We start from the raw sequence: 46,324 nt of genomic DNA, 5'->3' as shown, positions 1-46,324 counted from the left end.
GGGCCTACACCTCACCCCTGCCCCTCTCCTTACAGGAGAGGGGTTCCCCGCGCCTAGTGATCCAAACGCATCGCCCTCCGCCGCCAGACCCACCCCAACGGAACCTCTCCCGCCCCTGCGACGTTCTGTCAGCGGATTGGGGTGCTGGCGAATGCGTCGCCGCACCGGCTCCGGGGGGCCGGCTCACGGCCGAAGACCGAAGGTTCATTTCATGTCGATTCTGATTTCCCTGCTGATCACGGTTCTCGTCATCGGCCTCGTTCTCTATCTCGTGCGCATGCTGCCGCTGGACAGCCAGATCAAGAACGGCGTCCAGATCATCGTCATCGTGATCGGCATCATCTCGCTGCTGCGCTACCTCGCGGTGTTCTGACCGCGGCGGGTGGCGCCAGCCGCCCGCATTGGCCAGCGTGGCTCAGTGGGTCCGGACGGGTCGTGGCGGAAGCTGCGGCCCGTTCGTCCGTTTCGGAGGCGCGCGGGGCGGGAGCGGCGGCGGCTGCCGCCCCTTCGGCACGGGCGGGGCGGGCCGCGCCGTGGGCACGGGGCCGTAATAGGTCGCGATCACCTCAAGGATCCAGGTCGTGTTGACGTCATAGGCATGGGTCCGCTGGCCGTCGCGCCGGACGTAGTTGCTCAGCAGCTTCTCCGCGAAAAACAGCCGGCCTTCCAGCGTGTTGGCGACGATATGGCCGTCGACGGCCTGCTTCCACAAAGCCGCGACGCGCTTCTTGTGCTCGATCTTCTCGCTGACATACCGGCCTTTCGCCGCCGAGTTGGCCCTGTACGCCGTCGTATCCGACAGCAGCAGCGCCTGCGCGAAGTTGCCCCGCCTCTGCAGGAAATCGCGTCCGCTAACGCAGTGCCTGCGGTCATAGTCGTAGATCGCGATGTTCTGGACGTTGACGCCATGCATCATCAACGCCTGCAGAAAGCTCATGAAATTCGCCTGGTCAGGCTGGTAGTGGCCGCTGTCGTTGCAGACGGCCTTGATGATGCCCTGCTCGATCAGAATCGTCCCGGCGCACAGCACGGGGTCTCCGGCCAGATAGGATGAGTGGTAGAAGTTGCCGCCACTGCCGGGGCCGGCGCTGCCTTCGCCGCAATGGTGCCGCGCCATGTAGAGGTCGCGGCCCATGCTCATCGCGAAGCCGCCCCACTGCTTCAGCCCGAACACGTTCTTGTTCGAAGCGCTTTCGGACTCGGCAAGAACGAGCTTCATGCCCTTGGGCTGTTGTCGCTCCTGCGTCACCAGCCCGCCATCGGCGGTCGGCCGTGTCAGCTCATGGCCCTTGCCGGGCCACATCCACATATAGGCTTTGCCCTTGCGGAAGCTGAGCCTGTATTTCTCGACCTCGGCGCGGGTCAGATAGGTCGCGAACTGGCCGACGAGATCGAGATGCTCGCCGTGATAGCTCAGCTTACGGCCGAAATGACGCTCCAGATACTCCGGCAGGGTGTTGATCGTGCAGGAGAGCGCCGCGGCGAGGGAGTGGGCGGTGTATTTGTAGAGTTCGTAGACCGCGGGCTGCCGGCCCTTCGCCATGCCGGGCGTCCTGCCATGGACCTTCAGCCAGTAGTCCAGCGTGAAGAAGAGATCCGCTTTCAGCTGGATCCGGCCAAAGGCGGAGCCGTTCGCGCCGTATTGGACCAGCAGGTCGTCGATACGGCAGAGGATGGCGTCGTCCTGCCGTCGGGCGAGGGCGACGCTGCTGTCCTTCTTCCACTGCTCGAGCGTAGGCGTCGTCGTGTATGCCCTCGCGCCGGCCATGCCGCTCTCCCTGCCTGAACAACCCTCTGCCGACCGACGCCTCTCCCGCACGACGCCGGCATCGCTGTCGGCATTGAGCGCCCTCCCGCTGCTGCTGTCATCGTGCCAGTGCAGGTTGACCGGCCGCCCCGCTCGCATGATACTGCTCAATTGGGCGAGAGGTCCCAGGCAGCGAGCCTGGGACCTTTTGCTTTTGCAGGCATCGGATCCGGCGATGAGTTCCTCCAACCGCACCACCCACACCCGGCTGACCTCCTATCCCGAGCCCGGCAGCGCCGCGATGCGCTTCCCCGTGCGCTGGGGTGCAGCCACAGCGGCCGAACGCGGCCCGATCATCGCCTCGACCACCACGCCCGCCGACCGCAACGTCATCGGCGCCCATGGCGGCTCCTACTCGGTCTATCGCGCGCTCGCGATTTCCGCTCGGGCGATGAACCCCTCGCAGCGCCCGGACCTGCACAACACCCATCCGACCGCCGAGATCCCCGAGCAGCCGCAATGGTTCCAGCCCGGCAGAATCGTCTCGATGGACCCGTTCGGCCACCGCGTCGCGCAGGATTTCGGCGGGCTGATCGGCGAGGGCATCGACATCCGCCCGACCATCGCCATCACCAAGGCCCGCCTCAACCTGCCGGAGATCCTGGCGGCGATGGGCGCGCATCGGCTGGCGCCGGACGAGCACATCCTGCACCGCTCCGGCGACATCAGCGTCACCAAGATCGCGATCGATCCCGTCTGGCATCTGCCCGGCATCGCCGAGCGCTTCGGAACGACCGAGGCCGAGCTGCGCCGCACCCTCTTCGAGCAGACCGGTGGCATGTATCCCGAGCTGGTGACGCGGCCGGATCTGCGCGTCTTCCTGCCGCCGATCGGCTCGATCACTGCCTATGTCGTCGGGGAGGTCTCGGCCATCACCGATCCCAAGCGCCGCGTCGCCTGCCGCGTCCATGACGAGTGTAACGGCTCGGACGTTTTCGGCTCGGACATCTGCACCTGCCGGCCCTATCTCGTCCACGGCATCGAGGAGGCGGTCAAGGAGGCGCAGGGCGGCGGCGTCGGGCTGATCGTCTACAACCGCAAGGAGGGCCGCGCGCTCGGCGAGGTCACCAAGTTCCTCGTCTACAACGCCCGCAAGCGCCAGGAAGGCGGCGACAGCGCCGCGACCTATTTCGAGCGCACCGAATGCGTCGCCGGCGTGCAGGATGCCCGCTTCCAGCAGCTCATGCCGGACGTGCTGCACTGGCTCGGTGTCACCCGCATCGACCGGCTGATGTCGATGTCGAACATGAAATACGACGCCATGGTCGAGAGCGGCATCGAGATCGGCGAGCGCGTCGCCATTCCCCCCGAGCTGATCCCGCCCGACGCCTCGGTCGAGATCGAGGCCAAGAAGGCCGCCGGCTACTACTCCCCCGACGGCGCGCCCGGCGACAACGCGCTCAAGGCGACCGTCGGCCGCGACCTCGACAAGTTCTGAAAGCACCGATGCCTGATCGTGACCCGGAGGCCTTCCGCCTCCTGCTGAAGCCCTCCGCCATCCGCTCCCGCGCGCAGGAGATGCTGCGCCTCGGGCTCGCCGGCGACCTCTTGCATTTCACCGTCCAGCCGGAGCGGCTGGAGGCCTGCGCCGATTACGTGCTGGAGACGATCCGGGCCAACTACCCGACACTCGACATCCCGTTCCACGCCCGCTGGCGGCACTTTACCGTCGCTGGCCTCGATCGCTGGGCCCTGCTCGACAAGGCGGCGCATTTCGCCGATGCGCGCGAGCGCGGCCGCGCGGCCTATGACCTCGCCGTGGTCAGCGTCCTGCTCGATGCCGGCGCCGGGCCCGACTGGTCCTATCGCGATGCGGTCAGTGGCAAGCGGATCGCCCGTTCGGAAGGGCTGGCTCTGGCCTCGCTCGACATGTTCGCCGCCGGCCTGTTCTCCAGTGATCCGGCCCGGCCGCTGCGGGCAGACGCGTCGGCGCTGAAGCGGCTGGAGCCGGAGGCGCTCGCCGCCGGTTTCCAGGCCGGCCCCGCCAATCTGCTGCTCGCCGTCGAGGGCCGCGCCGCCCTGCTCAACCGGCTGGGCGAGGAACTGGAACGCCAGGGCCTGAGCCGTCCGGGCGATCTGTTCGACCGGTTCCTGGCGGCGGCGGAAACCGGCTCCCTGCGCGCCAGCCACATGCTCGGCGAGGTACTGGCGGCATTCGGTGGCATCTGGCCCTCGCGGCTGACGCTGGCGGGCGTTGCGCTGGGCGACACCTGGCGCCACCCGCTGATAGCGCAGGGCTCCACCACGGCCGGGCTCGTGCCCTTCCACAAGCTCTCCCAATGGCTGACCTATTCGCTGATCGAGCCGCTGCAATGGGCCGGGATCTCCGTCCTCGACGTGGACGACCTCACCGGCCTGCCCGAGTACCGCAATGGCGGGCTCCTGCTCGATCTCGGCGTGCTCGCGTTGAAGGACGACGCCGAGGCCGCGCGCGCTCATGAGCCCGGCTCTACGCTGGTCGTCGAATGGCGGGCGCTTACGGTGGCGCTGCTCGACGAGATCGGCGCGCTGATCCGCCAGCGGCTCGGCCGCTCGCGCGAGGAGCTGCCCCTCGCCAAGGTGCTCGAGGGCGGGACCTGGGCCGCGGGCCGGCGCATCGCCGCCGAGAAGCGCCCGGGCGGCGGCCCTCCCTTGACGATCGTCAGCGACGGAACGGTATTCTAGGCGCGTGACGGTGTTCCACTGAACCAAGCCGTCATCCCGGACAAGCGGCGAAAGCCGCGCAGCTCCGGGATCCATCGGAGGGCTCCGCAGCTCTACGATGGATCCCGGAGTTCCGCTTCGCTTCATCCGGGATGACGGCGCATTCCATCGAGGCGCAAGCCTCCACGGCACGAAGCATGAGGGGCCTGAGAGAATGACCAAGCAGCAGGACGGGGTCACCGTCGTCGATCACCCTCTCGTCCAGCACAAGCTCACGCTGATGCGCCAGAAGGACCGCTCGACCAAGAGCTTCCGCCAGCTCCTCAACGAGATCGGCATGCTGCTCTGCTACGAGGTGACGCGCGACCTGCCGGTCGAGATGGTCGACATCGAGACGCCGCTGCAGACCTCGCGCCAGCCGGTGATCTCGGGCAAGAAGATGGTCTTTGCGCCGATCCTGCGCGCCGGCGTCGGCTTCCTCGACGGCATGCTGGAGCTCGTTCCCGCCGCCCGCGTCGCCCATATCGGCCTTTATCGCGATCCCGATACGCTGCAGGCGGTCGAATACTACTTCAAGGCGCCGTCCGACATCGCCGACCGCATGATCGTCGTGATGGACCCGATGCTCGCCACCGCCAACTCCGCTGTCGCCGCCATCGACCGGCTGAAGGAGCGCGGCGCAAAGGATCTGCGCTTCGTCTGCCTGCTCGCGGCGCCGGAAGGCATCGAACGGCTGCGCGGCGCGCACCCGGAAGTACGCATCTGGACCGCGGCGATCGACGAGAAGCTCAACGACCACGGCTATATCGTGCCGGGCCTGGGCGACGCCGGCGACCGCATGTTCGGCACGCGCTGAGCCGACCGCCCATGCAAAAGCCCGCCCCTTGCGGGGCGGGCTCGGTCGCGCGAGCGAGAGGCCCGGCGCGGGATCAGTTGATGATCTGAACGATGCGGCGCGTGCGCGGCTCGACCACCACCGCACGGTCGTTGACGACCGTGTAGCGATAGCCCTTGGCGCCGTACTCGGCCGGCACCTCGCGATAGACCACGCCCTGCTCCGGCAGCACCGTGCCGACCACGACCGGCTGCGTGTAGCTGTAGGAGGTCACGCCCTGGTTCATGACATAGCTGCGGAAGCGCGCGGAATCGTCGATCATCGTGCCACCGGCCGGATCGCGCGTCAGCGGGGCCTGGACGGTGCCGGCCGCGCCGGCACCCACCCCGACGCCGAGAGCCGGATCGCGCGTCACGCCGCCGGCCGGATCGCGGATCGCCGGGCCGGTGCTCTGGGCGAAGACGGTGGCCGGCAGCACGGAGAGCGCGGCGACGAGGGCAAGCTTCTTGATCATGATGGGGAACTCCCTGTTGTGGATGGTTGCCGAACCAACCGTCCGGAGCCTTTCGAGTTCCCGTCCCACCGCGTCGGCGAATGCCGTATGCGGTTTATCCTCATCACGAAAACGAAAGCCCGCCCCCCTTGCGGGGGGCGGGCCGTTTCGGGCGTCAGAATGCGCCGTCTCGATCAGTTGATGATCTGGACGATGCGACGCGTACGCGGCTCGACCAGAACGGTGCGGCCGTTGACGACGGTGTAGTTGTAGCCCTTCACGCCGTATTCGGCGGGCACCTCGCGATAGACCACGCCGTCCGCCGGCAGCACGGTGCCGACGGCGACCTGCTCGCGATAGGTGTAGGACGGCACGTCCTGCTCGACGACATAGGTCCGGAATTTCGGGGTCGCGGCATCGCCGATGATGGCGCCGACCACCGCGCCGCCGACCCCGCCGACCGCCGCGCCGACGGGGCCGCCGACGATGGCGCCGCCGATGGCACCCGAGGTCGCCCCGCTGACCGCGCCGCCGGCCGCGCCCGGCGAGGGCTGGTTCTGGGCGAAGGCCGTGGCCGGGATCGCGACGATCGCGGCGACGAGAGCAAGCTTCTTGATCATGGTTATCTCCTCACGAAGGGGAAGTTCGGCGAGACAACCGACGAGGTTGTGAAGGGTTCCGCGACGATCGGTCACGGAATATTGCCGATGGTGACAGGCGGCATCGGATCCGGGCGGCGCGGCGCCCCGCAACGCAAACGGCGGGCCCAAGGGCCCGCCGTCGAAGATTTAGCCAGGGACATTCCGGGAAGCCGGTCCTACTTCGGGGCCGCCTTCAGCGCGGGCTCGAGCTTGGCGGCGTCGCGCTTGATGATGGCGGCGAAGCCATCGGGCGTGCGCTCTGCGGCGGTCGGGATGACCGTGCCGAGATCGAGCAGGCGCTTCTTGGTGTTCTCGTCGTTCAGCGCCTTGTTCAGCGCGTCGACGAGGCGGTCGACCGCCTCCTTGGGCGTGCCCTTGGGCGCGGCGATGCCGTTCCAGGCCTCGATCTGGTACTCCGGCAGGCCGGCTTCGGTCGTCGTCGGCACGTCGGGCAGGGCCGGCGAACGCTGCGCCGAGGCAACCGCGAAGGCCTTGATCGTGTTCGCCTTCACCTGCTCGGCGACACTGACGATCTGGTCGCACATGAAGTCGATCTGGCCCGAGACGAGATCGTTCAGCGCCGGGCCGGTGCCGCGATAGGCCACCGCGTTGAGCTTCGGCACGCCGAGCTGTCCCTTCAGCAGGGTGCAGGTCGTCCAGGAGACCGAGCCCAGACCGGCATGGGCCTCGTTGAACTTGTCCGGATTGGCCTTGACCGCCGCGACGAAGGACTTGAGGTCGTTCGCCTCGAGGTTCTTGCGGGCGACGATCAGGATCGGCGTGCCGCCGGCCAGCCCGATGGGCTGCATGCCGTTGATCGGATCGTATTTCAGGTTGGGATAGGTCGCGGGCGCGGCCGAGAAGGTGCCGAGATGGCCCATCGCGATGGTGTAGCCGTCCGGCGCCGCGGTCAGGGCTCTGGTGATGCCGGTGGTGCCGCCGGCGCCGGCGACGTTCTCGATCACGACCTGCTGGCCGAGCGTCTTCGACATGTGCTCGCCGACCAGGCGCGCGATGATGTCCGTCGGGCCGCCGGCCGCGAAGGGCACGATCATCGTGACGGGTTTGGTCGGATAGGCCTGGGCCTGCGCGCCGGCCGTCAGGGCGAGCGAGAGGGCGGCGGCGAGGCCGAGTACGGTTTTCTTCATGGGCGGGTCCTTCCTCGTTATGGTTGCAGGCAAGGTGGGGCCGCGCCAGGGGCGCGGCAAGCCCGTCATTCGGTGAACACTTCGTCGCGCTTCTTCGCCATCGACGGCAGCAGGGCGATGACCAGCACGGCGACCGCGACGATCAGCAGTCCGGCCGAGATCGGCCGTTCGACGAAGGTCATGAACGAGCCGCGCGAGATGATCAGCGCCTGGCGCAGCTTCTCCTCCATCAGCTTGCCGAGCACGAAGCCAAGCAGCATCGGGGCGGGCTCGAAGCCGAGCTTGATCAGGAGATAGCCGAACAGGCCGAACAGCGCCGTGAAGGCGACGTCCATGGGCTGGTTGTTCACCGAGTAGATGCCGATGCAGCAGAAGATCAGGATCGACGGGAACATCAGCCGGTAGGGCACCTGCAGCAGCTTCACCCAGAGACCGACCAGCGGCAGGTTGATGACCAGCAGCATCAGGTTGCCGAGCCACATCGAAGCGATCATGCCCCAGAACAGCTCGGGGTTCTTGGTCATGACCTGCGGGCCGGGGATGATGCCGTGGATGGTCATCGCGCCGACCATCAGCGCCATAACCGCGTTCGGCGGGATGCCGAGCGTCAGCAGCGGGATGAAGGCCGTCTGCGCGCCGGCATTGTTGGCCGATTCCGGTCCGGCGACGCCCTCGATCGCGCCGCGACCGAAGCGCGACGGATCCTTGGCGATCTTCTTTTCGACCGTGTAGCTGGCGAAGGGCCCGAGCACCGCGCCGTTGCCAGGCAGGATGCCGAGCGTGCCGCCAATGGCCGTGCCGCGCACCACCGGCATGAACGACTGCTTGATGTCGTTCCAGTCCGGCAGAAGGCGGCCGATCTTGGTGCGCACCACGTCGCGCGCCTCGGGATTTTCGAGGTTGCGCAGCACCTCGGCGAAGCCGAAGACGCCCATGGCCAGCACGGCGAAGTCGATGCCGTCAGCGAGCGGCGCGAAGCCGAACGTCATGCGCTCCTGGCCGGTCTCGAGGTCGGTGCCGACGGTCGAGAGCAGCAGGCCCAGCATGATCATGCAGAAGGCCTTGAGGATCGAGCCACGTGCCAGAACCACGGCGAAGCACAGGCCCATCACCATCAGGGAGAAGTATTCGGCCGGGCCGAAGAGCAGCGCGAGCTTTGTCAGCGGCGCGCCGAGCGCGGCGATGATCACGGTGGCGACGCAGCCGGCGAAGAAAGAGCCGATCGCCGCCGTGCCGAGCGCCACGCCGGCGCGGCCCTGCTTGGCCATCTGGTGGCCGTCCAGCGTCGTGACGACCGCGGTCGCCTCGCCGGGAATGTTGACCAGAATCGCCGTGGTCGAGCCGCCATACTGGGCGCCGTAATAGATGCCGGCGAGCATGATCAGCGCGCCCGTCGGATCGAGTCCGAAGGTGATCGGCAGCAGGATCGAGATGGTCGCGATCGGCCCGACGCCGGGCAGGACGCCGATCAGCGTGCCGACGAGACAGCCGACGAAGCAGAGCGCGATATTCTGCAGGGAGAGCGCGACGCTGAAGCCCAGCGACAGATTGGAGAACATATCCATCGGGTCAGATTCCCAGCAGCCAGGGCGCCAGCGGGATCGGCAGGCTCAGCGCGTATTTGAAGAGGAGGATGCAGGCGGCCGACATCGCCACGCTGAAGATCAGCAGTTCCTTCAACTTCATGTCGGATGCGGCGAGGCCGGAGACCAGGATCACCAGCGGCCCGGAGACCAGCAGTCCGAGCTGGGGCACGCGGATCGGGCCGATTTCGAAGCCGCGGATCGTCAGGCCGAAAACGCAGGCCGCGCCGAGCACGAAGATGACGCCGCGCCAGGACCAGCCGGAGAGCTTCTCGCCATTGTAGCGCAGAGCGGTCAGGCCCAGCATCAGGCCTAGCGCGGCGCAGATCACGGCGAAGGCCTTGGGCAGCATGCCGGGCCCGATCTGGCGCAGGGTCCCGATCGGCAGGTCGCTGGAGAGAATGAAGGCAGCCGCCCCGAGCAGGATCATGAACAGCCCGGCAGCGAGGTCCTGCGAAGATCGGACGCGGATACCCTGCGCCCTTTCGATTTTGTTCAAGCTCATCAGGCTCCTCCGACTGCCGACCCGACGAGGCGGGCGGTCCGTTTCAGCTTCGTGACGGGAATGGCGAAGGGCAGGACCTGCCGCTCGTCGATCAGGGTGACGCTCTCGCGCAGGATGGCGAGGAAATCGTCGCGGGCATCGAGCCGCTGCTGCGGCCGCCAGGCGATGCCGACCAGCGCACCGGGCGGCGGCGGATCGAGCAGTGCCCCGCGCAGGCGGCGCATGGTGACGCCCGGAAAGCTCAGCCGCGAGACCCAGTCGGGCGCCAGCGCGATGCCGAGACCGGCCGCGACAGCCGACATCATCGCCGGCTTCTCGGTCGCCTCCAGCGTGACGTTGGGCACGGCGCCGACGCTCTCGAAATACGCCATCACGAGGTCGTAGGCAAAAGGCCGGATCCGCTTGGAGGGCACCACGAAGGGCTCGCCGATCAGATCCTGCATCGTCACATGCTCGCGTGCGGCCAGGGGATGGGCCTCGTTCAGCACGACGATCGGCCGCTCGACGCGCAGCACCTCGAAAGCGCAGTCGGTCGGCTTGCGCGGCGGCCGGGTCAAGGCGAGGTCGAGCTTGCCGGCCTCCAACATCTGCACCAGCGCCGCCGTCATCGCCTCGACGAACTTGATCTGCACGCCCGGATAGCGCTCGCGAAAGGCGACCAGCGCCTCCGGCACGAAGCTCGACGAGGCGGCGTCGATCGCGCCGATCCGCAGAACCTTGCCCGATGCAAGCGACGCCTCGCGCACGGCCCGCGAGGCATGGTCCATCCGGGCGAGGATCCCCTTGGCCTCCTCCAGCATGATCAGGCCCGCGCGCGTCAGAGCGACCTGCCGCGTCGTCCGCGTCAGCAGGCTGCAGCCAAGCTCTTCCTCGAGCGCGCTGATCTGGCGGGAGAGGGCGGGGGGAGCCAGGCCCAGCCGCTCCGCGGCCCGGCCGAAATGAAGCTCCTCCGCCACTGCGATGAAACATCGCAGATGCCTGACGTCCATGGTGTCCCTCTGGTCCCCTCTGGCGTATCGTTGTCCGATATCTTCCAGCTCTTGTCGCGAAAGCCGATAGCGGCTCGTGCCGCGAAAGCGACCCTAGAGCAATTCATAATTTATTGGCAATAAAGCGTGCGGTTTCCCCCTGTGCCCAGGCTCACGAAGCCGTGGACAGCCGCGAACGGCGCAGAATTCGCCCATCGATCAGGGCAAGCCCCGCGAAGATCGCCGCCATTCCGGCAAAATGGCGCGGCAGCAGGCTCTCTCCCAACAGCCCGACTCCCAGCAGGATGGCGCTGACCGGGATCAGGAAGGTCACCAGCACGACATGGCTCGGCCCGGCCGAGCGCATGATCCTGAAGAAGATCACATAGGCCAGCGCCGTCGAGACGAGCGCGAGGCCGAGCAGCGCGGCCGCCGTCTGCGCCGTCGGCAGCGGCAGGGTCCAGGGCGGGTTCGTCACCAGCACGATCGGCAGCGTCATCAGCGTCGAGGCGCTGAGCTGCCCGGCGGCCGTGACGAGAGGGGGCAACTCGCGGAAACGCCGGCCGTAAAGCCCGGAAAAGGCGTAGGACACGGTCGCGCTGATGCAGGCGAGCTGGGCGAGCAGGTTGAGACCCAGCCCCGACAGCGCGTCGGGACCGATCAGGACGGCGACGCCCACGAACCCCGCCGCGATGCCGGCGATCTTGCGTCCGGTGGCGCGCTCGCCGCCGAAGGCGTGCATCACCAGCACGGTGAAGATCGGCGTCATCGCGTTCAGGATCGAGGCGAGACCGCTGGGGATCTGCTGTTGGCTCCACAGGAAGAGGCTGAACGGGATCAGATTGTTCAGCACCCCCATGCCGAAGAAGGCGAGCCAGAACCGTCGTCCGACCGCCATCGAGAGGCCGGCGAGCCGCACCGCCAGCAGGAGGGCCAGCGCCGCCAGCCCGACCCGCACGAGCAGCACCGGCAAGGGCGGCCATTGCGCCAGCGCCAGCGCGTTGAAGAAGAAGGAGCCGCCCCACAGGACCGAGAGCCCGGCCAGCATCAGCCAGTCGAGCCCGGAGATGCGGGCGGGCGGGGCGGTCATCGGCAGGGTCATCGCGGCATCTGTCCTTCCGGGAACCGTCAGGCCGCGTCAGTAAAAGCCGGGTGGCGCGGCGGCCACCCGGTTCCTGTGCTGCACTTGGCAGCCTCCGTCGCCTCAGGCAGGCTCGGCGTCCCGCGCCGTCCACATCGCCTGGAAGGCGGGGCGGGAATGGCAGGCGTCGAGCCAGGCCTTCACATGCGGCGCGCCCGCGAAGAGCTGCGCCGCCGGCTTGGCGTAGCGGACGATCTCGGCGACGTTGATGTCGGCCACCGTGAAGCGCCCGCCCATGACGAAGCCGCCGCCTTCGGCGAGCGCCTTGTCCAGCGCCGCGAACGGGCCGGGCAGGGCGGCGAGCGCCGCCTCGACGAGCTTCGGATCGCGCTTCTCCGGCGGATAGGCCGCCATGTGGTACTGGATGTTGAGCGCATGGCTCTCCACCGCCGTGCTCGCCCAGAGCGACCACATCACCGCCAGCCCTTCCTCCTGCGCATCCTTCGGAGCCAGGGGCCCGCCATGCTTGCGGGCGAGATAGAGGTTGATGGCCAGCGATTCCTGGAGCTTGAAGCCGTCGTCGTCGATCGCCGGGATCTGCCCCTTCGGATTGACCGCAAGGAACTCGGGGCTCTGCGTGTGCATCGGGGCGCCCGGCGCATTCGGGTCGGGCAGGCGGTAGACCTGGATGACCGGGACATGGGTGAAGGCGAGGCCGAGCTCGTTGGCGAGCCAGATGTTGCGCGAGGCGCGCGAGCGGTAGCAGCCATAGATCGTCAGTGTCATGGGGGAGCGCCTTGGGAGAAGGATTACCTCCTGTCATTAGCGGAGAGTCGGCTCGGGTGCATCCGCGTCCATGGGCTCCCGGCCATGCACAAAGTCGTCTCTCCGGTCGCCATGTCCCGGCGTGCTCTGCTTCAGGGTTTCGTAAGTGCTCGTTCGTAACGTCGCAGACCCGCGCGCGTCGTCATGAAGGTCAGCCGCTTGACCATGAACACCGAACCGAGATCGTTCTGGAGGGATGAGCATCGTCTCGCGGCGCTGAAGGCTCTGGACATCCTCGACACGAAGTCCGAGACCGCGTTTGACGAAATCACGCGGGTTGCGAGCGAAACCTGCGGCACGCCCGTGGCGGCCGTCAGCTTCCTCGAGGGCGAGCGGCAGTGGTTCAAGTCTCAGATCGGGTTGAGCCTGGACGAGACTTCGCTCGATACGTCGATCTGCGCGAACACGATCCACGAGGCGAAGCTCGTCGTCATCGCGGATCTCGCTGAAGACGAGCGTTTCGAGAGCAACCCCTTCGTCATCGGCCCGCCGAGCCTGCGCTTCTATGCCGTCGCGCGCCTGGAAACACCGGATGGCCTGTTGCTGGGTGCCGTCTGCGTCGGCGATGTCCGTCCCCGTCCGCAGGGGTTGACGGAGGTTCAGGCCAGCACGCTGCTGGCCCTGGCCCGGGCCGTGATGCGCGAGCTGAAGCTCCGCAGCACGAACAAGGCCTTGGCCGAGAACACGGCGCTGCTGAACGGCGCGCTCGAGAATGTCGACCAGGGCATCGTCATGGTCGATCAGAGCGGCGACGTCGTCGTCTGCAACCAGCGGGCGATCGATCTGCTCGACCTGCCGGCCGAGATGATGCGCGCGGTCCCGAAATTCGAGGACGTCAAGCGCTGGCAGATCGCGCAGGGCGAATTCGCGGACGCCGACCCCAAGCTCGTGAACGCCATCCGGCACGAGGGCAACAACATCGAGGCCTCCGTCTATGAGCGGCGGCGGCCGAATGGCACGGTCCTGGAAGTCAGGACGAATCGGCTCCCCAATGGCGGCGTCGTCCGCACCTTTGCCGACGTTACCGCGCGGCGCCTGGCGGAGGATGAGCGCCGCGTCGCCGAGGAGAAGCTTCGCGAGAGCGAGCAGCGCTATCGCCTGGCGGCGCTCGCGACATCGGATGCCATCTACGATTGGGAGTTCGCGACCGACCGCCTGCAATGGGGCGAAAGCCGTCTCGGCCAGTTCGCCTACGAGGCCGCGGAGGCCCCGTCCAGCGGGACGACCTGGCTCGACAGCGTCCACCCCGACGACCGTGCCGCCGTCGAAGACGAGGTGCGGCACTTCATTGTGGGAAGTGCCGGCGAGCGTTGGCAGGGCGAGTATCGCTGGCGGCGGGGCGATGGCGGCTACGCCTATGTCCGCGACCGCGGCTATCTCGTGCGGGATCCGTCCGGGCGCCCGGTCAGGATGATCGGAGCGCTGCAGGATCTGACCGAGGCGCGCCGGGCCGACGAAGCGCTGCGAACCGGCGAAGAGCGCCTGCGGCTGGCGCTGCATGCCAGCAACATGGTCGCCTGGGACCTCGACCTCCGGACGGAGCATGTCAGCCGCTCCGACACCGCGGCCGCGCTGCTCGGGCTCGGTTCGGGGCCGGCGTCCGAATTCACGGCGCGGGTCCATCCGGAGGATCGGCACAAGGTCGATCTGCTCAGGCTCTCCTCACTGACCGACGGAACGCATGCGGCCGAGATCCGCTACGGCGCGCCCGACGGCCGGGAGATCTGGCTGTCGATCAGGGCCGAGCGGCAGGACAAGGACCGGATGATCGGCATCACCTTCGACATTTCGGACCGCAAGGCGACTGAGGAGGCGATCTGGCAGACGGCCAATCATGATCCTCTGACAGGTCTGGCAAATCGGGCGCTCTTCCAGACGCGGCTGGGCGATGCACTGGCGGCTGCGGACGCATCCGGCAAGGGCGTGGGCCTGCTCCTGCTCGATCTCGACGACTTCAAGGACATCAACGACACGCTGGGACACGCCGCAGGCGACAGGCTGCTTGTCGAGACGGCCGCCCGGCTCATGCAGGCGGTCGGCGACCGGGGAACGGTCGCGCGTGTGGGCGGGGACGAATTCGCCGTCGTTCTCGTCGAGCAACCGGGCCTTGCCGCCATCGCAGCCTGCGCCGAGGACATCCTGACGGCGCTGCAGCCCTGCTTCGACTATGAGGGCCGGGCCCTGTCGACGCGGGCGAGCATCGGGGTGGCCGCCTTCCCGGACCATCACCGCGACCCGGTCGAGCTGATGAAGGATGCGGACATCGCGCTCTACCGCGCCAAGGAGAGTGGTCGCAGCCGCGCCGTCGTCTATTCGAGCGCCGCACGCGACGTGATGGAACGCCGCGTCTCGATCCTCCGCGAGGTGCGACAGGGTCTCGAAGCGGCCGAGTTCGTCCCGCATTACCAGCCGAAAGTGTCGCTCGCGAATGGCGAGATCGTCGGCTTCGAAGCGCTCGCCCGCTGGCGTCATCCCGCACTCGGCCTGCTGACCCCGGCCTATTTCGGCTCGGTCTTCGACGACCGGGACATGTCGTCGGCCCTGGCGACGAGCATGATCGCGCAGGTCGCGTCGGATATCGGTTCCTGGATGGAGCAGGGCCTCGCCTGCGGGCGCGTGGCCGTGAATCTCTCCTCGGCCGACTTCTCCGACCGCAAGCTCGCGGACCGGATCGTCGCGCTGCTCGCGGCGGCGAGGGTGCCCACCGCGCATTTCGAGATCGAGGTCACCGAGACCGTCTTCCTCGGCCGACAGACCGAGGACGTGGCGGCGGTGCTGAACGAGTTCCACGAAGCGGGGATCTCGATCGCGCTGGATGATTTCGGCACCGGCTTCGCCTCGCTCACCCACCTCAAGCAGTTCCCGGTCGATCACATCAAGATCGACCAGAGCTTCGTCCGGAACCTGGAGACCGACAAGGACGACGCCGCGATCGTCGCCGCGGTGGTGAGCCTCGGCCGCAATATGGGCATGAAGATTACCGCCGAAGGCGTCGAGAATGCCGGTCAGGCCGAGCGCCTGAGGGAGGCGGGCTGCGATTTCGGCCAGGGCTACTTCTACGCGAAGCCAGCCTTCGCCGAGCGCGTGCCCTGGATGATCCGGCAGGCCTTGGCCTCGGCCTCGGCGTCGTCGCCGGTGCGGCGGATCCCGTCCCCGCGCCTCGCGCGCCGACGCGTCTGATCGCGACCGGCGGGTAACGGGCGCTCGCCGAGCCTCAGGTGCCCGCCTCAGCCCGCCAGCACGCGCTGCGGCGGGAAGGTGATTTCGACCAGCGTGCCTTCTTTCTTGACGCTCGTGATCGACATCGCGGCGCGGTTGGCCTCGACCAGCGCCTTGGTCAGCGGCAGGCCCAGGCCCGTGCCGCCGGCGCGCCTTGTCGTCGGCACCTGGCGGAAGGGCTCGAGCGCGAGCTCGATCTCCTTGTCGTCCATGCCGATGCCGGTGTCGCGCACCCGCAGGATCGCCTCGCCCTGGTCGCCCAGCGCCGTGGAGATGATCACCTGACCGCCGGCATCGGTGAACTTCACCGCGTTGGAGAGCAGGTTGATCACGATCTGCCGGATCGAGCGCTGGTCGGCGACGACCGGCGGCAGCTTCGGCGAGAGCCCCGAGCGCAGCACGACGCGGCCGCGCTGCGCCTCCGGCTGCAGCAGGCTGACGGCGGACAGCGCGATCTCGTTGAGATTGACGCTGACGAAGTCGAGATCGAGCTTGCCGGCCTCGATCTTGGCGAGGTCGAGCAGGTCGTTGACGAGGCTGATGACATAGCCGCCCGACTGGTGGATGTCGCGCAGATACTCCTTGTAGCGCTCGTTCCCGATCGGTCCGAAGCGCTCCTCGGCCATCACCTCGGCGAAGCCGATGATCGCGTTGAGCGGCGTGCGGATCTCGTGGCTGATCTTGGCGAGCACGTCGGACTTCTGGGCGCTGGCCTTCTCGGCCGCCTTGCGCGCCTCGACCAGCTCGCCTTCCGTCTTCTTCCAGGCCGTGATGTCGCGCAGCACCGCGCAGAAGCGCCGTTCGCTGCCTTCCGCGATCTGGCCCATCGTCATGAACAGCGGAATCTTGCCGCCCTGGCGGACACGGCCGACGACCTCGCGGCCATCGTTCATGACCGAGGCGACGCCGCCGCCCTTCAGCCCCTCGAGATAGTCGAGCGCCGGCGCATGGCTCTCGCCGGCGAAGAGCAGGGTGAAAAGCTCGCCCGTGACCTCGCGCTGGTCGTAGCCGAACAGCGCCTCGGCGGTCTTGTTGAGAGAGAGGATGCGGCCGCGCTCGTCCACGGTGACGACGCCGTCGGTGGCGGTGTCCAGCATCGCGACGAGCTCGGCGATGCGCGCGTCGCGGACGCCGGCATCCAGCCGCAGTGCCTCGACGCGGGCGGCGCTCTCGGCCTCCTCGGCAGCGAATTCGGCCGCCAGCTCCGCCTCCTCGGCTTCTTCGGGCGTCAGCACCGGCACCTCGCCGCCGCCATTGGGGTGGCGGAAGGCCATCAGCGTCGCGGGCTCGCCCTGCCAGGAGACGCTGGAGAGCACGGCATCGACCTTGACGAGATGGCCCAGCCGGTCGAGCAGCGTCATCGCGCCGCCATCGGTGCGGGCGGCGTCCTTGATCAGCCGGCTGACGCCCCCGCCCGAGGCGAGATCGTCGAGATCCGCATAATCCAGCAGGTCGAGCATCGTCCGGTTGGCGTAGAGCGGCGTGTCGTCGCGGTTGACCAGGACCGCGATCGGCAGCTTGTCGAGCAGGTCGGCATGGGAATTCGTCCGGCGCGGCTTCGCGGCTCTCCCGTTCTCGGAGCGCTCCTCGGGCACGTCCGCGGCGGGCTCGGTCCGGGCCTCGGCTTCGGCAGCGTCTTTGTCCTTCAGCCGCAGCGGCGCGGCCGGCGGCAGGCGCGGCGCCGCGGGCTCGTCATCTCCGGCCATCCGGGCGCCGAGCGCCTTGGCGATCTCGCGGAAGGCGTTGCGCTCAGCCGAGCTGAGATGGGTCTTGGAGGGCTCGATGATGGGTCGCACCGGCGTGAGATGACCGTTGCGCAGGGGCACGATGTTGCCCGGCGCGACCGCCGGAGCAGGGGCGGGCGCGGGCTCGCTCTCGGCGCCAGCCTCCGCCTTCGCGCTCGGCTCAGCAGAGGGAGGCGTCGCGTTCGCATCCTCCTCCGGGTTGGAGAAGGCGGCGAGATCAGCCGGGTCGGCCTCGTCCTCGGTGGCCGGCTCGCTCTCCTCGGCGATGGTCTCGTCAAGCGTCTCGGGTGCGGCGGAGACGCCCTCCGCCTCGGCCATCGCCTCGGCGGGAGCAACAACAGCCGCGTCGAGCGCCTCGACCGGATCGGGATCGACGGGAGGAGAGGCGACGGCATGGTCCGGCGGCGTATCGACCGGTTCGTGCCGAACGTCGGCTGCAGGCCCTGCGGCGGCCTCCGTCAAAGCCTCTTCCGGCGAAGCGGCCTTGGAGACATCTGCGCTCGCCGGCTCGGGCGCCGACGACGCGGGGAAGGCTTCGTTGGCCCCCGGTCGCGCCAGGCCGAAGCCACGGAAGCCTGTGACCTGTCGCGCGGCGTCGAGCACCGGAACGCCCGACAGTTCGACGCGCACGCCGTTGTCCGGCCCTGTCCGCCAGAGGATCTCGTGGCCGCTCCAGGTGGTGCCGCCGGCGAGGCGCGCGAGCAGCCCGCCCGTGCGGTCGGCGATCGTGTCACCGATGAGGTCGGACCAGAGCCTGCCGGTAAAGCGCGAGACGGCATCCGGCCCCGCGAGGTCAGCGAGATGGGCCGAGAGACTGGTGATTCGCCCCTCGCCGTCGCTCTGCCAGAGAAAGCGCACGGCTCGGGAGAGGCGAGCCGACTCCGCAGCCGGGATCACAGCCTTGGCGGGGTCTTCATGAGGCGCCGGGGCGGCGGCCTGCATCGGTGCCGGTGCGGCAGGCGGCGGGAGAGAGACGCCCAGCCGCCGCAATTCGGAAGCCTGGATCGCAAGCGCCAAGACGGGCCCGGAGGCATCCCCGTCCAGAAGCTTGCAGCCGCAGGTCACCAGCGTCGCCGCGAAGCCCGAGGTCAGCCGCAGCCGCTCGAGCCGCACGCCCTGGCGCGAAGCGAGCCCGCCGGCGAGCAGGGCGAGCCGCTGCCGTGTGGCTGCGGGCAGATTGCCGCTCGTCGCGAGCAGCGCCTGAGCCGCCGCATTGGCATGGCCCGGGCGGTCAGCCTCCCGATCCCAGAGCAGCAGGGCGCCGTCGGCCGCGAAGGCGACGAGAGACCCGTCCGCCGCCGCCGTCGCTCCCAGCCCTGCCCAGTCCCGTCCGGCCTCGCTCATGCCTGCCTGCTCTCGGTTGGCGCCCCCAAGCTCGGCGCCATTATGCCTAACAAAGCCTTAATAGCGGCCAAATCCTCATGGCGCCATGAGCGCGGACGTGCCGTCCCGTCCCGACTCGAAACAGCGTTAACGGCCGCGACGCATCGCGCTAAGATTGTCATTGCGGCGCAATAATGATATTGCACCGCACAATAACGACCGACCTTCGGCCGGCGGTGCCGGAGCGGAGCAGCGGTCAGCATAGCGGCGCTCAACAGGAGGACCACCCATGGCGACCAAGACCCCTTACGAAGTCCCCACCGAGATGCGCGAATTCGCCGAGCGCAGCGTCGAGCAGGCCCGCAAGGCTTTCGACGGTTTCATCGGCGCCGCCGCCAAGGCCGTCGATTCGGCGCATGGCTCGGCCGAGACCGCTCGCCTGAACACGCATGAGGCCGCGCGCAAGGCGATCGCCTATGCCGAGAACAATGTCGCCGCCGCCTTCGATCTCGCCCAGAAACTGGTCCAGTCCAAGGACCTGACCGAGGTCATGGCTCACCAGTCCGAGTTCATGAAGGCCCAGATGGCATCGCTCCAGGCGCAGCTGAAGGAAATCGGTACGGCCGCGCAGGACGTCGCGACCAAGACGGCCGAGACCGTCGCGAAGGCCGCCAAGCCCAAGTAACCCTACTGCCGACGACGCGGCCGCCGCCCGGCGGCCGCGATTGCGCCGACTGGTCATCCGGACTGAACCGGCGCGACCCCCTTGGACGGATGGCCGGATCGACCGGCCGACGATCCGTCGCCGCGCTGAAGGAGAACCGCGATGGTCAAGCCCGCCCCGACCCGCACCAAGTCGAAGGCCCCGGTCAGCCTCTCTCCCGTCAAGGCCCTCTCGGGCCCGCTTCCGGCCGAACCTGCCGCCTCGAAGGCTCCCGCCGCTCAGCCGAGCATGGCCAAGGCCGCTGAGGCGCCCAAACCTGCTGCAGCATCCAAGCCCGTCGAAATCTCAAAGCCGGCGGCCCCGGCCAAGCCCGCCGAAGCGCCCAAGGCACCGGCGGCCACGGCTCCCTCCAAACCTGTTCCGAGCAACGCCGTCCCTGCCAAGCCCGTGGCCGCCGCACCCGTGGCCAAGACCCCTGCGCCCCCGGTCTCCGCTCCGGTCGGCAAGGTCGCGGCCAAGGCCCCGGCCGCCAAAGCTCCGGTCAAGGCGGCGGCCCGCGCCAGCGCGCCGGCCAAGGTCGTATCGGCTCCCGCTCCGAAAGTGGCGCCGGCCACGCCCGTTGCGTCGGTCGTCGCCGCGCCCGCCGCGATCGAGCCGCAAGCTGTCGCCAAGGCGGTCGAGACGGTCGCTGGCACAGCCGTCGAGGCGGCCGCCACGGCCACCGCCGCCGTGACGAAGCTGGCAGAGAAGACGATCGAGGCCGCCGCTGCGAAGGTCGAGGCGAAGCCGGCGCCCGCGAGCAAGCCCGCGCCTTCGCTCGCTGCGATGCCGCTGCCGCGTCCGCCTGAATTTGCCGCGATCGCGACCGGCACGGTGATGACCCAGACGCTGGCGATGGCGAAGGCGTTCGGTGCGCTGCAGGCGAGCATGCTCGACCATGCCTGTTCCGAGTTGAAGGCGCGGCTGGGCGAGGTGGAGACATTGGCGCGCACCGACAGCACGGCCGATGCGGTCGCGCTCCAGGCCAAGGCGGTGCGCCGTTCCTACGAATCTTATGCCGAGCACCTCAAGGAACTCGCGCGCATCGCCGGCAAGGCGATGGGGAAGTCCTGAGGAGAGCAGGGAAGGGCGCGCGCAGGAGCCCGGAAAAAGCCGGTGAATCGCGGGTTGCATTCCCGCGGCTCCGGCACTAGGTTCCGCGCCGCCGCCGATCTCGCGAAAGCGACCGATCGCCACGCGCCGGGTGCGGGCAGCCATAGCTCAGTTGGTTAGAGCGCTAGATTGTGGATCTAGAGGTCCCCCGTTCAAGCCGGGGTGGCTGTACCACCCGACCCGCCCCCTTTTCCGCGACGTTCCACCGCTCCCGAGGGCTCGTTGCAGCCCTTGAAGCCGCCCCGCGGATCGCCATATCGTTCAGCAAGCGGAAGGGCTTCGCCTTCTGCCCGCGGGGCGCCGGATCTCTGGGCTCCGGTCGATCGGGAGCGCCCTCGCGGGCTCCGGCACTGTCAGGCAAGGTCCTGGGAATGACGCGTACGCCCAGTCTGTCCCATCCGTTTCTTCTCGGCTTCGACGACATCGAACGCGCTTTGGACCGGGTCGCGAAAGGCGCCAGCGAAGGCTACCCGCCCTACAACATCGAGCGGCTCGCCCGTTCCGGCGACGAGCCGGACCGGTTGCGCATCACGCTTGCGGTGGCCGGCTTCGCGCGCGATCAGCTCGAGATCACGCTCGAAGAAAACCAGCTCACAATCCGGGGCCGCCAGATCGACGACAAGACCCGGCAGTTCCTGCATCGGGGCATCGCGGCGCGGCAGTTCCAGCGCAGCTTCCTGCTCGCCGACGGCATGCAGGTGCTGGGCGCCGATCTGTCCAACGGTCTGCTGGCCATCGATCTGGTCCGACCGGAACCGGAAAGGCTCATCCGGCGTATCGATATCGTCAGTCGCGACGAGCCCGCCTGAGGTCGGAGCGGATGCAAGCGCGGTTTTTGCATCCGTTCATGATTGCCATCGTATCTTTGTAACCGCACTCGCACTGCTCTGAAGGAGGGCGCGATGAACGACGACAGCACGATGATCCGGACGACCCCTCTGACCCCGGCCGAATTCGCCGCCCTGGGCACGGGCGAGGTCGCCTATCTCAAGTCGATGACGTCCGACGAATTGCTGCGCATCTTCCCGCAGGCGCCGGAGATCCAGTCCGGCCTGCAGCTCTTCGCGCTGCTCTCGGCGGATGGCGCGCCGATCCTGGTGACCGATTCGCGCGAGGCCGCCACGGCGAATGCCTGGGAGCACGACCTGCGGATGGTCAGCGTCCACTGATCCGCTCAGGGCGCGGTCGCGATCCCCGCGACGGCCGCCTGCAGGCGCAGGATGTCACTCGCGGTCGAAAGCCGGTGGTCGCCGTCCTTGATCAGCGTCAGGACGACGGCGTCGCCCGCCAGATGCTCGACCAGCTTCAGCGCGTGGCGCCAGGGCACGTCGGGGTCTTGCATGCCCTGCAGGATGTGGACGGGGCAGCCGGTCCTGATCTCCGAGCCGAACATCAGGTGGCGACGCCCGTCTTCGATCAGCGCCCGCGTGATCGGCGTCGGCTCCGGCGAATACTCCGAGGGGCGCAGCCAGACGCCGTCGCGCAGGATGGTCTGCCGGATCGGCTCCGGCATCTGCGCCCACATCAGCTCTTCCGAGAAGTCGACAGCCGGCGCGATCAGCACGAGGCCGGCCGGCGCCAGTGCCGTTCCCAGCAGACGCCGCGCCGCCAGCAGCGCCAGCCAGCCGCCCATCGACGAGCCGACGAGAATGGGGCGGGCACCGCAGCGGGCCTCGATCACCGCCAGTGCGTCGGCGAGCCAGTGGGACAGCGTCCAGCGCGCGAAGTCGCCGCCGCTCTCGCCATGGCCGGCATAGTCGAAGCGCAGGAAGGGCCGGCCGGTCTCGCGCGCCCACTGCGCCAGAGCCTCGGCCTTGGTGGCGCGCATGTCGGAGCGAAAGCCACCCAGCCAGACGACCGGCGCCCCCTCTCCGGGCTGAGAGAGGAGGGCGAGACGGCGGCGATCCTCGCGCTCTCCGACCTCCAGCCATTGCGGTGCCTCGCGCTCCAACGCAAATCTCCTGTGACGAATCGGCGGTTCGGCGCGAATATAGGCTGCCCGGCACGCCCCTGGGCAGGCATAGTCGCAGCGGTGAGAACAGGCGCGGGCCCGACCGCGCGGCGACACGGTGGCGTTCCAGAACGGTGAATATGTCCTTCCAGCCCGGCGCGCATCTGTCATTGCCCTCGACCGAGTCCCATCCGCTGCTCGGGCGGACGATCCTGCAGATCATCCCCGATCTCGAGACGGGCGGGGCCGAGCGCACCACCGTCGACATCGCCAAGGGCCTGACCGATGTCGGCGCCCGGGCGCTGGTCGCGACCGAAGGCGGCCGTCTTGTTGCCGAGCTGCAGGCCAAGGGCGGCGTCTGGCTGCCCTTCCCAGCGGCGTCGAAGAACCCGCTCGCCATGGCGATGAACGTGCGCAAGCTCGCGCTGCTCTGCCGGCACGAGGGCGTCGAGCTGATCCATGCCCGCTCGCGTGCGCCTGCTTGGGTCGCGCTCGCCACAGCCCGGCTGCTGCGCCTGCCCTTCGTCACCACCTATCACGGCTCCTATGCCAGCCGCTCGGCGGTGAAGACGCTCTATAATTCGGTAATGGCGCGTGGCGACGTGGTCATCGCCAACTCGGCCTATACGGCGGAGCTGATCCTGGCCAAGCATGGCTTCGCCCGCGACCGCATCCGCGTCGTCAACCGCGGCACCAATTTCTCGGCCTTCGCGCCGCAGGCGGTCGCGCCCGAGCGCATCCAGGCACTGCGCACCGCCTGGGGCATTCGGGCGCATCAGCAGATCGTCCTGCTGCCCGGCCGGCTGACGGGCTGGAAAGGCCAGCGCGTGCTGATCGAGGCCGCGCGCATTCTGCGCGACCAGGGCGATACCGACACCGCCTTTATCCTCGCCGGCGACCATCAGGGCCGCGACGGCTATGTCCGTGAGCTCGACCAGCTCATCGCCAAGGCGGGGCTGGAGGGGCGGGTGCGCCGTGTCGGCCATTGCTCGGACATGCCGGCCGCCTTGCTCGCCGCGGCGGTCGTCGCCGTGCCCTCGACCGAGCCCGAAGCCTTCGGCCGCGTCGCGGTCGAGGCGCAGGCGATGGGCACGCCCGTGGTCGTCTCGGATCTCGGCGCCGTACCGGAGACGGTGCTCGCCCCGCCCCAGACGCCGCCGAACGAGCGCACCGGCTGGCGCGTTCCGCCCGGCGATGCCGCGGCGCTGGCCGAGGCGCTGGCGGGGGCGCTCACGCTGCGCCCCTCCGCGCGGGACAACCTCGCCTTGCGCGCTCGCCGCCATGTCGAACGGCATTTCTCGCTGGAGACGATGGTCGGCGACACGCTCGACGTCTACTGCGCCCTGCTCGAGGGCGGGGGCGCGGACTGAGCCCCGCCCCTTGCCGAAAACCCGCCGAGTGACGATCTAGAGACCATTCGTCACAGGCTGCCGGCCCTCGTCCATTGACAACGCGCGTCTTTGTGCAATGTGTCTGGCGATGGGCGCCCGAAGCGCCGTTCACAGGAGAATACAGCCATTCGTCGTCCTTTCCGTGCCGCTCCGACCCCGACCAAAGACGGTCCGCGCTCCAATCGCGACATCCGCGGCGTCCGTGAGGTTCAGCTCATCGACGATACCGGCGCCAATCGCGGCGTGGTGTCGTTCTTCGAGGCATTGAAGATTGCCGAGGATGCCGGTCTCGACCTCGTCGAGATCGCCCCCAACTCCGTGCCTCCGGTCTGCAAGATTCTCGACTATGGCCGCTTCCGCTTCCTGGAGCAGAAGAAGGCCGCCGAGGCGCGCAAGAAGCAGCGCACCATCGAGATCAAGGAGATCAAGCTCCGTCCCGGCATCGACAAGCATGACTACGACGTCAAGATGAAGGCGATGCTCGGCTTCTTCGAGGAGGGCGACAAGGTCAAGGTGACCCTACGCTTCCGCGGCCGCGAGATGGCCCACCAGGATCTCGGCGTGAAGGTGCTCGAGCGCGTCAAGGCGGATCTGGCAGAGACCGCGAAGGTCGAGAGCGACTGGCAGCTCGAGGGCCGCCAGATGGTCATGGTGCTGGCGCCGCGCTAGAACGTCCGCGCCATGCATTTGGCATCAGGCCCGGCCCCCGTGCCGGGCCTTGTCATGTCTAGGCCTGCGATGCTTGGGTCGCTTCGACCCGATCGAACCGCGAGCGCTTCGCCATGACCCAGCCCAGCATCACCAGCCAGCGCCGCGACCTCGCCGCCGCGCTTCGCCTTGCCGCGAAGTTCGAGCTGAACGAGGGCATCTGCAACCATTTCTCGGTCGCGCTGCCGGACGGTCCCGACGGGCGCCCGCGCTACCTGATCAACCCCTATGGCGTGCACTGGTCGGAGATGAAGCCCTCCGACCTGCTGCTGATCGACGAGCGCGGCCAGGTTCTGGAAGGGGAGGGCGAGGTCGAGGCGACCGCCCGCAACATCCACATCGCCGCCCACAAGGCCAATCCGCGGCATGTCGCCGTGCTGCATGTCCACATGCCCTATGCCACGGCGCTGACCATGGTTGAGGGCGGCCGGCTCGAGATGGCGCACCAGACCGCCTGCCGCTTCCATGGCCGCACGCTCTATGTCGATCATTTCGGCGGTCTCGCGCTCGACGAGAGCGAGGGCGAGGCCATCGTCGCCGCCAACAGGGCGGAGGCGGGGGCGGACATCACCTTCCTCGCCCATCACGGCGTCACCATTGGCGGGCCTTCGGTCGCCGTCGCCTTCGACGATCTCTATTTCCTGGAGCGCGCCTGCCGCCAGCAGGTGCTCGCCATGTCGACCGGCCGGCCGCTGAAGCTGATTCCCGAGGCCGAGATCGAGGCCACCGCGCGCGAATGGCGCCAGGTGCTGGTCTTCCAGTCGGAAAAGCACTTCGAGGCGCTGAGGCGAATCGAGGGGCTCTGACCGAACGTCACTTTCGGGTTCTCGCCGGCGTGGTCCTTGTCTAGGGTGGCCTCCGGGGAGCCGGCGCCTGCGACGGGCGCGGCCCCTGCAGAGGGGGCAGGTGCATGGCTTCGAACCGAATGGCGGCGGCCTTGTGCGCGCTGTCGCTGGCTATTTTGGCAGCGGGGCCGCTCGCGGCCCAGACGGCCCCGCCGGCCCAGAGCCCGACGCCGGCCAGGCCCGACGAGACCAAGCTCGACCTGAAGCTCTTCGACAAGGCGGAGGTCGATCGCTCGAAGGGCTGCACGGTCGCGCTCTGGCAGGCCAACCGCGATCCCGACAACGACCGCTACGCCTTCATCTTTACCGAAGCGCTGACCGGCCAGAACCATGCCCGCCAGCCGGCGCGCATCAAGGTCGGCGAAAAAATCCTGCCGATGACTCGCGTCGCGGTGGGCGGCAAGGTCGGCGGCTACGGCCTCTACCCCTACCAGCTCTACAAGCTCGGCGCCGATGACGGATTCGCCGTGCTCGACCTCAAGCTCGGCGATATCGAGGGCGAGGCGGTCGAGATCGAGAGCGGCACGCTGACCGTGTCGATGGCGGGCAAGCAGCAGGCGCGGGTGAATGTGAAGGGCGGAGCCGGCTGCATGACCGCGCCGGTCGCCGCGCCGCCTCAAGCGTCACCGCCGCCCGCGACCGCCGCTGCGCCGCCGCCCTCCAACCCCGGTGGCATCTTCAGCCGCTATACGGTCAGGCCCAATCAGATCCCGCGCACGCTGCCGGCGACGCTCAAGAGCCGTTTCGGCTGCGATCCGGCGATGCTGAAGACCGGCGTCACCGGCTTCCAGATGTCGGAGGAATCGGCGATCTGGGAATTGCCCTGCCAGCGCTTCAACATCCAGGCCAATGCCGTCTATGCGCTGGTCTACCTGCCGGAGCCGGCACAGAATCTGCGCTTCCTGAGCTTCAAGGCGCCACCCGGCAAGAAGCGCACGAGCGCGCCCGCCGAGCTGATGTCGCCGGAATGGGACGTGAAGACCCGCACCGTCACCGGCACGGCGCTGGGCCGCAGCGAGGGCGATTGCGGGGTCTATGAGCGTCACCGTGTCGGCGCCGACGGCGAATTTGTTCTGGTCGAATACCGCGAAAAGGTTGCCTGCGACGGCAAGGCGGCCAAGCCCGAACAGTTCCCGCTTGTGTATCGGGCGCGCTGAATGCTCGACATGACGTAAAGTCAGTTTGCGTTTCCGCGCCGTTCGTGCGGCGGTCTGCTTTAAATTTAGGCAGCGAGACCTTCGCAGAGGGATGCGAATCAACGCGGTTGGTGATCTTCTGCCGCCCGCTTCGCAGCCGGCCGGCTGCGATGGCTCGCGTCCCCCGTCCGGCGTCGTGCCGGCGGGCGACGGCCTACCGGAGGCGCCTGCGACTTGCCTACGCTGCGAGAGGGATACGAGATCGACCCGGCGCTCGCCGGCCTGATCCGGCATATGCGGGCGATCGACGACTACCGGCAGGTCTTCGACCGGCTGCAGGCGTCCTGGGATACGCTGACATTGCTCGGCCAGCTCTCGGGCAATGCCACCGAGATGTCGGGCACGCGCTCCGCCTTCGAGAAGCTGACGGCAAGTCTGCTCGGCCATCTCGCCAAGGAAACCCGCGACAAGGTGATGACCGATCTGCGCATCAAGGCGCAGAACGCCATCGACGTGCTGGTCCGCAATCTGTTTGAGCGGACGGCGGACATCGGCTTTCTCGCTGCCGACACCGACATCCGCGAGATGCTCGAGGCGCCGGCCTCGCCCGAGGCGCGGGCTGCGATCGAGGCCCGCTTCCGCGACTATGTCGCGAAGTACTCCGTCTATTCCGACATCGTTCTGGTCGACCGCGACGGTGCGATCCGCGCCCGTCTTCAGCCGCATGAGGCGCAGCAGGCGCGCCACCCCCTGATCGACGAGGCGATGACCTCGACCGGCGCCTATGTCGAGCATTACGGCCTGGTCGATTTCGTCGCGGACCGGAATGCCTTGGTCTATGCTTGGCGCGTCGAGGATGCGGCCAAGCGCCCGATCGGCGTCCTCGTCCTCGTCTTCCGTCTGGCCGACGAGATGGAGGGCATCTTCCGCAAGCTGCTGCCGGAGCATGATTGGACGGTGCTGGGCTGCGTCTCGCCGGAGGGCGACATCATCGCCGGATCCTGCCCGATCCAGCTGCCGGCGGGGCTGAAGCTGTCGCCGGCCGCCCTGCAGGGGCGCGACCCGGTGATCCGCCTCGGCGGGCGGCAATATCTCGCCATGGCCTGCCGCACAGTGGGTTACCAGGGCTATATGGGGCCGGGCTGGCTGGGCCTCGGGCTGATCCCGCTGGAGGCGGCGTTCGACCAGGATGACGGCGAACTCGGCAAGAGCATCGGCGAGGATCTGCTCGCCGCCGTCACCAGCCAGGCCGGGCTGTTCTCGGCCGAGTTGCGCAACGTCTCGCGCCAGGCGGCGGCGATCCAGGGCGATCTCAACCGCTCGGTCTGGAACGGCTCGATCCGCCAGGCCGGCTCGACCGCCGCCAACGCCGCCTTCTCGAAAATCCTGCTCTGGGAGATCTCCAGCGCCGGCCGCAAGACGCAGGCCGTCTGCGACGCCTCGATCGGAGACCTCCACCGCACCGTCGTCGCCGCCATCATGGAGAAGTGCCGGTCCCGCGCTGCCTTCGCCATCGACGTGATGGACCGCAATCTCTACGAGCGCGCCAATGACTGCCGCTGGTGGGCGCTGAACGCGAGTTTCGCCCGCGTGCTGGCCGCGCCCTCGCCGGAAGGGCGCCGGCTCTGCGGCGAGATCCTCTCCACCATCAATGCGCTCTACACGGTCTACAGCAACCTGATCCTGTTCGATGCGCAGGGCGTCGTCGTCGCCGTGTCGCAGCCCTCGCAGGCGCATCTCGTCGGTCAGCCGCTCGATGCGGAGTGGGTGGGCCGTACGCTCGCGCTGCGCACAGGCCAGCACTATGCCGTCTCGGGTTTCGAGCCGACACCGCTCTATGACGGCGCGCCGACGCTGATCTACACCGCCGCGGTGCAGAGCCCGGTCGGGGGCCGGGCGCTCGGCGGCATCGCCATCGTCTTCGACTCGACTCCGCAATTCGCGGCGATCCTCGCCGACTCCCTGCCGACCGACGAGGACGGCGCGGCGCTGCCCGGCGCCTTCACCATCCTCGTCGGCAGCGACGGCCGTATCCTCTCTTCGAGCGACCCGCGCTTCGCGGTCGGCGATGCCAGCCCCCTGCCGGTCGATGCCGCGGCGCTGGAGCGGGACGGCGACCTCGCCTGCATCCGCAGCTTCGAGGGCAAGCACATGGCGGTCGGCGCCGCGCTCTCGAAGGGCTATCGCGAATACAAGACCAGCGACGGCCACAGGGCCGATGTCGTAGCGGTCTGTGCCGTGCCGCTCGGCGAAGTCGCGTCGGACAGCGCGGCACGCCCGGCCGCCGGCGCCGCCGCGACGACGCTGGCCGCGCAGAAGCCGGCCGACGGGGTCGAGGCCTTCGAGGTTGCGACCTTCCATATCGGGCGGCACTGGCTCGGCGTCCGGGCGCGCGACGTCATCGAGGCGGTCGACATCGCAGGCCTCAAGCCTTCGGCCCGGAAGGCGGGGGACGGGCTGCTCGCCGGCTACAAGCTTCACGAGGGCCAGCCCGTGCCGGTGCTGCGCCTCGCCCGGCTGCTCGGCATTCCCGACGCTTCCTCGGACGAGCAGCAGATCGTCATCGTGCGCGCCGCCGGCCGCACGCTCGGGCTCATCGTCGACACGCTCGGCCTCATCCCCGAGATCGCGGCCTCCGAACTGCAGCCGCTGCGCGAGCTGACCTCGAAGACCGACGTCCCCGCGCTCGGCGTCGTCGCGACCCGCAACGCCCGGGGCGAGCCGGCCGGCATGCTGATGCTGCTGGACGTCGACCGCCTCGGCGCGAAGCTCCAGGGCGAAAGCGGGTCGGCGCTCGTTCAGGCGGCCGAGTAGCGGCGGGAGCCGCGCTTTCAGGCGGCCGGCCGCTTCGCCAGAGCGAGGCCGATCCCCAAGGCGATCATGGCGCCACCGGAGCCCTCGCGCAGACGGCGAACGAGGGCTGGGCGTGCTGCTGCGCCCTGTCGGATTCCACTCGCCGCATAGGCGACGACGACGTCGGCGAGCGTGTTGAACAGGACGGACACGAAACCCAGGATCAGAAACTGCAGAGCGACGCTGCCGGTCCCGTCGATGAACTGCGGAATGAAGGCCAGGAAGAAGGCGGCGGTCTTCGGATTGAGCGCTTCGACGACGACGCCTTCGCGAAAAGCCCTCCTTCCACCCAGCGGTGGCTCGATGGTGCCGCCGCTCAGGACATTCGCCGCGTCCTGTCGCGCCGCCTGGATGGTGCGCCAGCCGAGCCAGACGAGATAGCCCGCGCCGGCGAGCTTGAGCGCCGTGAACAGTTCGGCGCTCGCCAGCACGATCGCGGACACACCCAGGCTGCCGGCGACGACATGAACCATGCCGCCCAGTCCGGTTCCGAAGCTGGACGCGAGGCCTTCCCGGCGCCCGCCCGCCAGCGTTCGCGCCGCGACATAGAAAATGCCGGGACCCGGCGTGATCGCAAGAAGGAGCGCTGCGACGACAAACAGCGCCAGTGAGCTGGGCTCAGGCATGACGGGGGCACCAATGTTGAGGGAAGGGGCGCTTTCGCGATCAGTCGACGGGCACCAGCGCAGCGGCGGCGCGCTCGGTGGGGCGGGGGCTGTCTGCGAGACCCGCCGCGACGCCGGCGCGGTCGCTTGCGGACCGGTTCTGGCTCATCTTGCGCTTGCCCTCCAGTCGCGTGATCGGCATCCGCAGACCGACGATTCCGCGCAACTGCGCCTGGATGAAATCGGAGGGGGCGTCCGACACTGCCCAGGGGGCCGGGCGCTCGCCCTCGTGCAGGTCCGTCAGCCGCGTGACGAGGTCGAGCAGCCGCGCCGCGTCGTCGAAGAACTCGACCGGGCCGTAAGCGTGGACCGCGACGTAGTTCCAGGTCGGCACGACCTTGCCGGTCTCCCGCTTGGTCTCGTACCAGGACGGCGTGATGTAGGCGTCGGGGCCCATGAAGATCGCGAGCCCCTCGCCCAGCGCAGGCTCCCGCCATTGCGGATTGGCCTTGGCGAGATGGCCGTAGAGCACGCCGTGCTCGCCTTCGTTTTCGTCCAGGAACAGCGGCAGCGGCGTCGCCAGCACGCCGGCCTCGGTCGTCGTGACGACATGGGCGAGCCGCGCGCCGCGGATCGTCGCGACGATGCTGTGCCGGTCGTCGTCGCGGAAGGCGGGCGGTGTGTACATCGCGGAACTCCTTGCGTCGTCCCCGTCAATGGGGCCAGTCTGGCTCGGACGAAACAGCCAGTTCAGCAAAATCCGGATGGGCCAGTTGGAAAGTGTCGGGCGCCGGATCGTCGCTGCGATCAAGGAACGGATTCATGGCGGCGCCTATCGTCCGGGCGATCGCCTGCCGTCGAGCCGCGCCTTCGCGGCGGAATGGGGCGCCTCCCGCACGACCGTGACGGCCGCTTATGGCCAGCTCATCGCCGAGGGCTATCTGATCAGCCGCCAGGGCGCGCGTCCGGTGGTGGCCCGGGGCCTCGCTGCGCCGCCGGGCGCCGCGCCGGAATCCATGCCGCCGGCGCGAGCCCTGTCGGGCTTCGCGCAACGCCTGCTCGCCCTGCCGGCACCGGCGCCGCGGGAGAGCTTTCCCGTCGCGGATTTCCGTTATGGCGATCTGGCGGGCGCTGATTTTCCCGTGCTGGCCTGGCGTCGCGCCCTGGCCAAGGTTGCGCTCCGCCGTCCGGCCAGGCTGCGCTATGGCGATCCGCAGGGCGACCCGGCCCTGCGCGCGGCCTTGCAGGGCTATCTCTGGCGGGCGCGCGGCATCGCCTGCTCGGCCGATGACATCCTCGTCGTCAACGGCTCGCAGCAGGGGCTGGATCTCTGCGCGCGCCTGCTGCTCGATCCCGGCGACCGCTTCCTGATGGAGAACCCGGGTTATGCCCTCGCGCGCCATGCCTTCCTCGCGGCCGGCGGGGAGGCGGTCCCGGTGCCGGTCGACCCCGACGGGCTGTTGACGGACGCGCTGCCGCCCGCACGGCTCGTCTATGTCACGCCTTCGCACCAGTATCCGCTCGGCGGCGTCCTGTCCGCGCCGCGCCGGCGCGCGCTGTTGGCCTGGGCGGCTTCCGTCGACGGCTATGTCGTGGAGGACGATTACGACGGCGAGTATCGTCACGACGTCGCGCCGATCCCGCCCTTGCAGACGCTCAATCCGCAAGCGGTGATCTATGCCGGCACCGTCTCCAAGACGCTCTCGCCGACCTTGCGGCTGGGCTATCTGGTCCTGCCGGCCGCGTTGCGCCAGGCCTTCGTCGAGGCGAAGCGCCTGACCGATCGCCATGCGCCCCTGCTGGAGCAGGAGGCCCTGGCCGAGGTGCTGGCCAGCGGTGCCTATGAGCGCCATGTCCGCAGCATCCGCCGCAGGAATGCCGAGCGCCGGAGCGTCTTGCTCGCGGCCCTGGCCGAGAGCTGCGGGCAGGCAATTACGGTCGAGGGGGCCGAGACCGGGCTCCATCTCGTGGTCTGGCTCGACGGCGTCCCGGCGGCCCGCGAGAGCGCGATCGCGGAGGCCGCGCGCGCGGCCGGAATCGGCCTCTATCCTGTCTCGCCGCTCTACGACGCGTCGGTGCCGAGGCCGGAGACGGCCGGCTTCGTTCTGGGCTATGCCGCGCTCGAGGGCGACGCGCTGCGCCGTGGTGTGGCGATCCTGGCTGCGATCCTGACGCAGGAGCGCCGGACAGCCGGGACGCGGCCGTGAACGCCTCGCTTGCCAGCCCCGTCCTTTTCTGTCATACGCGCGGCCTTCGATCGCCCGGCTGATAAGGGCTGCCGTGGCGGTCGTTCTTTGCTTCCCGCAAGCAAAACATCAAGCGGCGCACTCTGCGCGCCCGCGACCTATGAGGAGCTGAAATGCCCAAGATCAAGACGAAATCGGCCGCGAAGAAGCGGTTCAAGATCACCGGAACCGGCAAGGTGCTCTACGCCCAGGCTGGCAAGCGTCACGGGATGATCAAGCGGACCAACAAGCAGATCCGCAATCACCGCGGCACCACCACCCTGTTCGAGGGTGATGCGGCCAACGTGAAGAAGTATTTCCTCCCCAACGGCTGACGCCCCCTAACCTTCCGGAGATCATGACATGGCTCGCGTGAAACGGGGCGTAACGTCCCACGCCAAGCACAAGAAGACGCTCAAGGCCGCCAAGGGCTTCTATGGCCGCCGCAAGAACACGATCCGCGCCGCCAAGGCGGCCGTCGATCGCTCGATGCAGTACGCCTATCGCGACCGCAAGAACAAGAAGCGCTCTTTCCGCGCGCTCTGGATCCAGCGCCTGAACGCCGCGGTGCGCGAGCACGGCCTGGTCTATTCGGTCTTCATCGGCGGCCTGGCCAAGGCCGGCATCGAACTCGACCGCAAGACCCTCTCGGCGATGGCCATCGACGACGCCGCCTCCTTCACGGCGGTGGTCGAGGCGGTGAAGGCCGCCCTCGGCACCGACGCCCAGGCCAAGGCCGCCTGAGCTTTCCAGCTGCGACGAGATACGGGAAAAGGCCGGCAGCGATGCCGGCCTTTTTTCGTGTGTTCAGTGCGTCATTCTCGGGCGTAGCGGAGCGAAGACCCGAGAATCTGGTTCAGGAGATGCTCGGGTCTTCGCCCGAGCATGACGCGGCACCTCAAGTCTGCACGCGATCCTCCGTCGCCGGCCGCCAGTTGTCGCCCGCGCCCTCGACGATGCGGGCATAGGCCTCCTCCGGCGTATCCGCGTAGGCGAAGAGCGCGAGGTCCTGCGCCCGGATCAGCCCGGCCTTCGCCATTACGTCGAGGTTCAGCAGCGCCTGCCAGTAGGCGCGGTCGTAGAGCACGATCGGCACCGGGCGCATCTTGCCGGTCTGCACGAGGGTCAGGAGTTCGAACAGCTCATCCAGCGTGCCGAAGCCGCCCGGAAAGACCACCAGTGCGGCTGCCCGCATCGCCAGATGCATCTTGCGCATCGCGAAATAATGGAAGCGGAAGGTCAGATCCGGCGTCGACCAGGCATTGGGCTCCTGCTCGTGCGGGAGCGTGATGTTGAAGCCGATCGAGAGCGCGCCGGCCTCCGTCGCGCCGCGATTGGCGGCCTCCATGATGCCCGGCCCGCCGCCGGTGGCGATGACATGGTCGCGCCCGAGCTCGCTCGCCGAAAGCGCCCCGCCGCGCTCCGAGGCCAGCTTACCAAAGGCGCGGGCCGCCTCGTACCAGGGCTCGCCCTCGCGCACCCGCGCCGAGCCGAAGACGACGATGGTCGAGAGGATGCCGCGGGCGCGCAAATGGTCCTCGGCCTTCTGGTATTCGAGCATGAAGCGCACGCCGCGCGTCGAATCGCCGAGGATGAAGTCGGGGTCGAGTGCTGCCAGGCGATAGGAAGGCGAGGCCTTCTGCGCGGAGCTGTCGGGCTTGTCGGTCGTGTCGGGCATGTCGTGCGAATCCGGTGGGGCTGTCCCAGCCTTACCCCAGATAGTTTCGCAATACGGCCACCATGCGATCCGCGCTCGTCTTGTGCGGCAGCAGCGTCAGGAAGCGCCCCTCGCGGTCCATCAGATAGGTCAGCGAGCCATGGTCGACGCTGTGCTCGCCGGGCGCGTGATGCGGCAGCGTCAGCTTGCGGCGATGCACCTTGTAGGCCTTCGCCACCGCCGCGATCTGCGCCTCGCTGCCGGTCAGCCCGATCAGGCGGGGATGGAAGGCGCCGATATAGGCCGCCAGCACGGCGGGCGTGTCATGGGCCGGATCGACCGTGACGAAGAGCGGCACCACGCGCTCCGCGAGAGAGCCGAGCCCGTCCAGCGCCTGCGCGATATTCGGCAGATCGATCGGGCAGGTATCGGTGCAGCGCGTGAAGCCGAAATAGATCAGCATGAAGCGCCCGCGAAAGTCGCGGTCGCTCACCTGCGTGCCGCGATGGTCGGTCAGCGAGAACGGACCGCCGAACCGTCCCGCCAGCGGGTCGGGCCGCGGGGAGGGCGCGGCGTGCCCGGCATGGCCGTGATGCTGCGCCAGCGCCGGAAGGCTCAAGCCGGTGGCGAGCCCGGCCAGCAGCGCGCGTCGGTGGGGCCGGCCCTGCATCCCGGATCTCAGGGCTTCGGCTGGGGCAGGAGCCCCTTGATGCCGAGCGGCCCGTTTTCGGCCAGAATTGCATTGGACTCGGGGTCCGCCCGCCACCATTCCGGCGCGGCGCCGTTGCGCGCCTCCCACTGTGTCTTGAAGCGGTCGGTCGGCGTGAACGGGGCGCTGCTGCCGGCTTCGCGGACACCCTGCGCGAAGAACAGTGTGATCGCCGGGTTCTCGATCAGGAGCCCGTCGGCCTCGACCTCCCGGCCGCAGAAGCCGGCGAGATCGGGCGCAGCCCCGGCGAAATCGACTTGCCCCTTGCCGACCAGCCGGAAGCGGCCATCCGCCTCGAGGATGCCGAGCTGGCGCTTGCCGGCGCCGCAATCGGGCGCGCAGACACCCTTGAGATGGCACAGCGCCTCGACAACGCGGCCCTTCAGCACGACCGGCTTTTCATGCGGGATGCCCCAGGGCTCGGCGGCCTGGACGACGGCGGGAGCCAGTACGGCCAGCGCCGCGACGCCAAGCCCCGCGGCCCTCATCCTGAGGAGCCGCGCAGCGGCGTCTCGAAGGATGCTCCAGATGTCTCCGGAGCGTGCTGGACCATCCTTCGAGACGCGCTCCTGCGGAGCGCTCCTCAGGATGAGGGCTGAGAACATGCCCATCGCCTCAGTTCCCGAACGGCTGGATGCCGTGCTCGTCATGGGTCAGGTTGATCACGCCCTTGTCGTCGGCAATCTTGTCCACGAGCAGGTATCTGACGCCGTCGCGCTCGAGCAGTTCGCCGTCCACCGTGACCTCATGGGCCATCAGCCGGGCGATGCGCGGATTGGCGGCGCTGTCCGTGTCGTCGCCGATGCGCAGGATCAGGTAGAGCCCGCCTTCCGCGTCGCGGATCGCGACGGGAATGCCGCCGAGCGCGCACCAGACCGCGCATTGATGATGGGCGCTGCCCTTGGCGAACATCAGTCCGCTGACCGTGCACCAGCTGTCTGCGATCTCGCCGGTGATGCTGACGCGCTGTCCGTCCTGCGCCTGCACCGGCGCTGCCAGCCAGACGGCGAGGAGGCCGAGAAGCGCCGCCCAGGCCCGTTGCTGCGCGCGGCGCGGCCACGATTGCGACAGCCTTGTCATCAACCGGCCCCCATCATCGGCGCACCCCCCGGTTTTGCCGTCCTCACCCTGCTTTGCCGGCGTGATTGCCTCTAGCATCGGCGCTGGCGACACCCTAGAAGATGCCTCGCAAACGGACCAGAGCAGGCATGGACGAGATCGATCACTTGGGCGCGAGCCTTCTTGCCGACATCGCGAAGGCGCAGGATGAAGCCGCGCTGGAGCAGGTCAGGATCGGCGCGCTCGGCAAGGCCGGCTCGATCTCGGCGCTTCTGAAGACGCTGGGCGCGATGACGCCCGAGGAGCGCAAGGAGAAGGGACCGCTGATCAACGGTCTGCGCGATCAGGTCCAGACGGCGCTGTCGGCCCGCAAGGACGCGCTGGCCGAGGCCGCGCTCGAGGCCAGGCTCGCGGCCGAGCGGATCGACGTTTCGCTGCCGGTGCGGGAGGGGCCCGAAGCCCGCGGCCGCATCCACCCGATCAGCCAGGTCATCGACGAGATCACCGCGATCTTCGGCGATATGGGCTTCTCGATCGCCGAGGGGCCGGACGTCGAGACCGACGACCTCAACTTCACCAAGCTGAACTTCCCCGTCGGCCATCCGGCGCGGGAGATGCACGACACCTTTTTCTTCGCCCCCGATGCAAATGGCGAGCGCAAGCTGCTGCGCACCCATACGTCTCCGGTCCAGGTCCGCACCATGCTGGCCCATGAACCGCCGATCCGCGTGATCTGCCCGGGCCGCACCTACCGGATGGATTCCGACCAGACGCACACGCCGATGTTCCACCAGGTCGAGGGGCTGGTGATCGACAAGGGCGCCCATATGGGCCACCTGAAATGGATCCTCGAGGAGTTCTGCAAGGCGTTCTTCGAGATCGACACGGTAAAGATGCGCTTCCGGCCGTCCTTCTTCCCCTTCACCGAGCCCTCGGTCGAGGTCGACATCCAGTGCTCGCGCAAGGGCGGCGAGATCCGCTTCGGCGAGGGCGAGGACTGGCTCGAGATCCTCGGCTGCGGCATGGTCCACCCGAATGTGCTGCGCAATTGCGGGCTCGATCCGGAGGTCTACCAGGGCTTTGCCTGGGGCATGGGCATCGACCGCATCGCGATGCTGAAATACGGCATGCCTGACCTACGCCCCTTCTTCGAGGCGGATGTGCGCTGGCTCAGCCATTACGGCTTCCGCCCGCTCGACCTGCCGACGCTGACCGCCGGGCTGTCCGCGTGATGGCGGCCGGGAGCGGGAGGGCCGCGCGATGAGCGCCGCGGGCTGGGCTGGCCTGTTCGCGGTGCTGCTCGTCGCGACGAACCTGCTCTGCCAGGCGATTGCCTATGCGCGGTTGCGCCGGGTGGACCGCCGCACGCCTCTGCTCGCGGCGCTGCCGCCGGTGACGATCGTGCGTCCGCTGCGCGGCATCGAGGCCTTCAGCCGCGAGACCGCGATCTCGGGGCTCGAACTGGATTATCCCGACTATGTCACCATCTTCGCCGTCGCCGATCCGGACGACCCGATCGTGCCGATGGTCGAGGAACTGATCGCCCGCTATGGGCGCGAGCGCGTGAAGCTCGTGACCGGCGACGTGAAGGTCAGCGCCAACCCCAAGCTCAACAACTGCGTCAAGGGCTGGGAGGTGGCGCGGACGGAGTGGGTCATCCTCGCCGATTCCAATGTGCTGATGCCGAAGGACTATATCCAGCGCCTGCTCGCCTCCTGGCGTGACGACACCGGGCTGGTGTGCTCGACGCCGGTGGGTTCGCGGCCCTTCGGCTTCTGGGCCGAGCTCGAATGCGCCTTCCTCAACACCTTCCAGGCGCGCTGGCAGTTCGCCGGCGAGGCCTGCGGCTTCGGCTTCGCCCAGGGCAAGTCGATGCTCTGGAACAAGCCCTTCCTCGACGCCCGCGGCGGCATCGCCGTGCTCGGCGAGGAGATCGCCGAGGATGCCGCGGCAACGAAGCTCGTGCGCCGTGCCGGCAAGCATGTCCATCTCGTCGGCCAGCCCTTCGAGCAGCCTTTGGGCGAGCGCAGCCTGCATGACGTCGTCCAGCGCCAGTTCCGCTGGGCGCGGCTGCGGCGGGTGACCTTCCTGCCTTTCTTCCTGCCCGAGATCCTGTCCGGCCCGCTGCTGGCGGTGGTCGCAGCGGCCATCGCGTTGCCGGCCTTCGGCCTGTCCGCCTGGCTCGCGCCGGTGCTCGTGCTGCTGCCCTGGTATGTCGCCGAGCTGGCTTTCGCGCGCGGCGTCGGCTGGTACGGCTCCTGGCGCATGCCGCTGGCGCTGCTGGTGCGCGACATCGTCTTTCCTGCCGTCTGGGCCTATGCCTTCGTAGCCGGCGAGGTCAGCTGGCGCGGCAACGCGATGAAGATCAAGACGGACGGGGAGGACGAGCTCAACGCCGCGCCGGCCCCGATGTCCCATGCAATGACGAGAAGTGACGGACGCTCATGAAGTTCACCCTGTCCTGGTTGAAGGATCATCTCGACACGACCGAGCCGGTCGAGGCCATCGCTGAGGCCCTGACCCGCGTCGGGCTTGAGGTCGAGGGCATCGAGGACAAGGCCAAGGCGCTCGCCGCCTTCACCGTGGCCTATGTGATCGATGCCAAGCAGCACCCCAATGCCGACCGGCTGCGCGTCTGCATGGTCGATACCGGCGCCGGCGAGCCTGTGCAGGTCGTCTGCGGCGCGCCCAATGCCCGCACCGGCATGAAGAGCGTGTTTTCCCCGCCCGGCACCTACATCCCCGGCAAGGACATCACGCTCGGCAAGGGCGTGATCCGCGGCGTCGAATCCAACGGCATGCTCTGCTCGGCCGCCGAGCTGCAGCTCTCCGAGGATCATGACGGCATCATCGACCTGCCCGGGGACGCGCCGGTCGGCCAGTCCTACGCCGCCTATGCCGGCCTCAGCGATCCGGTCATCGAGATCGCGGTGACGCCCAACCGGGCCGATGCGCTCGGCATCGCCGGCATCGCGCGCGATCTCGCCGCCGCCGGCCTCGGCACGATCAAGACACCGCCGGTGGCGCCCGTGAAAGCCGGCTTCCCTTGCCCGGTCGGCGTGAAGCTCGACCTCGCGCCGCAGGACAAGGCGCTCTGCCCGGCCTTCGGCCTGCGGCTGGTGCGCGGCGTCAAGAACGGCCCGTCGCCGGACTGGCTCCAGGCGCGGCTGCGCGCTGTCGGGATGCGCCCGATCAACGCGCTGGTCGACATCACCAATTTCATGACGCTCGACCGCAACCGCCCGCTCCACGTTTTCGACGCGGCCAAGGTCAAGGGCGACCTCGTCGTGCGCCGCGCACGCGACGGCGAGTCCATCGTCGCGCTCGACGGCAAGACCTACACCCTGACCGCCGATCAGGTCGTCATCGCCGACGCGGCGGGCGTCGAATCCATCGCCGGCATCATGGGCGGCGAGGCCTCGGGCTGCGACGAGGGCACGACCGACGTGCTGGTCGAGAGCGCGCTCTGGGACCCGCTCAACATCGCCCGCTCGGGCCGCGCGCTCGGCATCACCTCAGATGCGCGCTACCGCTTCGAGCGCGGCGTCGATCCCGAATTCTGCCGGCCGGGGCTGGATCTCGCCACGGCGCTGATCGTCGAGCTCTGCGGCGGCGAGCCGTCCGAGATGGTCTTCGCGGGCGAGCTGCCGGGCAGCGCCGCTGCGATCGACTTCCCCTGGTCCGAGGTCAAGCGCCTGACCGGGCTGGAGCTGCCCTTGCCGGAGATGGAGCGGGCGCTGACCTCCCTGGGCTTCGCGGTCTCCGGCGCCGGCGAACGGGTTCAGGTGGTGGCGCCGTCCTGGCGGGCCGATGTCGGCGGCAAGGCCGATCTCGTCGAGGAGATCCTGCGCATTGCCGGGCTCGACCGCGTCGTCTCGACGCCGCTGCCGCGCATCGCGGACGAGGTGCTGAGGCCCGTTCTCACCGTACTGCAGAAGCGCACCCGCCAGGCAAAGCGCCTGCTCGCCAGCCGCGGCCTCGTCGAGGCCGTCACCTGGTCCTTCATCGACCATGAGTCCGCGACGCTGTTCGGCGGCGGCTCGCCGGCGCTCGTGCTGGCCAACCCGATCGCGGCCGATCTCTCCGACATGCGGCCCTCGCTGCTGCCGGGCCTGATCCGCGCCGCGCAGGCCAATGCCGATCGCGGCTTCGGCGATGTCGCCCTCTTCGAGGTCGGCCAGATCTTCCAGAGCGACGAGCCCGAGGGCCAGCTCATGGCCGCGACCGGCCTGCGCCGCGGCACGGCGACGCTGGAGGGCGCCGGCCGTCATTGGGACGGCGCGGCCAAGCCCGTCGATGCCTTCGACGCCAAGGCCGACGTGCTGGCGCTGCTGGCCGGGCTCGGCGTGCCGACCGGCGGGCTGCAGATCGTGCCAGGCGGGCCGGACTGGGCTCATCCCGGCCGCTCGGCGACGCTGCGCTTCGGCCCCAAGGGTGTCATCGGCGCCTTTGGCGAAATCCATCCGCGCATCCTCAAGGCGCTCGACGTCAAGGGCCCGCTGGTCGCCTTCGAGATCCATCTCGATGCGCTGCCGCTGCTGAAGGCCAAGCCGACCAAGGTCAAGCCGAAGCTGGCATTGTCCGGCTTCCAGCCGGTGACGCGCGACTTCGCCTTCATCGTCGACAAGGCCACCGCCGCCGGCGAGATGGTGAAGTCCGCCCAGAACGCCGACCGCGCTTTGATCTCGGACGTCTCGGTCTTCGATCTCTATGAGGGCCAGGGCGTCGAGCCCGGCAAGAAGTCGGTCGCGCTCGCGGTCACGCTCCAGCCGGTCGAGAAGACGCTGACGGAGGCCGAAATCGAGGCCGTCGGCGCCAGGATCGTCGCGGAGATGGCCAAGCGCTACGGCGCGGCGCTGCGGGGGTAGGGCGCGTCATGCTCGGGCTCGACCCGAGCATCTCGGAAACAAATGCTCGTCCTGAGATTCTCGGGTCTGCGCACGGCGCAGCCCGAGAATGACGTGTCACAACCATTGATTGGGATTGTGTAATAATCGCTGCGCGCAATTCCTCCTGAATGGGCGTACGCGCTCTCGATTGCACATCCTGACCTGGCGCCCATGGCCATCACCGATCTCCCCGTCACCGACAGCCTCTTTCCCGGCTTCCGGCTGCTCGACGTCACGACCTCGGGCGCGCGCATCCGGGTGCGGACGGGCGGGCAGGGGCCGGCGCTGCTGCTGCTGCACGGCTATCCCCAGACCCATGTGCTCTGGCACAAGCTGGCGGAGCGGCTGAAGGACCGCTTCACCCTCGTCTGTGCCGATCTGCGCGGCTATGGCGACAGCGACAAGCCGCTGACCGACCCAGAGCATTTCCCTTATTCCAAGCGCGCCATGGCGCTCGACATGGCGCAGGTGATGACGCTGCTCGGCCATGAGCGCTTCCTGGTTGGCGCGCATGACCGTGGCGCCCGCGTCGCGCATCGCCTCGCGCTCGACCATGCCGAGCGCGTCACGAAGCTCGCCACGCTCGACATCGCGCCGACGCGAGAGATGTATGCCGGCACCACGGACGCCTTCGCCCGCGCCTATTGGCACTGGTTCTTCCTGATCCAGCCGGCGCCCTTTCCGGAACGTATGATCGGGGCCGATCCGGAGGCCTACTGGCGCAAGAAATGCGGCTCCGGCTCGGCCGGCCTGAAGCCCTTCGCGCCGGAAGCCCTGGCCGAATATCTGCGCTGCTTCGCGGATCCGCGGACCATCCATGGCTCCTGCGAGGATTATCGCGCCGCCGCCACCATCGACATCCGCCATGACGACGAGGATGGCGACCGCAGGCTGGCGCAGCCCCTGCTCGCGCTCTGGGGCGAGAACGGCATCATCGGCAAATGCTTCGATCCGCTGGCGCTGTGGCGCCTGCGCGCGGAGAACGTCCAAGGCCGCGGCCTGCCCGGCGGGCATTATCTGGCCGAGGAGATCCCCGATCTCGTCGCCGCCGAATTCATCGCCTTCTTCGGAGACCCATCATGAGCCGCACCAACCGCGTCTATCGCATCGCCGCCATCGCCGGGGACGGCATCGGCAAGGAAGTGATGCCGGAGGGCCTGCGCATCCTCGAGGCGGCTTCGAAGAAATACGGCTTCGAGCTGCGGCTGGACGAGTTCGACTTCTCCTCCTGCGACTACTACGCCAAGCACGGCAAGATGCTGCCCGACGACTGGAAGGACCAGATCGGCGGCCATGACGCGATCTTCTTCGGCGCCGTCGGCATGCCTGCCCAGGTGCCGGACCACATCTCGCTCTGGGGTTCGCTGCTGCTGTTCCGGCGCGAATTCGACCAGTACGTCAATCTCCGCCCGGTGCGGCTGATGCCTGGCGTGCCGGGCCCGCTCGCGGGCCGCAAGCCCGGAGACATCGACTTCTTCGTCGTCCGCGAGAACACCGAAGGCGAGTACTCCTCCGTCGGCGGCCGCATGTATGCCGGCACCGAGCGCGAGATCGTCCTGCAGGAAACGGTGATGAGCCGTGTCGGCGTCGACCGTGTCCTGAAATACGCCTTCGAGCTCGCCCAGCGCCGCCCGCGCAAGAAGCTGACCTCGGCCACCAAGTCGAACGGCATCGCCATCACCATGCCCTACTGGGACGAGCGGGTGAAGGAGATGGCGAAGAAGTACCCCGACGTGACCGTCGACCAGTACCATATCGACATCCTGACCGCGCATTTCGTGCTGAACCCGGACCGGTTCGACGTCGTCGTCGCCTCCAATCTGTTCGGCGACATCCTCTCCGACCTCGGCCCCGCCTGCACCGGCACGATCGGCATCGCGCCCTCGGGCAACATCAACCCGACGGGCGATTACCCCTCCCTGTTCGAGCCGGTGCATGGCTCAGCCCCCGACATCGCCGGCCAGGGCGTCGCCAACCCGATCGGCCAGATCTGGTCGGCGGCGATGATGCTCGACCATCTCGGCGAGACGGAAGCCGCCAAGGGCATCGAGGCCGCGATCGAGCGGGCGCTGGGCGATGCCCGCACCCGCACGCGTGACCTCGGCGGTTCGCTCGGCACCGAAGCCGCCGGCAAGGCCGTCGAACAGGCGCTGGGCTGATTTCTGGGCCTTCTGCGGGCCGGGTGCCGTGACAACGAGCCCGCATTAGGGCATCGATCCCCGGCCGCGGCGGAACGTGGCGCCGCTCGCGGCGTTGCGCTGCGGACGGTGGGGCGACTTCGAAGGGGCTGGGAATGGATCTGTCGTCGCTGTCGTTCTTCGACCCGGCCCTCTGGGGCAAGCTGCTCGAGATCGTTGCGCTGAACATCGTTCTGTCGGGCGACAATGCGGTGGTCATTGCGCTGGCCTGCCGCGCGCTGGCGCCCGAGCAGCGCAATAAAGGCATCGCGCTCGGCGCGGGTGTCGCGGTGGTGCTGCGCGTGGTCTTTACCGTGCTGATCGCCTCGCTGCTCAACATGCCGTTCCTGCACATCGTCGGCGCGCTGCTTCTCGTCTGGATCGCCGTCAAGCTGATCGTGGAGGACGGCGAGAGCGACGAGGATTCGATCGCCGCCAGCAGCAAGCTCTGGAAGGCCGTGCAGACCGTCGCCATCGCCGACATCGTCATGAGCCTGGACAACGTGCTGGCGATCGCCGCCGTCGCGAAGGATTCGATCCCGCTTCTGGTTGCGGGCCTCGTCATCTCGATCCCGCTGATCGTGCTCGGCGCCTCGCTGATCACCAGCCTTCTCACCCGTTTCCCCGTTCTCGTCTGGGCGGGCGCCGCGCTGCTCGGCTGGGTTGCGGGTGAAATGTTCGACAGCGACCCCTGGCTCATCGCCCGCTTCGGCGCCGAAACGCTCCACCGCTTCGAATACCCGGCGGCCCTGATCGGCGCACTGCTCGTGCTCGGCCTCGGCTACCTCCTCAAGCATCGCCGGCCAGATCCGGCCCTTTGACAAAGGGACTGACCGACTAATGGATTTCTCATCCTCCACATTCTGGGTTTCCCTGCTCCAGATCATCTGGATCGACCTGCTATTGTCGGGCGACAACGCGGTGGTGATCGCGCTCGCCTGCCGCTCCCTGCCGGAGAAGCAGCGCAAGGTTGGCATCTGGCTCGGCGCCTCGGCGGCGATCGGCCTGCGCATCATCTTCGCGCTGGTGGTGACCTATCTGCTGCTCGTGCCCTATCTGAAGATCGTCGGCGGCCTGCTGCTGTTCTGGATCGCGGTGAAGCTCGCTCTCGGCGAGGATGAGAGCCATGCCGAGATCGACGGCGGCTCGACGCTCTGGCAGGCGGTGCGCACCATCGCCATCGCCGATGCGGTGATGAGCCTCGACAACGTCATTGCCATCGCGGCGGCCTCGCGCGGACATCCCGAACTCTTCATCTTTGGCCTGCTGCTCTCGATCCCGCTGATCATCATGGGCGCGCAGTTCCTGACCTCGATCATCACCCGCTACCCGATCCTGATCTGGCTCGGCGCGGCCCTGCTGGGCTGGATCGCGGCCGAAATGATCCTGGGCGACATCGCCGTGCTGCGCTGGCTCGAGGTCAACATGCCGACCTGGATCAAGCCGGTCTCGACGGATGTCAGCGCCATCGGCATCGGCCCCGCCAGCATGCCGCATTACGTCACCTCGGTGATCGGCGCGGCCTTGGTCTGCGCGATCGCCTATGTGCTGAAGCAGCGGCGCGGGGGGCAGGCGGCCGAGGGCTGAGCGCCCTTTCGCATCACCCGAGAACGACCATCGCGGCGGCCAGGATCTCCTGGCCGCCGTTTTCGATGGTGCGGCTGACGCCGCTTGCGGCCACGGCTCGTGGACCGTCCCACACCGTGATCCGCCCCTCCGTCGAGAGCCTGACCGCGAAGCTCTCCGGCGGACGAGAAAAGCCCGTTCCCAGCGCCTTCACATAGGCCTCCTTGGCGCTCCACAGCCGCGCGAAGGCCAGCGCGTGCCTCTCAGGCGGCTGGCCCGAGAGCCAGGACATTTCGTCCGCATGCAGCACGCCGAGAGGCGGTGCGGCGGCCTCGTCCACGGCCTCGACATCGACGCCGACGGGGTTATGAGCCAGCGCCACGGCGACCATCCCCGCCCGTGTCGCCAGCGAGAGATGCAGCCCGCTCCCGCGCGGCTGCGCGACCAGCGGGCGCCCTCTCGGCTCACGGCTAATGGCAATCGCTTCCGGCGGCAGGCCCAGCTGTCGCGCCAGGATGCGGGCGGCCATGCCCCGCCGCAGCGCCGAGCGCTCGGGCAGCGTCGCCGGCCGCGCCGGCGTCGACACCAGCCAGGCGGCGGGAAGGCTTTCGGCGCTGTCGTCCGGGGAGCACAGCCAGATCATCCCGGCAGGATAGGACAGGGCGGGGGCGCTCGCCATCACCCGGCGCCGCCCTGTGTCCGGCTCATGCGGCCCGCCCACGGGGCGGCGTTGACCTCAGGCGCCGTTCGGCCTTGGAAGGACTCCACGCCTCCGCTTGCCAGTGGCGGCGCAAGAGCGGGGCCCAAAGCAGCCACACGCCACGGGAGAGAGACTGTCGATGGAGCAAGCTGCGGCACAAGTGAGCACGGCCGGCATGCGCCTTGGCATGCGAAAGGTGATGGTGCTCGTGCCGGGCGTAGTGGTCTTCGCCGTCGCCTTCGGCGCGGCGGCCTCGGCCAAGGGCCTGAGTCTCGTCGAGGCCCTGCTGATGAGCGCGCTGGTCTATGGCGGCATCTCGCAGCTCGTCGCGATGGAGCTGTGGCGGCCGGAATGGAGCTGGGGCGCCATCGCCGGCCTCGCCGTCGTCACGGCGACCGTCAATTCCCGGATGATCCTGCAGGGTGCCTCGCTGCAGCCCTGGTTCGCGGCCTATCCGAAGGCACTGAACGCGCTCCACCTCTTCTTCTTCACCGATGCCAACTGGGTCATCGGCACGCGCTACCGGGCCGAGGGCGGGCGCGATCTCGGCGTGCTGATCGGCGCCGGGCTGCTGCTCTGGGTGGTCTGGGTCCTGCTGACGGGGCTCGGCTACGGGCTCGGTGCGCTGGTTTCCGATCCGCGCGCCTTCGGCATCGACCTGGTCATGCCGATCTTCTTCGCCGCGATGATCGTGCCGCTCTGGCGCGGCCGCCGCGCCGCCGTGCCCTGGGTGGCGGCGGGCATCGCCGCGCTGCTGACGGCCAAGCTGGTCGAGGGCTATGCCTTCATCATCGTCGGCTCGCTGACCGGCGCCGTGGTGGGAGCGTTCCGCGATGACGCTGCCTGATCTGAACGCCGCGGCTCTCGGCAGCTGGGGGCCGATCATCGCGATTCTCGCCATGGCGGTCGCGACCTATCTCTGCCGCATCGCCGGGGTGGTTCTGATGGGCTTCATCCCGCTCACGCCCCATGTCCGCCGCGGGCTCGCCGCCCTGCCGGGCTCGATCATCGCCGCCACCGTCCTGCCGCTGATCGAGCGGCTCGGCCTGGCGGCCGGCATCGCCCTGCTCGCCGCCATCGGCAGCATGATCCTGCGCCGCAGCGAACTGCTCGCGCTGATCGTCGGTATGAGCGCCGTCGCAGGCCTGCGCGCGTTGGGGTTCTGAGCGCTACCGCAGGATTCCCTCCCCCCGCTTGCGGTGGGGAGGGTTAGGGTGGGGG

At 68.6% G+C, this 46,324-nt stretch carries 43 protein-coding genes, 1 tRNA gene and 1 pseudogene; 27 read left to right on the top strand and 18 right to left on the bottom strand.

The window, feature by feature from the left end; all coding sequences use genetic code 11:
• Positions 1–211: 211 nt before the first annotated feature.
• The gene (locus tag AX750_RS26450) at positions 212–373 is read left to right on the top strand and encodes a Thivi_2564 family membrane protein (protein WP_197426662.1); all 162 of its coding nucleotides are present in this window, start codon (positions 212–214) and stop codon (positions 371–373) included.
• Positions 374–415: 42 nt separating this feature from the next.
• On the opposite strand, the gene AX750_RS09985 is transcribed toward AX750_RS26450, so the two are convergent.
• The gene (locus tag AX750_RS09985; RefSeq protein ID WP_067254010.1) at positions 416–1,768 is read right to left on the bottom strand and encodes a hypothetical protein; all 1,353 of its coding nucleotides are present in this window, start codon (positions 1,766–1,768) and stop codon (positions 416–418) included.
• Between the two features lie 214 nt (positions 1,769–1,982).
• Between AX750_RS09985 and AX750_RS09980 the strand changes: the two genes are divergently transcribed.
• From AX750_RS09980 to upp, 3 genes are all read left to right on the top strand, one after another.
• A complete protein-coding gene (locus AX750_RS09980) occupies positions 1,983–3,245 on the top strand; it encodes a GTP cyclohydrolase II (protein ID WP_066720100.1) in 1,263 nt (420 codons plus the stop codon).
• 8 nt (positions 3,246–3,253) lie between these two features.
• Positions 3,254–4,471, top strand: a complete 1,218-nt coding sequence (locus tag AX750_RS09975; protein WP_066720103.1) for a URC4/urg3 family protein — start codon at positions 3,254–3,256, stop codon at positions 4,469–4,471.
• Positions 4,472–4,664: 193 nt separating this feature from the next.
• On the top strand, positions 4,665–5,306 hold the full coding sequence (upp, locus tag AX750_RS09970; protein WP_066720106.1) for a uracil phosphoribosyltransferase: 642 nt from the start codon (positions 4,665–4,667) through the stop codon (positions 5,304–5,306).
• A 73-nt stretch (positions 5,307–5,379) separates the two neighbouring features.
• Here upp and AX750_RS09965 read toward each other — a convergent pair whose 3' ends face one another.
• From AX750_RS09965 to AX750_RS09930, 8 genes are all read right to left on the bottom strand, one after another.
• Positions 5,380–5,799 (bottom strand): DUF1236 domain-containing protein, encoded by a 420-nt coding sequence (locus AX750_RS09965; protein WP_066720108.1) that lies wholly within the window; start codon positions 5,797–5,799, stop codon positions 5,380–5,382.
• Between the two features lie 173 nt (positions 5,800–5,972).
• Positions 5,973–6,398, bottom strand: coding sequence for a DUF1236 domain-containing protein (locus AX750_RS09960; RefSeq protein WP_066720110.1), 426 nt, complete (start codon positions 6,396–6,398; stop codon positions 5,973–5,975).
• Positions 6,399–6,595: 197 nt separating this feature from the next.
• Positions 6,596–7,567, bottom strand: a complete 972-nt coding sequence (locus AX750_RS09955) for a tripartite tricarboxylate transporter substrate-binding protein (RefSeq protein ID WP_066720116.1) — start codon at positions 7,565–7,567, stop codon at positions 6,596–6,598.
• Between the two features lie 65 nt (positions 7,568–7,632).
• Positions 7,633–9,132, bottom strand: a complete 1,500-nt coding sequence (locus AX750_RS09950; protein ID WP_066720119.1) for a tripartite tricarboxylate transporter permease — start codon at positions 9,130–9,132, stop codon at positions 7,633–7,635.
• 4 nt (positions 9,133–9,136) lie between these two features.
• The gene (locus AX750_RS09945) at positions 9,137–9,655 is read right to left on the bottom strand and encodes a tripartite tricarboxylate transporter TctB family protein (protein WP_066720122.1); all 519 of its coding nucleotides are present in this window, start codon (positions 9,653–9,655) and stop codon (positions 9,137–9,139) included.
• The gene (locus AX750_RS09940; protein WP_066720125.1) at positions 9,655–10,644 is read right to left on the bottom strand and encodes a LysR substrate-binding domain-containing protein; all 990 of its coding nucleotides are present in this window, start codon (positions 10,642–10,644) and stop codon (positions 9,655–9,657) included. The genes AX750_RS09945 and AX750_RS09940 overlap by 1 nt, the downstream gene beginning before the upstream one ends.
• A gap of 151 nt (positions 10,645–10,795) precedes the next feature.
• Entirely contained in the window at positions 10,796–11,725 is a 930-nt protein-coding gene (locus AX750_RS09935) for a DMT family transporter (protein ID WP_245282363.1), read from the bottom strand.
• 102 nt (positions 11,726–11,827) lie between these two features.
• Positions 11,828–12,490: a glutathione S-transferase family protein gene (locus tag AX750_RS09930; RefSeq protein WP_066720129.1), complete on the bottom strand. Its 663-nt coding sequence runs from the start codon at positions 12,488–12,490 to the stop codon at positions 11,828–11,830.
• Positions 12,491–12,694: 204 nt separating this feature from the next.
• Here AX750_RS09930 and AX750_RS09925 point away from each other — a divergent pair, with 204 nt between their 5' ends.
• Positions 12,695–15,709: an EAL domain-containing protein gene (locus AX750_RS09925; protein ID WP_197426596.1), complete on the top strand. Its 3,015-nt coding sequence runs from the start codon at positions 12,695–12,697 to the stop codon at positions 15,707–15,709.
• A 47-nt stretch (positions 15,710–15,756) separates the two neighbouring features.
• Here AX750_RS09925 and AX750_RS09920 read toward each other — a convergent pair whose 3' ends face one another.
• A complete protein-coding gene (locus AX750_RS09920) occupies positions 15,757–18,837 on the bottom strand; it encodes an ATP-binding protein (protein ID WP_066720134.1) in 3,081 nt (1,026 codons plus the stop codon).
• A 268-nt stretch (positions 18,838–19,105) separates the two neighbouring features.
• Here AX750_RS09920 and AX750_RS09915 point away from each other — a divergent pair, with 268 nt between their 5' ends.
• From AX750_RS09915 to AX750_RS09895, 5 genes are all read left to right on the top strand, one after another.
• Entirely contained in the window at positions 19,106–19,501 is a 396-nt protein-coding gene (locus tag AX750_RS09915) for a phasin (RefSeq protein ID WP_066720144.1), read from the top strand.
• Positions 19,502–19,642: 141 nt separating this feature from the next.
• The gene (locus AX750_RS09910) at positions 19,643–20,593 is read left to right on the top strand and encodes a hypothetical protein (protein WP_066720146.1); all 951 of its coding nucleotides are present in this window, start codon (positions 19,643–19,645) and stop codon (positions 20,591–20,593) included.
• 136 nt (positions 20,594–20,729) lie between these two features.
• Positions 20,730–20,806 (top strand) — tRNA-His (locus AX750_RS09905).
• Positions 20,807–21,003: 197 nt separating this feature from the next.
• Positions 21,004–21,441: an Hsp20 family protein gene (locus AX750_RS09900; protein WP_066720148.1), complete on the top strand. Its 438-nt coding sequence runs from the start codon at positions 21,004–21,006 to the stop codon at positions 21,439–21,441.
• A gap of 93 nt (positions 21,442–21,534) precedes the next feature.
• Positions 21,535–21,801: a DUF1150 domain-containing protein gene (locus tag AX750_RS09895; protein WP_066720150.1), complete on the top strand. Its 267-nt coding sequence runs from the start codon at positions 21,535–21,537 to the stop codon at positions 21,799–21,801.
• Positions 21,802–21,806: 5 nt separating this feature from the next.
• On the opposite strand, the gene AX750_RS09890 is transcribed toward AX750_RS09895, so the two are convergent.
• Positions 21,807–22,583, bottom strand: a complete 777-nt coding sequence (locus tag AX750_RS09890; RefSeq protein ID WP_066720153.1) for an alpha/beta hydrolase — start codon at positions 22,581–22,583, stop codon at positions 21,807–21,809.
• Between the two features lie 140 nt (positions 22,584–22,723).
• On the opposite strand from AX750_RS09890, the gene AX750_RS09885 reads away from it, so the two are divergent.
• From AX750_RS09885 to AX750_RS09865, 5 genes and pseudogenes are all read left to right on the top strand, one after another.
• On the top strand, positions 22,724–23,953 hold the full coding sequence (locus AX750_RS09885; protein ID WP_066720156.1) for a glycosyltransferase family 4 protein: 1,230 nt from the start codon (positions 22,724–22,726) through the stop codon (positions 23,951–23,953).
• 147 nt (positions 23,954–24,100) lie between these two features.
• Positions 24,101–24,643, top strand: coding sequence for a translation initiation factor IF-3 (gene infC / locus AX750_RS09880; protein WP_066720171.1), 543 nt, complete (start codon positions 24,101–24,103; stop codon positions 24,641–24,643).
• Positions 24,644–24,747: 104 nt separating this feature from the next.
• A pseudogene (locus tag AX750_RS09875) lies at positions 24,748–25,488 on the top strand (aldolase); the annotation flags it as partial.
• Between the two features lie 104 nt (positions 25,489–25,592).
• Entirely contained in the window at positions 25,593–26,684 is a 1,092-nt protein-coding gene (locus AX750_RS09870) for a DUF1176 domain-containing protein (RefSeq protein ID WP_156446520.1), read from the top strand.
• 213 nt (positions 26,685–26,897) lie between these two features.
• Positions 26,898–29,477, top strand: a complete 2,580-nt coding sequence (locus AX750_RS09865; RefSeq protein WP_067254007.1) for a chemotaxis protein CheW — start codon at positions 26,898–26,900, stop codon at positions 29,475–29,477.
• A gap of 17 nt (positions 29,478–29,494) precedes the next feature.
• On the opposite strand, the gene AX750_RS09860 is transcribed toward AX750_RS09865, so the two are convergent.
• Together AX750_RS09860 and AX750_RS09855 are read right to left on the bottom strand one after the other, a co-directional pair.
• The gene (locus tag AX750_RS09860; RefSeq protein WP_066718767.1) at positions 29,495–30,142 is read right to left on the bottom strand and encodes a LysE family translocator; all 648 of its coding nucleotides are present in this window, start codon (positions 30,140–30,142) and stop codon (positions 29,495–29,497) included.
• A 40-nt stretch (positions 30,143–30,182) separates the two neighbouring features.
• On the bottom strand, positions 30,183–30,809 hold the full coding sequence (locus tag AX750_RS09855) for an FMN-binding negative transcriptional regulator (RefSeq protein WP_066718769.1): 627 nt from the start codon (positions 30,807–30,809) through the stop codon (positions 30,183–30,185).
• Between the two features lie 76 nt (positions 30,810–30,885).
• On the opposite strand from AX750_RS09855, the gene AX750_RS09850 reads away from it, so the two are divergent.
• The 3 genes from AX750_RS09850 (at position 30,886) to rplT (ending at position 33,090) form a co-directional block, all read left to right on the top strand.
• The gene (locus AX750_RS09850) at positions 30,886–32,328 is read left to right on the top strand and encodes a PLP-dependent aminotransferase family protein (RefSeq protein WP_066718773.1); all 1,443 of its coding nucleotides are present in this window, start codon (positions 30,886–30,888) and stop codon (positions 32,326–32,328) included.
• A 152-nt stretch (positions 32,329–32,480) separates the two neighbouring features.
• Entirely contained in the window at positions 32,481–32,681 is a 201-nt protein-coding gene (gene rpmI / locus AX750_RS09845; protein WP_066718776.1) for a 50S ribosomal protein L35, read from the top strand.
• 28 nt (positions 32,682–32,709) lie between these two features.
• Positions 32,710–33,090, top strand: coding sequence for a 50S ribosomal protein L20 (gene rplT / locus AX750_RS09840; RefSeq protein ID WP_066718780.1), 381 nt, complete (start codon positions 32,710–32,712; stop codon positions 33,088–33,090).
• 154 nt (positions 33,091–33,244) lie between these two features.
• On the opposite strand, the gene AX750_RS09835 is transcribed toward rplT, so the two are convergent.
• The 4 genes from AX750_RS09835 to AX750_RS09820 are packed head-to-tail and all read right to left on the bottom strand — an operon-like array spanning position 33,245 to position 35,870.
• Entirely contained in the window at positions 33,245–34,024 is a 780-nt protein-coding gene (locus AX750_RS09835; RefSeq protein WP_066718783.1) for a TIGR00730 family Rossman fold protein, read from the bottom strand.
• A 31-nt stretch (positions 34,025–34,055) separates the two neighbouring features.
• Entirely contained in the window at positions 34,056–34,673 is a 618-nt protein-coding gene (locus AX750_RS09830) for an SCO family protein (protein WP_082735498.1), read from the bottom strand.
• Between the two features lie 8 nt (positions 34,674–34,681).
• The gene (locus AX750_RS09825; RefSeq protein ID WP_156446476.1) at positions 34,682–35,317 is read right to left on the bottom strand and encodes a hypothetical protein; all 636 of its coding nucleotides are present in this window, start codon (positions 35,315–35,317) and stop codon (positions 34,682–34,684) included.
• 10 nt (positions 35,318–35,327) lie between these two features.
• On the bottom strand, positions 35,328–35,870 hold the full coding sequence (locus AX750_RS09820; protein WP_156446477.1) for a hypothetical protein: 543 nt from the start codon (positions 35,868–35,870) through the stop codon (positions 35,328–35,330).
• A 50-nt stretch (positions 35,871–35,920) separates the two neighbouring features.
• Between AX750_RS09820 and pheS the strand changes: the two genes are divergently transcribed.
• The 7 genes from pheS (at position 35,921) to AX750_RS09785 (ending at position 44,424) form a co-directional block, all read left to right on the top strand.
• The gene (gene pheS, locus AX750_RS09815) at positions 35,921–37,003 is read left to right on the top strand and encodes a phenylalanine--tRNA ligase subunit alpha (protein ID WP_066718792.1); all 1,083 of its coding nucleotides are present in this window, start codon (positions 35,921–35,923) and stop codon (positions 37,001–37,003) included.
• Between the two features lie 28 nt (positions 37,004–37,031).
• Entirely contained in the window at positions 37,032–38,219 is a 1,188-nt protein-coding gene (locus AX750_RS09810) for a ceramide glucosyltransferase (protein ID WP_082735497.1), read from the top strand.
• Positions 38,216–40,639, top strand: a complete 2,424-nt coding sequence (gene pheT, locus AX750_RS09805) for a phenylalanine--tRNA ligase subunit beta (protein WP_066718795.1) — start codon at positions 38,216–38,218, stop codon at positions 40,637–40,639. The genes AX750_RS09810 and pheT overlap by 4 nt, the downstream gene beginning before the upstream one ends.
• A gap of 192 nt (positions 40,640–40,831) precedes the next feature.
• Complete coding sequence (locus AX750_RS09800) at positions 40,832–41,743, top strand: alpha/beta hydrolase (RefSeq protein WP_082735496.1); 912 nt, start codon at positions 40,832–40,834, stop codon at positions 41,741–41,743.
• Positions 41,740–42,819 carry a tartrate dehydrogenase gene (locus AX750_RS09795; protein WP_066718798.1) on the top strand — a complete coding sequence of 360 codons (1,080 nt, stop codon included), beginning with the start codon at positions 41,740–41,742 and terminating at the stop codon, positions 42,817–42,819. Before AX750_RS09800 ends, AX750_RS09795 begins: the two co-directional genes overlap by 4 nt.
• A 134-nt stretch (positions 42,820–42,953) precedes the next feature.
• A complete protein-coding gene (locus AX750_RS09790; RefSeq protein WP_156446478.1) occupies positions 42,954–43,658 on the top strand; it encodes a TerC family protein in 705 nt (234 codons plus the stop codon).
• 19 nt (positions 43,659–43,677) lie between these two features.
• Positions 43,678–44,424, top strand: a complete 747-nt coding sequence (locus tag AX750_RS09785; RefSeq protein WP_066718800.1) for a TerC family protein — start codon at positions 43,678–43,680, stop codon at positions 44,422–44,424.
• Between the two features lie 13 nt (positions 44,425–44,437).
• On the opposite strand, the gene AX750_RS09780 is transcribed toward AX750_RS09785, so the two are convergent.
• Complete coding sequence (locus tag AX750_RS09780) at positions 44,438–45,082, bottom strand: 4'-phosphopantetheinyl transferase superfamily protein (protein ID WP_066718803.1); 645 nt, start codon at positions 45,080–45,082, stop codon at positions 44,438–44,440.
• A 160-nt stretch (positions 45,083–45,242) separates the two neighbouring features.
• Here AX750_RS09780 and AX750_RS09775 point away from each other — a divergent pair, with 160 nt between their 5' ends.
• Both AX750_RS09775 and AX750_RS09770 read left to right on the top strand, forming a co-directional pair.
• Positions 45,243–45,950, top strand: a complete 708-nt coding sequence (locus AX750_RS09775) for an AzlC family ABC transporter permease (RefSeq protein ID WP_066718807.1) — start codon at positions 45,243–45,245, stop codon at positions 45,948–45,950.
• Positions 45,937–46,269, top strand: a complete 333-nt coding sequence (locus AX750_RS09770; RefSeq protein WP_066718809.1) for an AzlD domain-containing protein — start codon at positions 45,937–45,939, stop codon at positions 46,267–46,269. Before AX750_RS09775 ends, AX750_RS09770 begins: the two co-directional genes overlap by 14 nt.
• Positions 46,270–46,324: the final 55 nt, after the last annotated feature.

Source organism: Methylobacterium sp. CCH7-A2 (genome assembly GCF_001557075.1).
GTDB lineage: Bacteria > Pseudomonadota > Alphaproteobacteria > Rhizobiales > Beijerinckiaceae > Allobosea > Allobosea massiliensis.
This window is presented reverse-complemented; position numbering and strand designations above follow the sequence as displayed.

Coding starts and splice junctions, on each gene's coding strand:
- AX750_RS09790 (WP_156446478.1), top strand. CDS start 42,954: ATGGATCTGTCGTCGCTGTCGTTCTTCGACCCGGCCCTCTGGGGCAAG.
- AX750_RS09775 (WP_066718807.1), top strand. CDS start 45,243: ATGGAGCAAGCTGCGGCACAAGTGAGCACGGCCGGCATGCGCCTTGGC.
- pheS (WP_066718792.1), top strand. CDS start 35,921: ATGGACGAGATCGATCACTTGGGCGCGAGCCTTCTTGCCGACATCGCG.
- AX750_RS09780 (WP_066718803.1), bottom strand. CDS start 45,082: ATGGCGAGCGCCCCCGCCCTGTCCTATCCTGCCGGGATGATCTGGCTG.
- AX750_RS09825 (WP_156446476.1), bottom strand. CDS start 35,317: ATGTTCTCAGCCCTCATCCTGAGGAGCGCTCCGCAGGAGCGCGTCTCG.
- AX750_RS09770 (WP_066718809.1), top strand. CDS start 45,937: ATGACGCTGCCTGATCTGAACGCCGCGGCTCTCGGCAGCTGGGGGCCG.
- AX750_RS09960 (WP_066720110.1), bottom strand. CDS start 6,398: ATGATCAAGAAGCTTGCTCTCGTCGCCGCGATCGTCGCGATCCCGGCC.
- AX750_RS09940 (WP_066720125.1), bottom strand. CDS start 10,644: ATGGACGTCAGGCATCTGCGATGTTTCATCGCAGTGGCGGAGGAGCTT.
- AX750_RS09885 (WP_066720156.1), top strand. CDS start 22,724: ATGTCCTTCCAGCCCGGCGCGCATCTGTCATTGCCCTCGACCGAGTCC.
- AX750_RS09965 (WP_066720108.1), bottom strand. CDS start 5,799: ATGATCAAGAAGCTTGCCCTCGTCGCCGCGCTCTCCGTGCTGCCGGCC.
- AX750_RS09920 (WP_066720134.1), bottom strand. CDS start 18,837: ATGAGCGAGGCCGGACGGGACTGGGCAGGGCTGGGAGCGACGGCGGCG.
- AX750_RS09950 (WP_066720119.1), bottom strand. CDS start 9,132: ATGGATATGTTCTCCAATCTGTCGCTGGGCTTCAGCGTCGCGCTCTCC.
- AX750_RS09860 (WP_066718767.1), bottom strand. CDS start 30,142: ATGCCTGAGCCCAGCTCACTGGCGCTGTTTGTCGTCGCAGCGCTCCTT.
- AX750_RS09975 (WP_066720103.1), top strand. CDS start 3,254: ATGCCTGATCGTGACCCGGAGGCCTTCCGCCTCCTGCTGAAGCCCTCC.
- AX750_RS09835 (WP_066718783.1), bottom strand. CDS start 34,024: ATGCCCGACACGACCGACAAGCCCGACAGCTCCGCGCAGAAGGCCTCG.
- AX750_RS09945 (WP_066720122.1), bottom strand. CDS start 9,655: ATGAGCTTGAACAAAATCGAAAGGGCGCAGGGTATCCGCGTCCGATCT.
- pheT (WP_066718795.1), top strand. CDS start 38,216: ATGAAGTTCACCCTGTCCTGGTTGAAGGATCATCTCGACACGACCGAG.
- AX750_RS09910 (WP_066720146.1), top strand. CDS start 19,643: ATGGTCAAGCCCGCCCCGACCCGCACCAAGTCGAAGGCCCCGGTCAGC.
- AX750_RS09855 (WP_066718769.1), bottom strand. CDS start 30,809: ATGTACACACCGCCCGCCTTCCGCGACGACGACCGGCACAGCATCGTC.
- AX750_RS26450 (WP_197426662.1), top strand. CDS start 212: ATGTCGATTCTGATTTCCCTGCTGATCACGGTTCTCGTCATCGGCCTC.
- AX750_RS09985 (WP_067254010.1), bottom strand. CDS start 1,768: ATGGCCGGCGCGAGGGCATACACGACGACGCCTACGCTCGAGCAGTGG.
- AX750_RS09935 (WP_245282363.1), bottom strand. CDS start 11,725: ATGACCCTGCCGATGACCGCCCCGCCCGCCCGCATCTCCGGGCTCGAC.
- AX750_RS09785 (WP_066718800.1), top strand. CDS start 43,678: ATGGATTTCTCATCCTCCACATTCTGGGTTTCCCTGCTCCAGATCATC.
- upp (WP_066720106.1), top strand. CDS start 4,665: ATGACCAAGCAGCAGGACGGGGTCACCGTCGTCGATCACCCTCTCGTC.
- AX750_RS09915 (WP_066720144.1), top strand. CDS start 19,106: ATGGCGACCAAGACCCCTTACGAAGTCCCCACCGAGATGCGCGAATTC.
- AX750_RS09980 (WP_066720100.1), top strand. CDS start 1,983: ATGAGTTCCTCCAACCGCACCACCCACACCCGGCTGACCTCCTATCCC.
- AX750_RS09955 (WP_066720116.1), bottom strand. CDS start 7,567: ATGAAGAAAACCGTACTCGGCCTCGCCGCCGCCCTCTCGCTCGCCCTG.
- AX750_RS09795 (WP_066718798.1), top strand. CDS start 41,740: ATGAGCCGCACCAACCGCGTCTATCGCATCGCCGCCATCGCCGGGGAC.
- rpmI (WP_066718776.1), top strand. CDS start 32,481: ATGCCCAAGATCAAGACGAAATCGGCCGCGAAGAAGCGGTTCAAGATC.
- AX750_RS09900 (WP_066720148.1), top strand. CDS start 21,004: ATGACGCGTACGCCCAGTCTGTCCCATCCGTTTCTTCTCGGCTTCGAC.
- AX750_RS09870 (WP_156446520.1), top strand. CDS start 25,593: ATGGCTTCGAACCGAATGGCGGCGGCCTTGTGCGCGCTGTCGCTGGCT.
- AX750_RS09830 (WP_082735498.1), bottom strand. CDS start 34,673: ATGCAGGGCCGGCCCCACCGACGCGCGCTGCTGGCCGGGCTCGCCACC.
- rplT (WP_066718780.1), top strand. CDS start 32,710: ATGGCTCGCGTGAAACGGGGCGTAACGTCCCACGCCAAGCACAAGAAG.
- AX750_RS09810 (WP_082735497.1), top strand. CDS start 37,032: ATGAGCGCCGCGGGCTGGGCTGGCCTGTTCGCGGTGCTGCTCGTCGCG.
- AX750_RS09925 (WP_197426596.1), top strand. CDS start 12,695: ATGAACACCGAACCGAGATCGTTCTGGAGGGATGAGCATCGTCTCGCG.
- AX750_RS09800 (WP_082735496.1), top strand. CDS start 40,832: ATGGCCATCACCGATCTCCCCGTCACCGACAGCCTCTTTCCCGGCTTC.
- AX750_RS09930 (WP_066720129.1), bottom strand. CDS start 12,490: ATGACACTGACGATCTATGGCTGCTACCGCTCGCGCGCCTCGCGCAAC.
- AX750_RS09850 (WP_066718773.1), top strand. CDS start 30,886: ATGGGCCAGTTGGAAAGTGTCGGGCGCCGGATCGTCGCTGCGATCAAG.
- AX750_RS09820 (WP_156446477.1), bottom strand. CDS start 35,870: ATGCTAGAGGCAATCACGCCGGCAAAGCAGGGTGAGGACGGCAAAACC.
- AX750_RS09895 (WP_066720150.1), top strand. CDS start 21,535: ATGAACGACGACAGCACGATGATCCGGACGACCCCTCTGACCCCGGCC.